Source organism: Pseudonocardia kujensis (assembly GCF_021283305.1).
GTDB lineage: Bacteria > Actinomycetota > Actinomycetes > Mycobacteriales > Pseudonocardiaceae > Pseudonocardia > Pseudonocardia kujensis.
Genome location: NZ_JAJSOK010000040.1, coordinates 1 through 56,336, shown reverse-complemented (window position 1 = coordinate 56,336; position 56,336 = coordinate 1). Strand labels below are relative to the sequence as shown.

The window sequence follows — 56,336 nt, the reverse complement described above, 5'->3', positions numbered from 1 at the left end:
GACGCGATGTTCGCCGACGACGCGTCGGTGCGCTGGATCGAGCGCAACACCCTGCTGCGTCGGGGTGGTGACCCGGGCGAGCTGGACGGGGCGCTGTTGTTCCTCGCCTCGGCCGCCTCCACCTACTGCACCGGGCAGGTCCTGGCGATCGACGGCGGGTGGACGGCCCGATGACCGCGGTGACCGAGAGCGCCCTCGCGGACTACGCCGCCACCGCTCGGACCTGGCTGGCCGAGCAGCTCACCCCGCGAGGTGACGCGCCGCGCGAGTCGGTCGCGGTGTTCCACGATCTCCCCTTCGACGACGAACGCGCCCTGTTGGGACGTATCCAGGACTGGCTGGGTGCGCGGTACGACGCCGGCTACGGCGCGATCTCGTGGCCGGTCGAGGACGGCGGCGCTGGTCTGTCGGCCTTGCACGAGGAGGCCTTCGCGGAGGTCGAGCGTGAGTTCGAGACGCCCGGGCAGCACGAGCTGACCTCGGTGTCGACCGAGCTGATCGCGCCGACGGTGCAGCTGTTCGGCACGCCGGCGCAGAAGGAGATGCTGGTTCGGCCGCTACTCCGTGGGGACGCCCTGGCGTGCCAGCTGTTCTCCGAGCCCTCGGCGGGGTCGGACCTCGCGGGGCTCGCGACCCGGGCGGTCCGCGACGGCGACGAGTGGGTCGTCAACGGGCAGAAGGTGTGGAGCTCAGGCGCACAGTTCGCGGGCTGGGGCGAGCTGATCTGCCGCACCGACCCGGACGTGCCGAAGCACAAGGGGCTCACCGCCTTCCTGCTGCCGATGGACACCCCCGGAGTGGACGTGCGGCCGCTGCGGCAGATGTCCGGGGGTTCGTCGTTCTGCGAGGTCTTCCTCGACGACGTCCGGATCCCGGACTCGCTGCGCCTGGGCGAGGTCGGCGCGGGCTGGAGCGTCACGCTCGCCACGCTCGGCTTCGAACGGGGGTCGTCCGGGGCGAACATGGACCTGGGCGGCGGGTTCGCCCAGCTCGCGGACGACGCCCGTCGGCTCGGTCGGACCGGGGACCCGGACGTCCGGCGGGTCCTGGCGGACGTCTGGACGGCGGAGAAGGTCGCGGCGCTGTCGGCCCAGCGCGATCGGGAGAGCCGGCTGGCCGGCGGCGAACCGGGTCCCATGGGCTCGCTGCGCAAGCTCGACTGGGCCCAACGACTCAAGCTCGTCTCCGAGGCGGCGGCGCTGGTGCTCGGCCCGCGGCTGGTCGCGGACGCCGGGGACGGGACCTACCGCTGGACCGAGCACTACCTGGGCGCCCCGGGCTACCGGATCGCCGGGGGTTCCGACGAGGTGCAGCGGACGATCATCGCGGAGCGCCTGCTAGGGCTGCCCGCGGAGCCCCGAGGCGATCGGGGCGTGGCGTGGAAGGACATCCCGAGATGAGCTCTCTCGACGCGGCGGTTGCGGCCGCCCGGGCCGTCGACCCGCCGCTGGCCGGTCGACGGGCGCTGGTCACCGGCGGATCGCGCGGCCTGGGCCGCGAGATCGCCATCGCGTTCGCCGCGGCGGGTGCGGACGTGGCGGTGGCCTCGCGCAAGAAGGACGCCTGCGAGGAACTCGCCGAGGAGTTGGCGGCGGCGACCGGGCGTCGGGTGACCGCGCACGCTGCGCACGTCGGCGACTGGGACCGGCTCGACCCGCTGCTCGACGAGGTCGAGCAGGAGCTAGGCCCGCTGGACGTGCTGGTGAACAACGCGGGCATGGCGCCGCTGTACTCCTCCCTCGAGGAGGTGTCGGAAGCGTTGTTCGACAAGGTCTTCGCGGTGAACGTCCGCGGCCCGTTCCGGCTGATGGCCGCGGCGGGGAAGCGGATGGTGGCCCGGGGTGGCGGCGCGATCCTCAACATCTCGTCGATGGGGTCGCAGCGCCCGACGGCGGGGGACCTGCCCTACACGGCGGCGAAGTCGGCGTTGAACACGCTGACGGCGGGGTTCGCGCAGGAGTACGGGCCGTCGGTGCGGGTGAACACGATCCTGGCGGGTCCGTTCGCCACCGACATCAGCAAGGCCTGGGACCCGGAGGCGGTGGCGCGCATGGCGCAGGACTGGCCGGCCAAGCGGGTCGGCGAGCCGCACGAGATCGTCGGTGCGGCGCTGTACCTCTGCGGGCCGCATGCCACGTACACGACCGGCGCCCTGCTCGCCGTCGACGGCGGACGGCTGGCCGCGCCGTGATCGCCGGGAAGACGACCGTCGACGACGCGCTGTTCGTCGAGACCGCGGAGGGCCCGGCGCTGCTCGGCAGCCGGTGCACGGACTGCGCGGCCCACACCTTCCCGCGCCAGGGCGGCTGCCCACGCTGCACGGGGTCGGCGATGGAGGACGTGCCGCTGTCCCGGACGGGCACGCTGTGGTCCTGGACGGTGCAGGGGTTCCGGCCCAAGCCGCCCTACACCGGCACCGAGAACTACGAGCCGTACGGCGTCGGGTACGTCGAGCTGCCCGGGCAGCTGATCGTGGAGACCCGGTTGGTGGAGACCGACCCGGCGAAGCTGGAGATCGGCATGGCCGTGGAGCTGGTGCTCGCCCCCTTCCGGGACGACGAGTTCGGCTGGCCGGTGCACACGTTCGCGTTCGTGGCGGTGACGGCATGAGCGGGGTCGCGATCGTCGGGATCGGGATGCACCGGTTCGGGCGCACCGAGGGCGTCTCGGGCCGGGCGCAGGCGGTCCACGCGGCGCGGGAGGCGTTGCGCGACTGTGGACTGCGCTTCTCCGACATGCAGTTCGGGTTCGGCGGCTCGCACTCTGCGGGCGACGCGGACACCCTGGTCTCCGAGCTCGGGCTGACCGGGCTGCCGTTCATCAACGTGGCCAACGGCTGTGCGACGGGCGGGTCGGCGCTGATCGCCGCAGACGCCGCGATCCGCTCCGGGCAGCACGACGTCGGCATCGTGATCGGGTTCGACAAGCACCCGCGCGGCGCCTTCAACACCGACCCGGCCGAGCACGGCATCGGGGCCTGGTACGGCGAGACCGGGCTGATGGTCACCACGCAGTTCTTCGGCCTGAAGATCCAGCGCTACCTGCACGAGCACGGCATCGCGCCGGGCGTGCTGGCCACGATCGCCGAGAAGGCCTTCCGCAACGGCGCCCGCAACCCGATGGCGTGGCGGCGCAAGGAGATCGACGCCGCGGAGATCGCGGCGGCACCGATGATCTCCCACCCGCTGACCCAGTACATGTACTGCTCGCCCGCCGAGGGTGCGGTCGCGTTGGTCCTGTGCCGGGCGGACAAGGCTCGTGAGTACACCGAGCACCCGGTGTTCCTGCAGGGGGCGGCGTTCCGCTCCCGCCGGTACGGGTCGTTCGAGGTGTTCTCGCCCTGGACGGCCGCGGAGCGGGCGGACTCGCCCACGGCCGAGGCGGCCGCGGCGGCGTTCGCGGCGGCGGGGATCGCCCCGTCGGAGGTCGACGTGGCGCAGATCCAGGACACGGAGTCCGGCGCCGAGCTGATGCACATGGCCGAGACCGGGCTGTGTGCGCACGGCGAGCAGGAGGAGCTGATCGCCTCCGGGGCGACCGCGATCGAGGGCAGGCTGCCGGTCAACACCGACGGTGGCTGCCTGGCCAACGGCGAGCCGATCGGCGCCTCCGGCCTGCGGCAGGTCCACGAGAACGTGCTCCAGCTGCGCGGGGGCGCGGGGGAGCACCAGGTCCCGGGGGACCCGCGAGTCGGGTTCACCCACGTCTACGGGGCGCCGGGCATCTCCGCCTGCACCGTCCTGACCCGGTAGGAGCGAGTCGATGAGCTGGGGATTCGAGAACGACCCGGAGGTCCAGGAGGAGCTCGACTGGGTCGAGAAGTTCGTCCGGACCGAGGTCGAGCCCGTCGACCAGGTGATCGAGCACGCCTGGAACCCGCGGGACCCGGTGCGCAACGCGCTGATCAAGCCCCTGCAACAGCGGGTCCGTGAGAAGAAGCTGTGGGCCTGTCACCTGGGCCCGGAGCTGGGTGGGCCCGGATACGGGCAGCTGCGGCTGGCGCTGCTGAACGAGAAGCTGGGCCGCACCCACTCCGGGCCGGTGGTGTTCGGCTGTCAGGCCCCGGACTCCGGCAACGCGGAGATCCTGGCCCACTACGGCACCGACCACCTCAAGAAGACCTACCTCGAGCCGCTCGTCGAGGGCGAGATCGTGTCGTGCTTCTCGATGACCGAGCCGCACGGCGGGTCGGACCCGACGGGCTTCCGCACCACCGCCCGCCTCGAGGGCGACGAGTGGGTCATCAACGGGGAGAAGTGGTTCTCCTCCCACGCGCTGTGGGCGGAGTTCCTGATCGTGATGGCGGTGACCGAGCCGGACGCTCCGGCGCACAAGTCGATGTCGATGTTCGTGGTGCCCGCGGACACCCCGGGGATCGAGCGGCTGCGTGACGTGTCCGTGTGGGGGCACGACGAGCCGGTCGGCAGCCACAACTACCTGCGCTACACCGACGTCCGCGTGCCGGCGGAGAACATCCTCGGCGAGCGCGGGCAGGCCTTTGCGGTGGCCCAGACCCGCCTCGGCGGCGGCCGCATCCACCACGCGATGCGCACGGTCGGGCTGGTGCAGTCGGCGTTCGAGATGATGACGCGCCGCGCGGTGTCGCGTACCACCAGGGGCGAGCGGCTGGCGGACAAGCAGCTGGTGCAGGAGATGATCGCGGACTCGTGGATCCAGCTCGAGCAGTTCCGGCTGCTGGTGCTGCGCACGGCGTGGCGGATCGACCGGTACAACGACTACCGCAAGGTCCGCGCGGACATCTCCGCGGTCAAGGCGGCGATGCCGAAGGTGCTGGCCGACGTGGCCGGGCGGGCCATCCAGGTCCACGGCTCGCTCGGCATCAGCAAGGAGCTGCCGTTCGGGAAGTGGGTCATGGAGTCCTTCCACATGGGACTCGCCGACGGCGCAACCGAGGTGCACAAGGTCAACCTCGCGCAGTTCCTCCTGCGCGGCACCGAGCCGGACGACGGGCTGTTCCCGCCGTACCTCATCCCCGTCCGTCAGGCGGAGGCCCGCGAGCGGTTCGCCGACGTGCTGGCTGCCGTGGACGATGGTGGGCCCGCATGATCCCCCGGCTCACCCCGGACTCCGACGCCGAGGACCTGCGCGCGGCCGTCCGCGACTTCCTGGCACGGCACACCGAACCCGCGCGAGAGCCCGACCAGCCATGGGATCCGACGGTCTGGAAGCGGCTGGCGGGCGAGCTCGGCGTCGTGGCCCTCGACGTCCCGGAGGCGGCGGGCGGTGCGGGCGCGACCTTCCGCGAGGTCGGCGTGGTCGCCGAGGAGCTGGGCCGGTCCCTGGCCCGACTGCCGTGGTTCTCCACGGCGGTCCTCGGCGTGGGCGTGCTGCTCCACACCGGAGGAGACGACGAGCTGCTCGCCGAGCTGGCGGCGGGATCGACGACCGCGACCCTCGCCGAGCGCGAGGCGCCCGGCGGGCAGGCCACCCGGGCGGAGGAGGATGCCGGCGGATGGCGGCTGACCGGGGGCAAGACGCTCGTCGTGGAGGGCGCCACGGCGGACCTGCTGTTCGCCGTCGCCGCGGTCGACGGGCAGTCCGCGGTCTTCGTCGTCGACGCGGAGGCCGACGGCCTCACCCGCACGCCGATGCGGGCGCTGGACCCCAACCGGCAGCTGGCGGACGTGGTGTTCGACCGGACCCCGGCGACGCTGCTCGCCGCCGACGCGCAGGAGGTGCTCGACCGCGTGCACGACCGCGCGGCCGCGGCGCTGGCCTGCGAGCAGACCGGGGGAGCAGCGGCGGCCCTGGAGCTCTCCGCGACCTACGCGGCACAACGGCTGCAGTTCGGCCGCCCGATCGGCAGCTTCCAGGCGATCAAGCACCGGTGCGCCGACATGGCCGTACGGGTGGAGGCGGCCCGCTCGGCGTCGCTCTGGGCCGCGGCCACCGCCGCGGACGATCCCGCGGAGCTGCCGACCGCCGCGGCCACCGCCGCCCTCGTGTGCGGCGAGGCCTACCGTTGGGTCGCGGCCGAGACCGTGCAGGTCCACGGCGGTATCGGCTTCACCTGGGAGCACCCCGCGCACCTGCACGTCCGGCGGGCGGCGACGACGGCCGTCCTGGTGGCGGCGCCCGCCGCGCACCGGGAGGCCCTGCTCGCACGGCTCGGCATCTGAGACCACTTCGACGCAGAGAGGCGGCGACGCATGCCGGAAGCACCGACCCCGACCGACCCGGTCGACCTCCTCGTCCTCGGCGGCGGCATGGCGGGCATGACCGCCGCCGCCCGCGCCGCCCGGTCCGGGCTGCGGGTGACCGTCGTGGAGCGGGCCCCGGAGCTGGGGGGATCGGCGCAGTTCGCCGGCTACCTCTGGACCGCCCCGGACACCGCGACGATGGACGAGATCAACCCGCACGGGGATCCGGAGCTCAAGGCCGCCGTGGTCGGCCGGTTCGCCGACGCCGTCGCGTTCCTCCGGGACCTGGAGGTCCCCGTCGCGGACGCGGTCACGATCCTGCGGTTCGGCCGCGGCCACGCGTTCGATACCACCCTCTACATCGACACGTGCCGGCGAGCCGTGCTCGCCCAGGGGTCGGTCACCACCGGCGCGCGAACCACGACGCTCACGATCGACGCCGAGGGCCGGGTCTCCGGCGCGGAGCTGCTCCTCGCAGACGGCTCGCCCCGCACCGTGCGGGCCGGGGCGACCCTCCTGGCGACCGGTGGGTTCCAGGCGGACGCGGAGCTGCGGGCGCGGTACGTGCACGCGCAGGCCCGGGAGGTGACCCTGCGCTCCAACCCCTGGAGCAGCGGCGACGGGCTGCGGCTGGCCACCGAGGCGGGCGGGGCCGTGACCGGCGAGGGGAGCGGCTTCTACGGGCACCTGGTTCCGGCCCACGTGGACCTGGAGCCCGAGCACTTCGTGGACCTCGCCCTCTACTACAGCGAGCACGCGCTGCTGTTCAACCTCGCCGGCGAGCGCTTCGTCGACGAGACCGTGGGCGACCACCTGACCGCCATGGCGCTGCTCGACCAGCCGGAGGGCCGAGGCCTGCTGGTGACGGACGCCCGCGGCTACCGCGAGTACATCACCGGGTCCTACGTGGAGGGTGCGCCCGCCACCGACAAGTTCGCGCTGGCCCGGCGGAAGGGCGGCCGGTGTGTCGTCGCCGACGACGCGGACGACTTCCGCGCCATGCCGGAGGAGTGGGGCTACGACGGGGAGCGGATCGCCGAGGAGGTGGCCCGGCTCGCCGGCGGGGCGCCGCCGAGCCCGCCGCGCACGATCGACCCTCGGCCGCTCGCCGAGGCGCCCTACTACGTCGTCGAGGTCGCAGCCGCGCTCACCTTCCCGTTCGCCGGGATCCGGATCGACGCGCGGGGACGTGTCCTCGGCGCGTCGGGGGACGTGGTGCCCGGGCTGTACGCGGCGGGATCGGACGTCGGCGGGATCTACGCCGGCGCCTACGCGGGCGGCATCGCCGCCGCGGCCGCGACCGGCCTCGCCGCGGCGGACGACGTGGTGAGCACGAAGTGAACCCGGTTCGGGCACGCGGCTAGGCTGAGCCACCGGACGAGGGAGTGGTGACGTGAGCATCGAGGCTCTGACCGAGGCGGACGACGGGCCGCGGTCGAAGCGGCCCGCGATCCTGGCCGCGGCCGTGGAGTGCTTCGGCGAGGTCGGCTACGAGGCCACCAAGTGGTCCGAGGTGGCGGACCGGGTCGGCATCGGGCAGACCGCGCTCTACCACTACTTCGAGTCCAAGGCGCACTGCCTGCTCACGATCATGCGGCTCGGGCTGCGCAACTCCGACGCCGCGTTCCGCGAGGCCACGGCGGGGGCGTCCAGCTCGTCGGACGCCCTGCGGGCCGCGGTCGAGGCCGCGTACGCGCTCTCGCCGCAGGAGGTGCAGCAGAACCGCATCCTGCAGAGCAACATCGCCCTGCTGGCCAACGAGCGGGCCTCGCGCCGCGAGGAGACCGAGCGGCAGGCGTGCCGCGAGCTGGTGGCACAGGTCGAGCACAACTGGGCGGAGCTGCTCGAACGCGGGATGGCCGCGGGGGAGTTCCCCCGCCGCGACCCGCAGATGATGGCCCGCAGCCTGCTCGGCCTCGTTGTCGGCGTCTGGCGCTGGTACCGGCCCGGCGGCCCGCTCGAGCTGCGGACCATCTCGGACTTCATCACCGGGTGCTGCGTGCGGATGGTGGCGGGCCGGGAGCCGGACGCCGGCTGAGCCCCTTGCCTCCGGGCCCGGGCCTCCCTAGTCTGAACTCAATCAAACTGAACTCAGCTCAGTTAGGTGGAGCCGGTCGGTCGTGACCCTCCACACGGGGCCCACCGTCAGGGAGGACGGTCGACATGATCATCGAGGACTACTACGCGCAGCTCGACGGCGCGACGCCGCTGGCCGGGCTCGACCTGGTGGAACCGGACGTCGAGTTCCTGATCGCGCTGCCGGGCCAGGAGATCACAGGTTCCGGCCGCGCCGATCTCGAGGCGTACATCGCCGGGCGGCCCGCGGTCGGACGGCGCCACCGGATCGTCTCGCGTGGGACCGACGGCGACCTGGAGATGGTCTACGGGATCATCACCGAGGGCGACGGCCGGGGGACCGGCTCGTTCTCCTCGGTGGCGCTGGTGTCGCCGGACAAGCGCCTGGTCCGCTACCAGGCCTTCTTCCACCCCACCTTCGGCATGTTCCCGCTGCCCACGGGCGGTGCCGCGTGAGCGCCCCGTTCCTGGCGAAGTGGTTCGACACCCTCGACGGCGGTTCCCCGGACGACATCCTCGACATGATCGCGCCGGACTTCCGCTTCTCGATCGTGTTCGGCACCGGCGGCGAGGCGGCCCGGGACTTCGCGGGCGGCCGCGAGGCGATGGAGGGGTACCTCCGCCAGCGGGAGAAGGGCGTGCTGACCCATCACGTGCTGTCCGCCTCGACCGTCGGATCCGACGAGCTGGTGCTGGGTCAGGCGCGGCGCGGCGGGAAGTTCGAGTCGACGTTCGTCGCCGCGGCTCGGCTGGACGACTCGGGGCAGGTGGTCGGTCTGATGATCGGCCGCTCCCCGGAGTTCGACATCGAGGCCTGAGAATCAAGAGGAGACCGGAGATGTTCAACCTCGCCCTGCTCGCCGCCCGTCCCTCGGACTGGACGCACGAGCAGTTCATCACCTGGTGGCGCGGCGAGCACGCCGAGGTGACCTACCCCCTGCCGGGGCTGCGGGCCTGGCGCCACACCGCCGTGTCGAGCGCGCTCGAGCCGCGGTCGGAGGGCTGGGACGGCCTGTCCGTCCTGAGCTTCGACGACGAGGCAGCCGCCCGCGCCGCCCTCGCGAGCGACGAGTGGGCCGCCGCGGTCCGGCACGTGGGCGCCATGCGGGGCAAGCGGATCGCCCTGCTCGGCGACGAGCGCGAGATGTTCCGGGCCTGAGATGCGACAGCTCGTTCTGGACCTGGACCGGCGCGCCGCGGCGGCGCCGGACGACGTCGTCGCGATCGACGCCGACGGCCCGCACCGGCTCGCCGCGATCCTGGAGCAGGGCGCCGCGCTGGCCGCGGCGCTGCGCGAGGCGACCGGCCCCCGCCCCACGCTGCTGGTGCAGGCGGACAACTCGTGGCGCACCGTCGTCGCCGCCGTGGCAGTGGGCAGGCTCGCGGGCACGCTCGCCCTGATCAGTAGGCACGCGACTCGGCAGGAGTTCGCCGCGGCGTGCGAGGACATCGACCCGGACGCCGTCGTCGCCGCCCCCGGCATCAGCCAGGACTGGGCGGTCGGGCTCCCTGCGGCGGCCGAGGTCCTGGACGGCTGGCGGCTCGCGGCCCGGCCCGCCCGCGACGGCGACCGCTGGCGGGGTGGGGTCGTCATCGGCCTGACCTCGGGCTCGACCGGCCGCGCCAAGGGTGTGGTGCAGTCCGAGGCGTCGCTGCGCTACGCCGGGCAGGCCACGATCGACGCGGTCGGGTTACGGCCCGGGGACACGGTCGCCGCACTCGTCCCGCTGTCGTCCGCCGCCGCCGTCTGCTTCGGCCTGTACCTGCCGCTCATGCTCGGCGGGCGCGTGCTGCTGGCGGACCGCTGGGACCCGGCCGCCGCGGTCGACCTGATGGCCGAGCACGATGCCCGCTGGACGATGTGTGTGCCCACGATGGCGCTGCAGATGGGCGCGGCTGCCCGTGAGCCGGGCCTGCTGACCGCGATGACGGCGATGACCGTCGGCGGGGGTCCGATGGACGCGGGCGCGCTGGGCCGGGCCGAGCGGTACCTCGGGACGCGCTTCCTGCGGGTCTTCGGGATGTCGGAATGCCTGGGCCACACCACCTCGCTCCCCGGCGACACTCCCGAGAAGCGACTCGGGACCGACGGCGTTCCCTTCCCGGGCACCGAGCTGCGGGCCGTCGACGAGGGCGGCGCGCCGCTGCCGGTCGGGGCGACCGGACGGGCCCAGGTGTGCGGCCCCTCGCTGTTCGAGGGTTACGCGCGGGCCGGGGCCGTGGTCTCGCCCGAGCTGACCGCGGACGGGTTCTTCTCGACCGGCGACCTCGTCGAGACCGCTTCGGACGGCACGATCTCGATCAAGGGCCGGGAGAAGGACATCATCATCCGCGGCGGGCGCAACATCGACATCACCGAGGTCGAGACCGCGGTGGCCCGTCACCCGCAGGTCGACCAGGTCTGCGTGGTCCCGGTGCCGGACGAGGTGCTGGGGGAGCGGATCGCGGTCCTGCTGGTCACCGAGCGGGCCGATCTCGACCTCGCCGAGCTGCAGCGTCATCTCGGCGAGCTCGGCCTGATGAAGGGCAAGTGGCCGGAGTTCGTGTTCCGGGTGGAGGCGCTGCCGCAGAACCGGGTGGGCAAGCTCTCCCGCGCCGACGCGTCCCGGCTGGCCCGCGAGCTGCGGGACGGGGCCCCGGCGTGACGACAGCAGCCCGCCGGTTCGAGGGCTCGGTCGCCGTCGTCACCGGGGCCGGCTCCGGCCTCGGGACCGCCGCGGCAGAGCGGCTGGCCGCCGAGGGGGCCACCGTCGCGCTGCTCGACCGCGACCTGCGGGCCGTGGCCGAACTGGCCGACGAGCTCCCCCACGCCACCGCGCACGAGGTCGACGTGACCGACGCGGCCGCCGTCGACACGGTGATCGACACGGTGGCGGCCCGGCACGGTCGGATCGACGCCCTGGTCAACAACGCCGGCGTGATCGGCCCGCAGGTGCCGCTCCACGAGACGACCGACGCGATCTGGTCGACCGTCATGCGGGTCAACGCCGACGGCACGTTCCACGTGCTGCGCGCCACCCTGCGGGCCATGGTCGCGGGCGAGGGCGGTGCCGTGGTGAACATGGCCTCCTCGTCCGGGTTGTCGGGCAAGCCCAACATGGTGCCGTACAGCTTCTCGAAGGCCGGGGTCGTCGGGCTGACCCGCTCCGCGGCCATCGAGTACGCGGCCCGCGGGGTGCGGGTCAATGCCGTTGCCCCGACCGCCGTCCGTACACCGCTGGTGGAGCGGCACATCCAGAACGCGCCCGACCCGTCCACGATGGAGCGCCTGGTCACCTCCCAGACCCCGATCCCCGGGCTGCCCACGCCCGCGGACGTCGCCGGGGTGGTGGCCTTCCTGCTCTCCGCCGAGGCCGCGTGGATCACCGGCCTCACTGTGCCTGTCGACGGCGGGTACCACGCCAGCTAGCAGTCACCGTCCACGACCTCAGGGCCACGGCCCGGGTCGACGCAGCGCGAAGGAGCGCCGATGTCCCAGGTCACCCCCGAGGAGGCGGCCCGAACCGGCCGGCGGGCGAGCATCGCCGCCGCCGTCGGTACCGCCATCGAGTACTACGACTTCGCGATCTACGGCTACCTCGCGGTCGTCCTCGCGCCGTTGTTCTTCCCGAGCCAGGACGGGCTCGTCGGCGTCCTGTCGACGCTGGTCGTCGTGGCCGGCGGGTTCGCCGCCCGCCCGCTCGGTGGAGTGATCTTCGGGCGGATCGGGGACCGACGTGGCCGGCGCATCGTGCTCATGGCGACGGTGAGCCTGATGGGCGCCTCGACCGTGTTGACGGGACTCCTCCCGACCTTCGCCACCGTCGGCGTCGCCGCCCCGATCCTGCTCGCCGTGCTCCGGATCGTGCAGGGCATCTCGGCCGGCGGCGAGATCGGCGGGGCCGCCTCGTTGGCGACCGAGTCCGCCCCGTCGCGACGCCGCGGCCTGTTCGGCTCTGCGACCTCCGTCGGTGTCGCGTTCGGCTTGGCGGGTGCTGCGGCCGCTGTCGGGACCGTCACCGCGGTCACGACTCCCGAGCAGCTCGCCTCGTGGGGCTGGCGCATCCCGTTCCTCGTCGCCGGCCCTCTGCTTCTCGGCGCCGTGCTCTACCGGATGCGGGTGGAGGACTCGCCGGTGTTCAAGGAGCTGGTTCAGGACTCCGAGCCGGTGAAGGCCCCCGTCACCGAGGTTCTGCGCAAGCACGGGAGTGCAGTGCTGCGGACCGTCGGCATCGTCTATGCCACGTTGACGACCGGCAGCCTCGCCTCGGTGTACATCCTGGTGCACCTCTCGGCGGTGCTCGGGTACTCGCTGACAGGTTCGCTCTGGTTGATCGTGTTGATCGTGCTGCTGCCGGTCGGGCTGGTGCCGTTGGCCGGCGCGCTGAGCGACCGGTTCGGCCGTCGAGCCGTGCTGGCAGCGGCGGCGCTCGGGTTCATCGTCCTGGCGGTGCCCTGTTACTGGGTGATGCAGCAGGGCTCCCTGGTCTGGGCCATGGTGGCGGCGATCATCCTGAACATCCCCTTCGCCGTCCAGCAGGGTGTGCTCTACACCCTGCTTCCCGAGCTGTTCCCGACACGCGTTCGCTACACCGGTGTCTCGATCGGCTTCAACATCGGCGGAGTGCTGGGCTCGGGCCTGGTCTCGGTGATCGCGACCGCCCTGGTCACGTTGACCGGCAACACGTTGGCGCCTGCGTTCTACTTGATCTTCGCCGCCCTCGTCGGCCTCGCGTTCGTCGCGATCACCCGCGAGACCTCCCGAGACACCCTCGGGAGCGAGGACACCGCGAACTCGACGCTGGGCAGCTCGTCCACTGTTCAGACCTGAACTGTTCGACATTCCCCCGCTTCCACGATGCGCGGGCTCACCGATGGCCCGGTGCTGACCTTCGGCCGCGCCCCGCACGCCGACGTTCGAGTGCTCGATCCGAGGCTGGATCGGGCCGGCCGCCCCTCGTTCAATCTGCAGACCTGCGACACCTCGGCCCGGTGAGGCTGTCGCTCGTGGCCGACGTGGTGGTCGCGATCGGCGAGGCCGCCCGACCGATCGCCGTCGGGGCGGGGGAGCGGGCGCTGGCCGTGGCCGACAACGGTGCCGTCGTCGACTGGCTGCGCACGCACCTCGGGGCCGACCGCTCCCGCTGACCCCGAACCGTCGGTCACGCCGCACTGAATTGCCGAACCGGCAAGGGTTCTTGCCTGAGCCGCTCGGTCGGGCGCAGGTTCGGTGGCATGGATTACGACGTGGTGGTGGTCGGCGGCGGTGCCGCCGGGCTGAGCGGTGCGGTGGCCCTGGCGCGCAGCCTGCGGTCGGTGCTGGTGGTCGATGCGGGCGAGCCCCGCAACGCTCCGGCCGCCGGGGTGCACAACTACCTCGGCCGGGAGGGCACCCCGCCCGCCGAGCTGTACGCGGCGGGAAGGGCGGAGGCCGAGGGGTACGGCGTGGAGTTCGCCCGGGCGCGGGTCACCGCGCTCGCCCCTGGTTTCCGGGTGACCTTCTCGACCGGGCGCGTGGTGACCGCCCGCAAGCTGCTGGTCACCACCGGCCTGACCGACGAACTGCCGGACCTGCCCGGGCTGGCCGAGCGCTGGGGGCGGGACGTGCTGCACTGCCCGTTCTGCCACGGATACGAGGTCCGCGGGCAGGCGATCGGCGTCCTCTCGACCGGGTCGGGGATGCACCAGGCGCTGCTGTTCTCGCAGCTCAGCAGCGATGTCACGCTCTTCCTGCACACCGGGGACCAGCCGACCGACGAGGAGTGGGAGCAGCTCGCCGCCCGCGGGATCGCCGTGGTGGACGGCGAGGTCACCGGGCTCGAGGTGGCCGACGACCGGCTCACCGGTGTGCGGCTCGCCTCCGGCCGGGTCGTGGCCCGGGATGCGCTCGTGGTCGCGCCGCGGTTCACCGCGAACTCCGACCTGCTCGCGGGGCTGGGTCTGGCCCCGGAGCCCGTGGAGATGATGGGGCGGGTCGTGGGCCACCGCGTCCCGGCGAACCCGATGGGCGCCACCGCGGTGCCCGGGGTCTACGTGGCCGGCAACGTCGCGGACGTGTCCGCACAGGTCGTCGTGTCCGCGGCGGCGGGCATGCGGGCCGGCGCCGCGCTCCACGGCGAGCTGATGCAGGAGGAGACCCGCGCGGCCGTCGAGCGGCGGCGGGTCTTCTCGGCGGCCTCCGAGCGCGAGCTCTCGGCGGCCCTCACCGGCGCACGCGCCCACGGTCTCTAGCAGGATGGCGCCATGGACCACGGACATGGGCACGGCCGGCCGATGACCGAGGAGGAGATCCGGGCCATGCTCGAGGCCCCGGCCTGGGACGAGCGCTACGGCGGCGCCGAGCTGGTGTGGAGCGGGTTCCCGAACCCGCAGCTGGTCGCGGAGATCGACGACGTCGCCCCCGGCGCCGCGCTGGACGTCGGCGCGGGCGAGGGCGCGGACGCCGTCTGGCTGGCCCGGCGGGGCTGGGCGGTGACGGCGGTGGACTTCTCGGCGACGGCGCTGAAGCGGGTGGCCGAGCACGCCGCGGAGGCGGGGGTGCAGGTCACGACCGAGCAGGCGGACGTCCGCAGCTGGACGCCGCCCGAGCGCGCCTTCCAACTGGTGAACTCGCAGTTCATGCACCAGCCCGCGGAGGTGTTCGCCCCGCTCGTCGCGCGGCTCGCGGCGGCGGTCGCGCCGGGCGGGCACCTGCTGGTCGTCGGGCATCATCCGAAGGACCTGGAGAACCCCGAGATCGGCCGTCCGGCCGTCGGCGACATGCTGTTCACCGCCGAGGAGATCGCGGCGAGGCTCGACCCCGCGGACTGGGAGATCGTCGCGGCGCTGACCCGCCCGCGTCAGCTCATCGGGGTGAACGGTGAGCCGGTGACCGGCCACGACGCGGTTCTCCACGCCCGCCGCCGCGCATAGTCCAGTGCTGGGTGGGTTCACCGGCGCCCCGGGAATGCGGCACGTGGCGGACGGCGCCGGTGTCGGCGCTGGTGGCCATGCGCGACGTCGGCCGAGACCGCGCAGGTGATCTTCCTGGCGGCTTCGCACACTTGAATCGACTCCGGCGCTGCGGACTTGGTCGACCCGATCACGCCGTGCTTCGAGGCGACGTAGGGGCCACGGCGGCCTCCAGAGGAGGCAGTTGATGTCAGATGTCTGTGGGACAGTGCTGGGCGCCTGGAGGTAAGTCACGTCACACCGGGCAGGCGGCGCCGTTTCACTGGCTGAGACGGTGCAGCTAGAAGCCACGATTGTTCTACAGAACTCGGACGGATGCTCAGGTGAGTGAAGAGCTATTGACAGTCTCGACCCGGTTGCTACAGTGAGCGGGCTCACTTAGCTGATGTCAGACAGCGCTATCCGCATCGGGTCGCTTGCCTCCTCGGAGAACGTCAGTGACGACTTGGCTCCGCTTCCCACGGTCCTTGGCCGGGCGTCCGGGATCGGCCTTCCGCCGGCAGGGGGAAGTCTGCTCTGCGCCCACGGGAGCAGCGGTCGGGTCGGCACGGGCCGGCCTGGAGGGAGAACGGGATGTCCGCCCAGGACTCGGAGTTCGTGTTCGCCCCGATCGGGGTGGGCCGCGGCTTCGAGAAGATCGTCGCCAACATGAGGGGCGCGATCGTGCGGGGCGACCTGCCGGCCGGGCAACGGCTTCCGTCGGAGCCGGAGCTCGCCCAGCAGCTCGGGGTGTCGCGGCCGATGCTGCGCGAGGCACTCAAGGCGCTGGAGGTCTCGGGGTATCTGGAGGTCCGCCGCGGCTACGGCGGCGGGCGGTTCGTGGCGATGCCCGAGCCCGAGGAGTTCCACGCGATCACCGCCGCCCCCCTCTCGACGATGGACGTCGAGCCGCGGCACGTGATGGACGTGCGGCTGGCGGTCGAACCGATGGCTGCCCGGCTCAATGCCCAGGACGGCGATACCGCCGACCTCGAGCGGGCGCTGCGGATGCTGGAGATGGCGGGTGCGCGACCGGCTCGTGCGGTCGCGGCCGTCGCCTCCTTCCACGTCGCGTTGGTCGAGGGCTCGCAGAACCCGGTGTTCGTCGCCGTGTTCGAGAGCCTGCGTGGTCCGGTGGCGATGAGCCTCGGCCAGCGGGTCCGCAAGCCGGACTGGCCCGTGCGCGCCCGTGACGGCTTGGCCCACGTGGTGCGCCTGATCGAGGACGGCGAGGGCGGCGCGGCCGAGCGCGCCATGCGGAAGTACCTGCTCGACTTCGAGGACGACCGGGACCAGCGGGAGGAGGACAGATGACCAGCTCCGGTGCGATCGGCGGGCCCGTGCCGCGCCCGCTTCACGGCGTCGCCGACGGCGGTCCCGACGGGCAGCTGTTCGACCGGGCGGTCGAGGCGATGCCGCCCGAGCGCATGCGCATGCTGCAGCTCGACCGCCTCCGTGCCCAGCTGGCGGGCCTGGCCCCGCGGTCGCCGTTCTACGCCGACCTCTGGGCCGAGCACGGGTTCGACCCCACTTCGGTCGACTCGCTCGAGGACTTCGACGCCCCGCTGACGACCAAGGAGATGCTGCGCGACAGCCAGCTCGAGGCTCCGCCGCTGGGCCGGCACGCCGGCGTGGCGATGGCCGAGGTCGTACGCGTGCATGCGTCGAGCGGGACGACGGGCCGACCGTCCTATGTGGGCATCACCCTCCGTGACCTCGAGGACTGGACGCAGGTCGTGGCACGGGTCCTCTACAGCGAGGGCATGCGCCCCGACGACGTCGTCGTCCACGCGTTCGGCCTCGGCTTCTTCGTCGGGGGTCTGCCGCTCAAGGACGCGACCGAGCGCATCGGTGCGACCTTCGTCCCGATCGGCACGGGCAGCAGCGACAGGGTCGTGCAGAGCATCCGCGACCTGGGCGGCACCGTGCTGATGTCGACGCCGTCGTATGCGACCTACCTCGCCGAGTACTGCCGCCACAAGCTCGGCCTGGAGCCCGCCGAGCTGGGCCTGCGGAAGCTCCTGCTCGGTGCCGAGCCCGGCGCGTCCATCCCGGCGGTGCGCGCGCGGCTGGAGGCCGACTACGGAGCGGTCGTCGGCGACGGGATGGGCAACGCCGACGTCTTCCCGATCTATCTGGCCAGCTGCCCCGAACAGGACGGGCTGCACCTGTGCGCCGAGGACCAGCTGCTCACCGAGCTGATCGACCCCGCGAGCGGGGAGCGGCTCGACTGGACCGAGGGCGCGGAAGGCGAGCTCGTCGTCACCCACCTCCAGCGCGAGTGCGTGCCGCTCGTGCGGTTCCGGGTCCGTGACCGGGTCGTCGTGGCCGCGACGAGCTGTCCCTGCGGGCGGACCAGCCCGCGCCTGCACTGCGTCGGCCGGACCGACGACCTGCTGTTCGTCGCCGGGGTCAACGTGTGGCCGAGCGCGGTCAAGGACGTGGTCGCCTCCATGGCCCCGCGCACCACCGGCGCCATGCAGATCGTGTTGTCCGAACCGGGGCCGCTCGTCAGGCCTCCGATGCGGGTGCAGGTCGAGTACGGCCTCGACGTCGAGGACCTCGACGAGCTGCGCGCCGACGTCGAGAACTTGTTGCGGGACAAGCTGGTCGTCGCCACGACGGTTGACCTGGTCCCGCCGAACTCGCTTCCCCGCTGGGAGATGAAGGCCCAGCTGGTGAAGAGGCGCCGATGACACCCCGCACAAGGAGCTCCGGCCGACGCAGGCCGACGAACCGAACCGACGCACCGAGGAGAGGACACGGATGAAGCCCCGGACAGCGCTGACCGAGGAGGTGACGAACGCGTGCTGAACATCGACATCGACACCGGCGGCACCATGACCGACGGACTGGTCAGCGGCGACGGCACGGTGTTCTCCATCAAGGTGGAGACCACCCCGCACGACGTGACCCTCTCCTTCCTCGAGATCCTCGAAGCCGCTCGCGCGCACGTGGGTGCCGCGTCGTTGCGTGATCTGCTCGACGACGTGGCATTGATTCGGTGGTCGTCGACCATCACCTCCAACGTGCTCGCCCAGAAGTCCGGACCCAAACTCGGCCTGCTCGTCAGCGCAGGCCACGAGGACGACCTCTACACCTCGCCCGAAGAAGCGGCGACGGTACTCGGACCGCTCATCACCCGGGAGAACATCACCGGGGTCGGCGCCGACGCCGATGACGACGAGGTTCGCACCGCGGTGAAGGGTCTGTTCGACAAGGGCATTCGCCGGATCAACATCTCGCTGCAGGGCGCGTTCGAGGACAACTCCCGCGAACGCAAGATCGTGTCGATGATCGATGCACAGTACCCGGACCACTTCCTGGGTTCGATCCCCGCGCTGCCGGCGAGTGAGATCCTGTTGCGCCCGGACGACTCCACTCGGACGTTCGTCTCGCTGATCAACGCCTACGTCCACCCGTCGCTGGCCACGACGCTCTACCGCGCCGAGGAGACGCTCAAGCAGGAGCACTCGTGGCGCGGCAACGTGCTGGTCGGACACATCAACGGCGGCGTCGCACGGATCGGCAAGACCACGGCGTTCGACACCATCGAGTCCGGCCCGCTGTTCGGCACCCATGCGAGCGCCGCGGAGGCCGCCCGGCGGGGTGACGCGAAGGTCCTCGCGATCGACGTGGGCGGCACGACCGCGAAGGCCTCGGCCGTGGAGAACGGGCGCGTCGTCGACCGCGACGAGGGGCACCTGTTCGGTATCCCGGTCCGCACCAACCTGCCGCTGCTGCGCTCCATCGCACTCGGCGGAGGCTCGGTCGCCCGCGCCGCGGACGGCGCGGTCACGCTCGGCCCGGACTCCATGGGCGCCGCCCCCGGGCCGGCCTGTTACGGGCTCGGCGGGCGCAACGCGACGGCGACGGATGCGTTCGTGCTGCTCGGCTACCTCGCGCCGGACGCGTTCCTCGACGGCAGGCGGACCCTCGACGTGGACGCGGCCCGCGACGCGATCGCCCGCACGGTCGGGGACCCGCTGGGCATCTCCCCGGCCGAAGCGGCCCAGCGCATGGTCGACACCGCGTTGGACATGACCGCGGAGCTGGCCCGGGAGACCGCCGCCGAGATGGGCTGGGACCCCGCCGACACGGCCGTGTACGCCTTCGGCGGCAACGGCCCGCTGTTCGCGACGGGTGTCGCCGAGCGGATCGGTGCCCGGACGGTGCGGCTGTTCGGGTTCGGCAACGTGCTCTCGGCGTATGGCTCCGCGATCTCCGACGTCGTGCACGTCTACGAGTCGGCCGTGAACTCGGCCGACGCCGCCCGGGCTGCCGCTGAGCGGCTCGCCGACGAGGCCCGCCGCGACCTCGAGGGCGAGGGTTTCACACCCGACGAGGCGGTGCTGGGGTGGGAGGTCCGCGGTACCGACGGCTCACGAGGCACGGCCGACGGATCCGTCGACGCGGCGTTGTCCGTCGTCGGCGACCCGTCACTGGTCCGGCTGACCGCCAGGTTCTCCCTGGCCAGCCTGGAGAAGGTCGCGGTCGCCGGCGGCTCGACGACCGGTGGCACGGGGGAGCGCGGCGGTATCCCGACCCGCGACTGGGCGTCGGTGGCCGGCTCCACGGTGACCGGCCCCGCACTGGTCGACGGCGGCAGCTTCACCTGGCTCGTCGGAGCCGGCTGGTCGCTGGCCGTGGACCCTACCGGCGACGCCGTGGCCACCCGAGGAGGCAACTGATGCCCAACACGATCCACGTCGCGGAGTACCTCGACCTCGACGTCGACTCCGAACGCTGGCACTGCCACTCCTGCGGCCAGGACGTCGGTGACGCGCGGGACAACTACAAGAAGGGGCTGCTGATCCACGAACGCGACCCCGGCGAGGTGCACCCGCCGCTCATCGACGGCGAGTTCACCTTCGCGCCGAACCCGGAGTGGATCCGGATCCTGGAGTTCTACTGCCCGGGCTGTGGCCGCCAGGTCGAGACCGAGTACCTGCCGCCGGGGCACCCGATCACCCACGACACCGAGATCGACCTCGACAGCCTCAAGCGCAAGCTCGCCGCGGGCGAGCTGCGGATCGACGAGCACGGCAAGCTGGAGGTAGCCACATGAGTCGTCCCAGCGTGAAGGCCGGCAGGAGGACCATCGACATCGACGTGGGCGGTACGTTCACCGACCTCGTCCTGACCTGGGACGACCGGCGCATCACCGCCAAGGCGCCGACCACGCCCTACGACCTGTCGGTCGGCTTCCTCGACGTCCTGACCGACGGCGCCGACCAGCTCGAGATGTCCATCGACGAGCTGCTGCCGCAGATCGAGCTGGTGCGGTACTCGACGACGGTCGCGATGAACCGGCTGATCGAGCGCAAGGGGCCACGGCTGGGGCTGATGACCACCGAGGGTCACGAGGACGCCATCCTCATCGGCCGCGGTGCCCAGTGGACCGACGGCACCCGGATCTCCGAGCGCCGCAACGTCGCCGTGCAGAACAAGCCGGCCCCGCTGATAACCCGCGACATGATCGCGGGCGTCCGTGAGCGGGTCGACTCCTTCGGCGCCGTGCTGCGCCCCCTGGACGAGGACGACGTGCGGCGCAAGCTGCGCAAGCTCGTCGACGGCGGTGCCCGGGCGATCGCGGTGTCGCTGCTGTGGAGCTTCGCCCACCCCGAGCACGAGCGCCGGATCCGCGAGATCATCCGCGAGGAGTACCGCAGCTACCACGTCGGCTACCTGCCGGTCGTGCTCTCGCACGAGGTCGTCGGCAAGGTCGGCGAGTACGAGCGCACGATGACCGCCATCCTCGACGCGTACCTGCAGAGCTCCATCAAGGCCGAGATGGAGAGCACGTGGGACCAGCTGCGCGACCACGGCTACCGGGGCAGCTTCCTTCTCACCCACAACACCGGCGGCTCCGCGGAGATCTTCAAGACGACCGCGTCGCGCACCTACAACGGCGGCCCGATCTCGGGGCTGATGGGCAGCTACCACATCGGCAAGGCCCTCGGGTACCGCAACGTCATCGCCTCCGACGTCGGCGGCACCAGCTTCGACCTGGGCATGGTCGTCGACGCCTCGGTGCGCTCCTACGAGTTCCGTCCGATCATCGACAAGTGGATGGTCGGTATCTCGATGCTGCAGTCCACCACGATGGGCGCCGGGGGCGGCTCGATCGCCTGGATCAACGAGCTGCTCGGCGGTCGGCTCGAGGTCGGGCCGCGTTCGGCCGGCTCCTACCCGGGACCGGTCTGTTACGACCTGGGTGGCACCGAGCCCACCACGACCGACGCCGACGTCGTCCTGGGCTACCTCAGCCCGGACGGCTACTTCAACGGCCGGATGCCGCTGAACCGGGACAAGGCGGTCGAGGCGATCGAGCTGAAGATCGCCAAGCCACTCGGGCTCGGCGTCGACGAGGCGGCGGCGCTGATCCGTCGCATCGTCGAGCAGAACATGGCGTCAGCCATCAAGCGCGAGGTGCATCTCCGCGGCTACCACCCGGAGGACTTCGTCCTGTTCGCCTTCGGCGGCGGGGGCCCCACCCACGTCGCCGGCTACGGCGCCGACGTCCCGACGTCGGTGATCTTCCCGCAGGCGCCGGTGTTCTCCGCGCTGGGCAGCTCGGTCATGGACATCATGCACGTCTACGAGCAGTCCAAGCGGATCCTGTTCCTCAACGGCATGACCCAGCAGTTCACCGACGACTACGAGGCCTACAACGCGCCGATCAAGGACATGGTCGCGCAGGCCAGGGCCGACCTGACCTCCGAGGGTCTCGACCCGGACTCGGCCGTCTTCACCGTCGAGCTCGACATGCTCTACGGCGGCCAGGTGCAGGTCAAGCGGGTCGCCTCGCCGCTGCTGTCGATCAACTCGCCGGAACAGGCCCAGCAGGTCTACGACGAGTTCGAGAAGGAGTACTCCGAGGCCTTCAGCCCGCACGTGGTCAACAAGCCCGGCGGCGCCTACATCGAGAACATCATCGTGAAGGCGACCGTTCCCACGGAGAAGCTCGAGCTCCCGGTCCACGAGCTCGTCGGCAACGACGCCTCCGCCGCGCGCACGGGCACCCGCAACGCGTACTGGCCCGAGCAGGGCGGTCGCGTCGACACACCGGTGTTCGCCTTCGACCAGCTCCGTCCCGGCAACCAGATCGACGGCCCCGGCCTGGTCGAGGCCGAGTTCACGACCATCGTCATCCCGCCCGGGAAGAGCCTGACGATCGACAGCCACGGGCTGGGCCTGCTGCAGAACACCGACGTCGCCGGAACGGACGCGGCCCAGCCCGCCCGTGCCGCCGCGCCGACCTTGGAAGGAGCTCCCGCATGAGCTACCCGAGCCTGGAGGAGAAGCTCGCCGCCCTGAAGGTCAGCGAGCCCACCGCCTACGAGCGCTCCTGCCTGGACGCAGTGAGCCCTGGTGACTACGAGATCGGCGTGCAGCGCACCGCGGACATCCTCGACGAGGGCTACGAGGTGTTCATGCGCAGCTCGCGGTCGCAGATGGGCGTCGCGGGCGACTCCATCGTCGCGATGTTCAACGCCCAGGGTGACCTGGTCAACGCCTCGGCGGGCACGTACCTGCACGCGGTCATCCCGCCGATCGTCATCAAGTACATCCTGAAGAACTTCCAGGAGAACCCGGGCATCGCCGACGGCGACATCTGGTACACCAACGACGCGCTCTACGGCGGGATCCACAACCCCGACCAGGTCGCGATCATGCCGGTGTTCTTCGAGGGCGAGCTCGTCGCGTGGACGGCAGCGCTGTCGCACACCACCGAGACCGGGGCGTGCGAGCCCGGCGGTATGCCGGTCTCCGCGAAGTCCCGCTTCGACGAGGGCATGAACCTGCCCCCGATGAAGATCGGGCACGACCACGTCCTGCGCCACGACGTGATCGAGATGTTCGCCGCGTTCGGGCTGCGCTCGGAGACGAGCGTGACCGTCGACCTGCGGGCCCGCTGCACCACGGCCGACCGGGTGCGGGTGCGCCTTCTGGAGATGTTCGCCCGCGAGGGCAAGGACTTCGTCACCGGCCTGTTCCGCCGCATGCTGATCGAGGCCGAGCAGGGCGCGCGCAAGCGGCTCGCCTCCTGGCCCGACGGGGTGTACCGCTGCGCGACGTTCTCCGACTCGGCGGGCACCGAGCACGGCCTGATGCGCAACTGCTTCATGACCATGACGAAGAAGGACGACACGCTCCACCTGGACTTCACGGGTACCAGCCCGGAGAACGGGTCGTCCTACAACGCCCACCCGCAGGCGGTAATCGGCCACCTGGCGAACTACATCTACGAGTACGTCTTCCACGACCTGCCGATCTCCTCGGCGACGTTCCAGCCGATCGACTTCGAGTTCCCGCCCAACTCGATGCTCTCCCCGGCGCCCAACGCCGCCACGAGCTGCGCGGTCATGGCGGCCACCGGGGCGATGAGCTCGATCGCCAACTGCGTCGGCCGGGCCCGGTTCGGCACCACCGAGTGGCGGCAGGTCACCGCCTCGCTGGGCAACGGCGGCAACGCCTCCGTCCTCGCCGGGGTCTCGCAGTGGGGCATGCCCTTCGCCGACATGCTCGCCTACACGATCAACACCGAGGGACAGGGCGCCCGGTCGCACTCCGACGGCATCAACGCCTACGGCTTCCCGTGGTGCGCGTTCGGGCGGGCGCCGGACGTGGAGAACATGGAGAACGAGCTGCCGATGCTCGTGCCGTTCTCCCAGCACTGGCCGGACTCCGGCGGCGCCGGCAAACACCGCGGGGGCGTCGGCACCGCCCAGCTGTGGGTCACCCACCACGTGCCCTACGTGGTGTTCATGTCCATCGCGGACAACTCGATCGTCCAGACTCCGCAACCCCTGTTCGGCGGGTACACGATGTGCACGTGTCCTGGGCTGTCGATGGAGGGCGTCGACATCCCCGAGCTGCTGCGGGCCGGCGACGAGGGCACGTTGGACCTGGCCAGCCTGCTCGCCGGCAAGTACGGCGGGCAGATCGTGTCCGAGACCTACGCCCGCACCGCGCGTCCCGTCATGTCCGACCAGGTCATCACGTTGGGCATCTCCACGGGCGGTGCCGGCTACGGTGACCCGCTCGACCGGGACCCGCAGGCCGTGGAGAAGGACGTCACCGACGGCCTGATCTCGGACTGGTCGGCCACCAACGTCTATGCCGTGCGCTTCAACGAGCGCACCGGCCGCGTCGACCCCGAGGCCACCACGGCGTTTCGGCGCGAGGCGCTCGCCGAGCGCAAGGCCCGAGGCAAGACGTGGGACGAGTTCCACGAGGGCTGGTCGCAGCGCAAGCCTCCCGAGGAGGTCCTGGGCCTCTACGGGTCGTGGCCGGACGCGGCGGTCGTGAACCCGCTCATGCGGATGTGACCGGAGGTCGTCGATGAGTCTCGCGCCTCGCCCCCGAGCGCAGGCCATCGCGGCGCGGCGGGGCGGCCGGCACACGCTGGCCGTCCCGCTCGCGCTGCGACTCGCCGCCAAGATCGCCGAACGCCCCTGGGAGGCGTTCCTGAGCGATCCGACCCAGCTCGCCAACGGATTGGGCGACCTGCTCGACGCCGTGCGGCCCGACGGCGTGCCGGTCACCCTCCCGGGCGTCCTCACCGAGGACCGTGAGGCGCGGTTGGGCACCGCGCTGGAGGCGACACGGCGGCTGCGGGTCACCGTCGGGGACAACGCCGTGCTGCTCGCCGTCCTCGGGCCGGGGCCGGAGCTGGTCGACACCGTCCGCGCGTTCCTCGACGCGGGCGTCGACGGCGTGGTCCTCGAGGGCGACGTCGATGCTGCCGACGCCCGCACGATCGGCAACGTCACCCGGTTCCACCGGGCGATGGCCCACGTCCTCGGCGCCGGCAGCTCCGGACTGCCCGGTGCCGAGGCCGTCCCGCTCGAGGCGCCGGTCGTCAAGAGCGGCCTCGTCCTCACGGACGGGGAGGTGCCCGACGGCACCGGCGTCCCGATGGTGCAGGACTGGGTCACCGGCGTGCACGGCTGAGACCCGCGCACACCCTCGGTGACCCCGGGAGACGTCCGAGCTCCCGGGATCACCGAGCCCCTCGCGCGACCGACGACACGAAGGACACACCTTCAATGCAGTACAGCGATGCAGCCATCCCCCTCGGCCACGCCTGGTCGTCCCCGTTCGCCAAGTGGCAGGGATCGCTGGCCGAGGTCTCGAGCCTCGACCTCGCCGTCGCCGTCACCTCTCGGGCGATGGCCGACCGCGACATCGACCCCGACGTGGTCACCGGCCTCACGCTGGGCTGGACGGTGCCGCAGCCCGAGATCTTCTACGGTGCACCGACTCTCGCCGCCCGGCTCGGCGCCACCGGCGTCTCCGGGCCGATGATCAGTCAGGCCTGCGCGACGAGCGTGGCCGCGCTGCAGGCGGCCGCGCACACCGTCGACAGCACCGGCGGGGTGCAGCTGGTGGTCGCCACCGACCGGACCTCCAACGGCCCGACGCTGACGTATCCGGCCCCGTCGCGGCAGGGCGGGGCACCCGTTCAGGAGCACTGGGTGCTCGACAGCTTCGGACGGGACCCCTGGGCCGGGACCTCGATGATCGCGGCCGGGGAGGCTGTGGCCGGCGAGATCGGCGCGACCCGCGACGAGCTCGACGACCTCACGGCACTGCGCTGGGAGCAGTACACCACCGCCCTCGCCGACGACCGAGCCTTCCAGAAGCGGTACCTGGTGCCGGTCGAGATCGCGAAGAAGAAGGGCTCCCTGGTCCTCGACGCCGACGAGGGTGTGCGTCCCAAGGAGCGCGACGCGATCGGCAAGCTCCCGCCCGCGGGCCCGGACGGCGTCCACACGTTCGCCTCCCAGACCCACCCCGCCGACGGCTGCGCCGGCGCAGTGGTCACGACCGTCGACCGGGCCCGCGAGCTCTCGGGAGGGGCCGGGGTCGTCCGACTCCTCGGGACCGGTTTCGCCCGCGTCGCCAGGAGCCGCATGCCACAGGCCCCTGTGCCCGCAGCCGTCGCCGCCCTCCGGGCTGCCGGCCGCAGCGTCGCCGACGTGACCGGGGTGACCACGCACAACCCGTTCGCCGTCAACGACCTCTACCTCAGCCGTGAGACCGGCATCGACGTCGAGCACATGAACGTCCACGGCTGCAGCCTGATCTTCGGCCATCCGCAGGGACCGACCGGGCTGCGGTCGATCGCCGAGCTGATCGAGACGCTGCGGGAGCGCGGGGGAGGCGTCGGGCTCTTCACCGGATGCGCCGCGGGCGACACCGGCGGCGCCCTCGTGCTCGAGGTGACCGACTGACATGGCCGGACGCGACAACGGCGAGACGACCTCGGCGACGTTCGCCCAGCCGCGGATCGTCGCCGAGACACGACCCGACGGCGCGGTCCTGTTGCGGTCGACCGAGCCGCTGGACGTGCACTGCGACCACGTCGGGCAGGAGTTGCATCGCTGGGCCGACACGGCGCCGGACCGGCTGCTGATCACGGAGCCCACGCCGGACGGCCGTCGTGCGGTCACCTATGGCCAGGCCCGTGCGACGGCGGAAGGCCTCGCGCAGGGGCTGCTCGACCTCGGTGCCGCAGCCGATCGGCCGGTGCTGTTGCTGTCCGGGAACTCCCCGGAGCACCTGGAGCTGACGCTGGCCTGCTACCTCGCCGGCGTTCCGGTGGTGCCGGCGAGCGTCGCGTACTCGCTGTCGTCGACCGACCATCGGCAACTGCGCGCCATGGCCGCGCGCGTCCGGCCGGCGGTGGTCTTCGTCGACGACCCGCCCGCCTTCGCCGCAGCGATCGACGCTGTCCTCGACGTCGCCCGCGCCGCCGGTACGAACCCCCCGACCGTCGTATCGCGCGGCACACCGGTCAACCGAGCCGGGCCCTCGATCGTCACCTTCGACGAGCTCGCCGCGACGCGACCCGGTCGCGCGGCGCAGCAGGCCTACGAGGTCATCACGCCCGACACCGTCGCGAAGATCATCTTCACGTCGGGGTCGACCGGGTCGCCGAAGGGCGTGCTGACGACCCACCGGATGCTCACCAGCAACCAGCAGATGATGCGCCAGGTCTGGCCGTTCCTGCAGACCGAGCCACCTGTTCTCGTGGACTGGTTGCCCTGGAGCCACACCTTCGGCGGCAGCCACAACGTCGGGCTGGTCCTCAGCAACGGCGGCACCCTGCACATCGACGCCGGACGGCCCTCTCCGGCACTGTTCGACCGCACCCTCGCCGCCCTCGCCGAGATCACCCCGACGATCTCTGTCAACGTGCCTGCCGGATACACGCTGCTCGTACCTCGGCTGGAGGCCGACCCGGGGTTCGCCCGGCACTTCTTCTCGCACCTTCGGCTGCTGTTCTACGCCGCCGCCGCGCTCCCACAGGCCCTGTGGGACCGGCTGGAGGCCCTCGTCGAGAAGTACGCGGACCACCCGATCCCGCTCACCGCGTCGTGGGGCACAACCGAGACCGCTCCCGCCGCGACGTCGGCGCACTGGCCCGACTCCCGCTGCGGGTGCATCGGGGTCCCGCTACCCGGCGTGCGGCTCAAGCTCGTCCCGACCGACGGCAAGCAGGAGATTCGCATCGCCGGCCCGTCGATCACCCCGGGCTACCACGACCGGCCGGACGCGACCGCCGAGGCGTTCGACGACGAGGGCTTCTACCGCACCGGCGACGCCGTCGTCCTGGTCGACGCGGCCGACCCCAACCGAGGCCTGCTGTTCGACGGCCGTATCGCCGAGGACTTCAAGCTCACGACGGGCACGTGGGTGAGCGTCGCAACGGTCCGCGGTCGGCTGCTCTCGGCGGCGAGGGTGCTCACCGACGCGGTCCTCGCCGGCCACGACCGTGACGAGGTCACCGCGCTCGCGTGGCTCAACCTCGACGAGGCCCGCACGGTCTGCGGGCTGCCCGCGGGTGCCGACGTCCCGCTCGAGCACCCGGAGCTGCGGCGGCATCTCGCGTCGGCACTGGCGAACGTCGGAGCAGGGGCCGGGTCCGCGGGTCGCGTGGCCCGGCTCCTGCTCTGCGACGAACCGCCCGACCTCGACGCGGGCGAGATCACCGACAAGGGCTACATCAACCAGCGGGCAGTCCTGGAGCGCCGGGCGGATCTCGTCGAGCTGCTCTACGCACCGTCCGGCAACGCCCAGATCATCGAGTCCGCATCCGTCTCCGCCGGTGGTCGCTAGCGCCCTGCGACGGAGGGCTGACGAGGAAGGCGCCCGGTCGCCTCTCGGCGGTCTCGGCGGTCTCGGCGGTCTCGTCGGTCTCGTCGGCGCGAGGCGCATCGACTGGGCACCCAGCGCGGCAGGGCTGTCATGTGGATCGGAAGGGGAGGCTCGCCTCGAGGTGCCTCCGGAGGAGCGCCACGGAGGTGCGCTTCGCCGAGTAGCGGGACGAGAAGAGACTGTAGTGGCGCCGGATGTCCACCCCGGCTACCGAGATCTGCCGTTCGGCGGCGATGCCGTGACGTGCGGCGGCGTGGCGGGTCATCAACGCCGCCGGGGCGCCCTCGGTGTCGATGAGGCCGAACAGCGTCGTCAGACTGCCCATCCACCGGATCCTGGGCGCCCGCCCGCCCGTCGCCGCCCGCGTGGCGGTGGAGAGCTGCTCGACGATCTCCCGGTAGGGCCGGATCACGAGGATCTCCAGGTCGGCCAACGCTGCCACCGCGGTCTGTGCCGTGCCCCGCAGGGGATGGGCCGGGGGGACGACGAGCACGACCTCGTCGCTGCCGAGCTCCACGGCCCCCGGCCGCTCCGTCGCGCGCGCCGTGAGCAGCGCCAGGTCGGCCTCGCCGTCGTCCACCGCGGCGAGCACGTCGTCGTACTCGAGATCGAGGACGACGACCTCGACGCTCGCGTGCCGCGCCTGGAACGTCTGCAGGGCAGGGTGCAGGAACGAGGTCGCGAGGTGGGGCGTCGACGCGAGCACGACGCGACCCGTCGCCTCGTCGCCGTGGGGGAGGAACCCGCCGAGGAGGATGTCGAGCTGGTCGAGCAGCGGGTCCACCCCTGCCAGCAGGCGCTCGCCCGCGTCGGTCAGCTCGACCCGACGGGTCGTCCGGGCCAGCAAGCGGGTGCCCAGGGTGGCCTCGAGGCGCTGGATGCGGTTGGAGGTCGCCGGCTGGGTGAGGTGCAGCCGCTTGGCCGCGGTGGTGAAGCTGCCGAGCTCGGCGACCGCGACGAAGGCCTCGATCTCCGCGAGCGTGAGGCGTTCGAGCGCCTGCCTGCGGCGTCCGTTCATGCCGACCCCCGTCGGTCCATAAATCTGGTGAATGAGTGTATCACGTCGTTCCATTGGACCGGAGGAACGAACCCTGGGTAGCGTTTCCGCCAGACAGTTCTTCGGAACCTCAGCGGAGAGGAATCGGTCGTGCGAATCATCGACGCCCATCACCATCTCTGGGACCTGGGCGCGCTTTCCTATCCCTGGCTCACGACCGACATCCAGCCCAAGAGCTACGGCGACTACGCCGCGATCCGGCGGAATTACCTCGTGGCGGACTTCCTCGCCGACGTCGACAGCGCAGGCGTCACGAAATCGGTGCACCTGGCGGCCGGGGCGACCGACGTGTTCGCCGAGACCTCCTGGCTGGAGGGCATTGCGAACGACGCCGACCGGTCCCGCGGGTTCCCGCACGCCATCGTCGCGGCCGCCGACCTCACGGTGGACTCCGTCGAGGAGGGGCTCGAACGGCACGCGGCCCTGAGCGAACGGCTGCGGGGCGTCCGGCAGATCCTGAGCACCGTGGTCACGGCCGGGCACGCCGATCCCTCGGTGGATCCGGCCTGGGCCGCAGGCGTCGGGCTGTTGGCCAAGCACGACCTCTCGCTGGACCTGCAGGTCCACCCGACACAACTGGACCTGGCCGTCGAGCTCGCCCGGGACAACCCGGAGCTGCTGGTGATCCTCGACCACTGCGCACTCGTCGACCACAAGGACCCGGCGGGGCTCGCGCTCTGGCGCCGCGGCGTCACCGCGCTGGCCGCGTTGCCGAACGTGCGGATGAAGCTCTCCGCGTTCATGCTCTACGACCTCGAATTCACGGCCGATTCCATTCGGCCGATCGTGCAGGAGCTCATTGAATTGTTCGGTGTCGACCGCGCCTTCTTCGCCAGCAATTTCCCGGTGGACCGGCTCGCCTGTTCCTATGCGGAACTGTGGCGGCGCTACCGGTCCTCGATCGAGGACCTCACCGCCGACGAGCGCGACCGGTTGCTCTATCGCACGGCCGCCGCCACCTATCGGATCCCGGAATGACCTGGGGCGGGGTGGCGCCGCTGTTCGTGCCCGCCCACGTCGGGCGGCTGCGGGACAAGGCCGCGGCACTCGAGGTGTCGATCATCCTGGATCTCGAGGACGCCGTGCCCGCCGCCGAGAAGCACGCGGCGCGGCGCGGCGCGGCCGAGCTGATCGAGCGGCTGCCGGGGCGGTGCTCGGTGCGGATCAACCCCCTCGCGGTGGCGCGGGACTTCGGTGTCGCCGAGGGCGGGGAGGACCTGCTCGCCGTGCTGCGGCCCGGGATCGCGGGGATCGTCGCGCCCAAGATCGACGACGCGGACGCCCTGCGTACCGTCGACGAGCGGCTGACCGAGGCCGAACGACGCGCCGGTGTCGCGGCGGGGGCGACACCGCTCGGCGTGGTGATCGAGACCGCGCGCGGGGTGGTCGGCATGGACGCGATCGCCCGGGCGGGGGCGGCGGCGACCCGGCGGGTCGAGCTGTCGTTCGGTGCGGGCGACCTCACCACCGACCTCGGCATCGAGTGGGGGGCCGACGAGTCGGTCTTCGACACCCCGCGGGCGCTGCTGCCCGTCGCCTGCCGCGCGGCCGGTCTCGGCAGGCCGCGGGACACCGTGTTCGCCGACGTCGGGGACGTCGAGGGGCTGCGCGCCAGTGCCGCCCGCGGGAAGGCGCTCGGCTATGCGGGCAAGGCGGCGATCCACCCCGCGCAGATCCCGATCATCCGGGAGGTCTACCGGCCCACCCCACGGCAGCTGGACTGGGCACGTGAGGTCGTGGACGCGGCCGCCCGGCACGCGGCCGACGGGGCCGGGGCGTTCCTGCTCGACGGCCGCATGATCGACGACCCGGTCGTGGCGCGCGCCCGCGACCTGCTCACCTCGGCCACCACGGAAGGACACGACTGATGGCATCGGCACTCGACGGCATAGTGGTCCTCGACCTGACCAGCTACCTCGCGGGTCCCTACGGCTGCGCGCTGCTCGGCGACCACGGGGCCGAGGTCGTCAAGATCGAGGCACCCGAGGGCGACATGATGCGGCGCTACCCCTCCACGCTGAAGGGGGAGAACCGCGCCGTGCTCGGGGCCAACCGCAACAAGCGCTCGATCCGGCTCGACCTCAAGTCCGAGGCGGGTGCCGCGGCGTTCCTGCGCATGGTGGCGCGGGCCGACGTCGTCGTGCACAACTTCCGGCCCGGCGTCGCGGAGTCGCTCGGGATCGGCTACGAGGCACTCCGCGCGATCCGCGGGGACCTCGTCTACTGCTCCCTGACCGGCTACGGCAACGGCGACGGCCCGATGCGGTCGCACCCGGGCTACGACCAGATGCTGCAGTGCTTCACCGGGATGGCCCTGGCCCAGGGGCTGACCGTCGGCGCACCGCAGATCCTGCGCGGCTCCATCGTGGACTTCTACGCCTCCGCGCTGCTCGCCCAGGGCGTGCTGGCGGCGCTGTTGCACCGAGCGCGGACGGGGGAGGGCCAGCACGTGGAGGTCTCCCTGCTGCGGTCCGCCCTCGCGCTGCAGGTCGGGCGGTTCGTCTGGGCGGACTCCGAGCCCAGGGACGTGCAGCGGGAGCCGGACTCGAGCCAGATCAGCGGAGCCGTCCCCACGAAGGAGGGCCACCTGTACTTCCAGGCGGGCACGGCGAAGTTCTGGACGGCGCTCTGCGAGATCATCGGCCTGCCCGAGCTGGCGGACGATCCCCGCTACGACACCCTCGTCAAGCGCGCGCAGCAGGGGGCCGCGCTGATGCCGCAGATCAAGCAGGCGCTGCTGGCCCGGACCGCCCTCGAGTGGGAGCAGGAGATGGTCGGGCGCGTCCCGGTCGTCGCGCTGCGGGACATCGGCGAGATGTTCGAGCACCCGCAGGTCCTCGCGGAGGGGCTCGTGGCCGAGTACGACCATCCCGAGGTCGGCCGCTACCGCGCTGGGACCACGGCGGTGAAGATGGGTGCGGGCGACGCGGTGCTGACCCGGGCCCCGCTGGCGGGGGAGCATACGGACGAGATCCTCGCTCGGTTCGACTTCAGCGGCGAGGAGATCGACGACCTGCGCCGGGTGCGGGCCGCGTCGTGATCGTCGAGGAGGCGATCGTCGGACGACGCACCGTGCGGGGATTCCTCCCCGACCCGGTCCCCGAGGACCTCGTCCGGCGGCTGCTGGAGATCGCCTCGCGGGCGCCCAGCGGCAGCAACATCCAGCCCTGGCGGGTCGCCGTCGTCACGGGCGAGGCCCTGCGGGCCCTCAGCGCGGACCTGCTCGCCGAGCACGACCGGGAGGCCGACCCGCGACCGGACTACGACTACTACCCCGCCCGTTGGCGCAGTCCCTACCTGGACCGGCGGCGGGAGTGCGGGTGGGGGCTCTACTCGACGGTGGGCGTCGCCCGCGGCGACCGGGCGGCGGCGCACCGCCAGCGCGCCCGCAACCACACCTTCTACGGTGCCCCGGTCGCCGTGTTCGTCAGCATCGACCGGGACATGGGCCGCGGGAGCCTGCTCGACGCGGGCATGTTCGTCCAGAACCTGCTGATCGCCGCGCGGGCCCACGGCCTCGAGTCGTGTCCGCAGGTGGCGGTGGTGTCCTATCCGGACGTCGTGCGGCGCAGGCTGGCGATCCCAGAGACGGAGATGCTGGTGTGCGGCGTGGGGCTCGGCCGGATCGACCCGGACGAACCCGCCAACACGCTGCGCACCTCCCGGGTTCCGGTCGAGACGTTCGCGACCTTCCACCGGTGAGAACCGGCACGAGAGGAGAAGATCCACGATGACCACCCCCTCCACCAACCCGATCTTCGGGCCGAACCGGCTGAAGATGGGCGTCTTCGGCCTCAACGGCAAGGGCACGGCGAACACGCTCGTCCCCGAGGTGCACACGCCGACCTGGGAGAAGAACCTGCGCGCCGCCCAGCTGGCCGACGCCGCGGGGCTCGAGGCGATCGTCGCCTACGCCCGCTGGAAGGGCCACCGGGTCGGGCATCCCGACCATCCGTCGGGCGTGGTCCTGGAGCCCTTCACCTGGGCGGCGGGCATCGCCCAGGCGACCCGGCACGCCGCGGTGTTCGCGACCTCGCACGCCCCCACGGTCCACCCGATCGCCGCGGCGAAGATGGCGGCCACGGTGGACATCATCTCCGGCGGCCGTTTCGGGCTCAACGTCGTCGCCGGCTGGAGCCGACCGGAGCTCGAGATGTTCGGCGCGCCGCTCAAGGAGCACGACGAGCGCTACGCGCACCTCGCCGAGTGGCTCGACATCATCACGCGGCTGTGGACCGAGGACCACGAGTTCGACCACGACGGACCGTTCTTCCAGGTCGCCGCCGCGGCCTCGCGCCCGCGACCGGTCCAGCGCCCGCGTCCGGCGATCATGAGCGCGGGCAGCTCGCAGGCGGGCCGCGCGTTCGCCCTGCGCAACGCGGACATGTGCTTCATCAGCCTGACCTCCTCGGACCCCGACGACTGGCGGGCCCAGGTCGAGGCCTACAAGACCGCCGCGCGCGAGGAGTTCGGCCGCGAGACCCAGGTGTGGATCATGTCCACGATCGTCCAGCGCGACACCAACGCCGAGGCGGACGCCGCCCTGCGGCGGATCGCCGTCGACAACGCCGACCACGAGTCCATCCAGGCGTGGATGGACGAGCGCGCGATCAACTCGCAGGCCCTGTCGACGGAGACCCGCGAGGTCCTGCACCTGCGGGCCGCGGCCGGCGCGGGCGGCTCGATCTTCTGCGGCGACGCCGAGCGGATCGCCGAGCAGCTCCAGACCATCTCCGACGTCGGCATCGACGGCCTGCTGATCGGCTACGTCGACTTCGAGGACGGGCTGGGCAGGCTCGGCAAGGACCTGCTGCCCGTCCTCGAACAGCGCGGCCTGCGCGAACCCTTCGCCCCGCTCGGCGCGAGCTGAGTCCCACACCCCCGGAACAGGTGGAGCAATGACGCTGGACCGCACTTCCGAACAGCCCCCCAGGACCGCCCACGCGACGCGACAGCGCAGGCGCGCGATGTGGTCCGCGCTGCTCGGCACGCTGGTGGAGTACTACGACTTCTACCTCTACAGCCTGCTGGCGGCCGTCGCCATCGGCCCGCTGTTCTTCCCGGGCGCAGACCCCGCCGCGGCGCTGCTCGCCTCGTTCGCGACCCTCGCCGTCGGGTTCGTCGCCCGACCCCTCGGGGCGCTGCTGATGACGGCGGTGGGAGACCGTCTCGGGCGCCGGAGGGTCCTGCTCGTCACCGTGCTCGCGATGGGGATCGCGTCCTTGCTGATCGGGCTGCTGCCCCCCTACTCGACCATGGGGGTGTGGGCGCCGATCCTGCTCGTCGCCCTGCGCGTGGTGCAGGGGCTCGCGGCGGGCGGCGAGTTCGGCGGCGGACTGCTGATGTCCGTGGAGTACGCGCGCGACCGTCGCCGCGGGCTGGCGAGCAGCGCGCCGCAGGTGGGGCTCTACGCCGGGATCATCCTGGCCAACGCCAGCCTGCTGCTGGTCACCCTGCTGCCTCGGGAGGACTTCCTCGGCTGGGGATGGCGGCTGCCGTTCTTCTTCTCGCTCGTGCTCGTCGCCCTCACCCTGTGGGTCCGCGCCGGGGTGGACGAGACCCCCGTCTTCGAGAAGGCCAAGCGGGCCCACGAGCTCGCGAAACGGCCGCTGACCGACCTGTTCCGGACGCAGTGGCGGGCCCTCGGCATCGTCGTCCTCGCGGCCTTCGTCGTCACGACCGCGTCGGCCCTCAACAGCTCGTTCAACCCCGCGTACGCGATCCAGCTGGGCTTCACCTCGTCCCAGGCCCTCACCATCACGCTGCTGGGCACCGCGACGGGGCTGCTGTTCGTGCCCCTCTTCGCCGGGCTGTCGGACCGGTGGGGACGCAAGCGACTCGCCGTCGGCGGGATCGTCCTCATCCCGGTCACGGCGTGGGCGGCCTTCGAGGCGCTGGGCAGCGGCAGATGGGGGCTCGCGATCCTCGCTGCGATCCTGCCCGCCATCGCCCACAGCATGGCCTTCGGCCCGCTCGGCGCCTGGATCGCCGAGCTCTTCCCCACCCGCTTCCGCTACGGCGGCGCTTCGATCGGCTTCCAGCTCGCCGCGACCCTCGGTGCAGGCTTCTTCCCCCTGATCGCCACGGGGCTCTCCGCGGCGGCGGGCGGGGCGCCGCACTACGGTCTCGTGCTCGGTTACCTCGTCGTGGCGGCCGCGATCAGCCTGGTCGGGGTCCGGCTCGCCCGGGAGACCTCGACATCGACCTTCGACGAGATCGACGCCACCGGAAAGGAGACAGCATGAGCTCCCCGCTGATGCGCACGGCCGAGGGACGGCCGACCGAGTTCGGCCGCATCTACCCGCCCGACCACGAGTGGCTCGCGAAGGCCCCGGTGGAGGAGGTGCTGTTTCCCGACCTCTCCATCGTCGATCCCCACCACCACCTCTGGGACCACCCCGGCTACCGCTACCTGCTCGATGAGTTCATCGCGGACGCCGACACCGGGCACAACGTCGTCGCGACGGTGTTCGCCGAGTGCCTCTCGATGTACCGCACCGAGGGTCCGGAGGCCTTGCGGCCCGTCGGGGAGACCGACTTCGTCGCCGGCGTGGCCGCGTCGGCCGAGAGCGGCGCATCTCCGGTCGCGGTCGGCGACGGCATCACCGGGTTTGCCGACCTTCGGCTCGGCGCGGCCGTCGAGGAGGTACTGCAGGCTCACCTGGCGGCGGGTCGTGGACGGTTCAAGGGGGTCCGGTTCGCGACGAGCTGGGACGCCGACCCCGAGATCGAGAACAGCCACACTGGAAGCGCCCCGCACCTCCTCGCCGATCCCGAGGTCCGCAAGGGCGCGGCCGTGCTGCGCGACCTCGGGCTCGTGCTCGACACCTGGGTGTTCTTCCCCCAGATCCTGGACGTCGCCGACCTCGCCGACGCCCTGCCCGACCTCTCCGTCGTGCTCGACCACTGCGGCGGTCCGCTCGGCTACGGCCACTACACGGGTCACCGGGACGAGGACTTCGCCACCTGGCGCCGCGGCGTCCAGGCGGTGGCCGAGCGACCGAACGTCACCTGCAAGATCGGCGGCCTGGTCGCCCGGCTGGCCGCCTTCGACTACCGCACCGCGGAGCGGCCCGCCTCCTCGACCGAGCTGGCCGCGCTGTGGCGGCCCTGGATCGAGACCTGCATCGAGGCCTTCGGCCCGGACCGGTGCATGTTCGAGAGCAACTATCCCGTGGACAAGGTCGGGGTTCCCTACGCGACGCTGTGGAACACCTTCAAGCGCATCACCGAGTCGATGACGGCCGCGGAGCGCGGCGCTCTGTTCGCGGGCACCGCGCGCCGGGTGTACGGGCTGTGAGCTTCAAGCAGGCCCTGGCCGAGGGGCGTCCGCAGATCGGGCTCTGGCTGGCCCTGCCCTCGACCGAGTCCACCGAGATCGTCGCGGCGGCCGGGTTCGACTGGCTCGTCGTCGACGGCGAGCACGGCCCGTTCGACCTCGCCGTGGTCAAGTCCCAGCTGCTGGCCATCGCCGCGTACCCGGGCGTCGAGCCGGTCGTGCGGGTCCCGACCGGTCTCGGCGGCTACGGCGAGGCCGAGCTCAAGCGCTGTCTCGACCTCGGGGCCCGGACCGTGCTGGTGCCCATGATCTCCTCGGCCGACGAGGCCCGGGAGGTCGTGCGGCACTGCCGCTACCCGCAACCCGGCGTCGACGGCAGCCGGGGCGTGGCCGGAGCGCGGGCCGCGGCCTGGGGCCGGGACCGGGAGTACTTCTCGCGGGCGAACACCGACGTCTGCGTCCTGGTCCAGGTCGAGACGGTCGAGGGGCTCAGGTCGCTCGACGAGATCGTCGCCGTGGGCGGGGTCGACGGCGTCTTCTTCGGCCCCTCCGATCTCGCCGCATCCCTCGGTCTCCTCGGACGGCCCGAAGCCCCCGAGGTCCGACAGGCCATCGAAGACGCCATCGGGAACGTGCGTGCCACCGGCAAGGCCGCAGGCGTCCTCACCCGCGTCCCGGAGTCCGCCGCGCGCTACATCGACGCGGGCGCCACGTTCGTAGCGGTGGGGACCGACGCGGGACTGCTCGTCGAGGGATCTGATCGGCTGAGAGAAGCCTTCTGAGTGGTGAGGTCCGGTTCTGAGCCACAGGGCGGGGTGGCTCAGCTTCTGCGGGTCCCGAGGTGATCGGTCAGGCCGCCGCCACGCGTGATCCCGTCCTACTCCCGGCTGTCGATCACGACACAAGGTATCTGTTCGTCACGCTGATCGTTCGTCCACGGTGACCGGACGCGGGAGCTCTTCACGAGCGCCGCCGGCTCGCCGGTGTCCACAGCCGGTCTGCTCGACCGCGCGGGCGGACGGATCTTCGCAATCGACGCTGCGTGACCTCGAACTCCGCCTCGCCGATCCGGTGGCGGTCGCCGATCCGTACCTCGGCGTCGGACAGGCCGTCGACCGTCAGGTTCTCGCCGAAGCAGCCGGGTTCCAGGTCGTCGCGCGCGAGGTGCTCCGCCCAGTGGTCGAGGGCCTGGGTCCGGTAGACGAGAACGGCCCGCTGTTCGCCGCCGTGGCCGGCGAGGTCGCCCTGGCCGACCCCGTCGATGTCGAGCCGGCGCACCATCGCCGCGCCGCCGACGGGCCGCTTCCAGATCCCGGTGCGGACGGTCTCCTCCCGCCAGCGCACCTCCTCCGGAAGGCCGACGTTCACCGAGACCAGCCGCGCGAGCGTCACCGCTTGTCCCACCCGTGGAAGGGTGCCAGGTCGCCGGCGTCCCAGCGCTCGCGCAGACCGGGGGCGCTCAGGTCGAAGTCCTGGCGGGTGGCGGCGAGCACGGCCCTCAGGTCGTGCCAGAGGTCGGCGATCGAGGGCCGCCCCCAGAACCAGTAGCCGTTGTAGACCGAGCGGACGACCAGGCCGGGTTCGAGCACGAGGGTGTGCGGGATCATCGGGTCGTTCTCCGGGTCCGTGTACTCCTGGATGTCCAGGTCCTGCTGGACGGTGCGGCCGGGGTCGGAGAGGAAGGGCCAGTGAGCGCCCACCGACGCCCGGAACTCTTGCAGGGTGTGGTGCTCGTCGGTCGCGATGGTGACCAGGCGGGTGTAGGCCACCGCGAGCTTCGGCTGGAGAGCGGCGAGCTCGAGATGCTGCTGGTGCTCCTTGGGGCAGTAGTGGCCCCGGGCGAGCGTGAGGATCATCGGGTCGTCACCCTGCAGCTCGCCGAGGGTGCGGACCGTGCCGGTGTGGTCGGGCAGCGAGTAGTCCGGGAAGGTGGCGCCGGGCCGGATGTCAGCGCGCATCGGACGCTCCTCGTCGTCGGTGGGTCAGGACGCGGCGCAGGAACCGCAGGGTGTGCCGCCACGGCTGGGTCGGGATCTCGCCGGGGCAGAACATCAGCGCACCAGGTAGGTGTCGTAGACGACGGTGTCGGGTCGGCGGGCCCCGACGGTGACGAAGACCCCTTTGGTGAGCCAGTCGAGATGCTCTGCGGCGGCCTCGATGCGGGTGGTGGCGCGGAAGACGTAGTCGGCGGGGTTCACGTTCTCGCCGCGAGCCAGCCGCGCGAGGACCTCGGCGCTGCCGTGGCGCACCGACCGCGACTCGACGGCGAGCAGCTCCCCGCCGTCCGTCTCGATCGTGTAGTGGATGTCGCCGAGGGCGGTGCCGTCGGCGAGGACCGTCTGGCGGTCGGCGCTTCCTTCGGGGACCAGCCGTCCCTTCAGGGCGGGCCCGGTGACGGTGCCCGCGGTCAGGGCGACGATCCGGTGCCGGTCCGTGCCGAAGGTCCCGAGCTCGACCGGCTCGCCGAGGCTCGCCTCCAGCCGGAAGACCGGTGCGAGCAGCGGGCTCGGGAGATCACCGGTCGCAGGGTCGTTGGGGTGGGGGTCGAGTGGGTCGACGGCGACCTGCATCCAGTCGGCCAGCGGTAGCCCGGCGAGGAGGGTGTCGAGCTCGGCGCGGTCGTGCGCGCGGTAGAGCCCGAGCACGGTTCCGCGTGCGGCCCGCGTCCACACCCGGAGCAGGTGGCCGCGCGCCGCGAGGTCGGCGGCCGCGGCCGCTTCGCCGGCCTTCCGCCGGTCGAGCTCGTCGGGCGAAGCGCCGGCGGGGACGTCGATCGTGAACTCGACCAGGTACTCCTGCACGTCACACCCCCACGAGCTGCTCGCCGCCGCCGACGTCGTGGACGGCGCCGGTCAGCTCGGTGTTCGTCATCAGGTGCAGGGCGAGGGCGGCGACGTCGGCCGGCCCGACGACGCGTCGAGGGGGCAGCGCGGTGCTGAGCTGGATGCGGCGTTCGTCGAGATCCGAGCCGAGGAGCCGCGCGGACAGGGGCGTGTCGACGAACCCCGCTGCGATCAGGTCGACCCGGATCGGGGCGAGCTCGAGCGCCAGGTTCGCGGTGAGCGCCGACAGCGCGGCGCTCAGCGCACCGGGCAGGGCCAGCCCGACCGCGGGTCCCAGCGCGGTGGTCCCGGTGTACTCCGCGTCGGTGGTGACGTCGGCGTCGAGCCGCCGGCCCAGCTCGCGGTAGAAGGCCAGGGCCCGGTCGACGTCCGCGACCGGGACGACCACGACCTCCAGGCCCAGGGCCGTGGGCGGCCGGCTGTCGGCGTCCCCGCCCTCGGGGGTCGTCTGCAGGTCGCTCATGGGTCGTCCTCCGCGGAAGGGGGTGGGGGCTACGACCGTTGCGGTAAGCCGCCGGCGCAGCGACGCAAGCGGACGACCGATTTCGTAGCCAGAAAACTGTGCATCGGACTAATCTCCAAGCCGATTGGGGCTGAGGATGGCGCAGAAGCGTGGAAAGGCCTACGGGTCGGCGACCGGCGAACTGCGCGGACGTCGGCCCGAGTCCGCTCTGTTGGACGAGCTGATCATCGCGGTCCGGCAGGGTGAGAGCCGAGCCCTGGTGCTCCGTGGCGACCCGGGCGTCGGCAAGACGGCGCTGTTGGAGTACATGCTGCGGCCGGCCGCCGACCTGCGGGTGTTGCGGGCCGCAGGGGTCGAGTCGGAGATGGAGCTGGCCTTCGCCGCGCTCCATCAGCTCTGCGCCCCCCTCCTCGCGCACCTGGACGCCCTTCCCGGCCCGCAGCAGGAGGCCCTGGACATCGTGTTCGGCCGCAGCGCCGGGCCCCGGCCGGACCCCTTCATGGTGGGCCTGGCGGTCCTGAGCCTGCTCTCGGAGGCCGTGGCGGAGCGGCCCGTTCTGTGCATCGTGGACGATGCCCAGTGGCTGGACCGGGCGACGGCACAGACCCTGACGCTGGTCGCGCGGCGCCTGCGCGCGGAAGCGGTCGGCCTGGTGTTCGGTGCGCGTGAGACCGGTGAGGAATTCCGTGGCATACCGTATTTGGACGTGCAGGGATTGGCAGATGCCGATGCGCGGGAGTTGCTCGGATCGGTCGTCCGATTCATGCTCGATGACCGGATTCGCGAAAGAATCGTGGCCGAGACGAAGGGGAATCCGCTCGCGCTGCTCGAGCTGCCCCGCGGGCTGACCGCCACCCAGCTCGCCGACGGTTTCGGGCTCTCGGGCCCCCATGCGCTGCCGGGCGGGATCGAGCGGAGCTTCGTCCGACAGGCCGAGCAGCTGCCGCCGGAGACCCGGTCGCTGCTGCTGGTCGCCGCCGCGGAACCCGTCGGTGATCCCCTCCTGGTCTGGCGGGCCGCGGAGCGGCTCGGCATCGACGGCGCCGCGGCGGCGGTCGCGGAGATGGACGATCTGCTGACGATCAGCGACCGGGTGACCTTCCGGCATCCGCTGGTCCGGTCGGCGCTCTATCGCTCGGCGTCGTCGCGGGAGCGGCGATCCGCCCATCTGGCCCTGGCCGAGGTGACCGACCGGGCGTCCGACCCGGACCGGCGCGCCTGGCACCTGGCCACCGCGACGTCCGGGCCCGACGAGAACGTGGCGCTGGAGCTCGAGCGGTCCGCGCAGCGTGCCCAGGCCCGCGGTGGGTTCGCGGCCGAGGCCGCGTTCCTGCACCGCAGTGTCGCCCTCACCCGCGAGCCCGCGCGGCGTGCCGAGCGGGCCCTCGCCGCCGCGCACGCCAGCCTGCGCACCGGTGCCTTCGAGACCGCTCTGACGATGCTGGCGGTCGCCGAGGCGGGCCCGCTCGACGACCTGGGCCGGGCCCGCGTCGACCTGCTGCGGGCCGAGGCTGCGTACTCCCTCAACCGCGGCAGTGACGCCCCGCCGCTGCTCCTCCGGGCGGCTCACGCCTTGGAGTCCCTCGACGCCCGGCTCGCGCGGGAGACCTACCTGGACGCCTGGAGTGCGGCCCTGTTCGCCGGGCGGCTCGCGACACCCGGTAGCAGCCTGCTGGAGGTGTCCCGAGCGGTCAGGTCCGCGCCCTTGGCACCCGGGCCCGCCCGGGCCTCCGACGTGCTGCTCGACGGCCTGGCGTTGCTGTTCACCGACGGCCGCGAGGCGGGTGTTCCCGTTCTGGCCGAGGCGACGGCCGCCTTCTCCGACCCCGAAGCGCCGGTCGAGGAGGTGCTGCGGTGGGGATGGCTCGGGGTGGTGGCCGCCGCGATCGTGTGGGACTTCGACGCGTGCCTGACCATCGCGACCCGACAGGTCGAGGTGGCCCGCACCGCGGGTGCGCTCGCCGTGCTGACGGTCGGGGTCAACGTCCTGGCGCAGGCGGCGGCCATGGCCGGTGACCTGGCACTGGCGGCGTCGTCGATCACCGAGGCGCGGGCGGTGACGGAGGCGACGGGGACCCACATCGCCCCGTACGGGACCCTGGTCCACACGGCGCTGAAAGGGCGGGAGGACGACGCTTTCCCGCTGATCGAGGCCACCGTCGAGAGCGCCGTCGCCGAGGGGCAGGGCACGGCGGTGCAGTACGCCCGATGGGCGTCCGCGGTGGTGCTCAACGGTCTCGGCCGCTACGAGGAGGCCCTGGCCGCGGCGGTCGAGGCCAGTGAGGACATCCCGCAGTTCTGGATCGCGGCGTGGGCGTTGAGCGAGCGTGTCGAGGCCGCGGTCCGCAGCGGGGACGCCGAGCACGCCGCCCTCGCGAGCCGGCGGCTCACCGGGCAGACGGCGGGCTCCGACAGCGGCTGGGCCCGGGGCCTGGAGGTCCGCGCCCGTGCTCTGCTGGTCGAGGGCCCGGCCGCCGAGAGCTGCTACCTCGAGGCGGTCGAGCGGCTGGCGGTCAGCGGTGTCCGTCCCGAGCTCGCCCGCGCCCACCTGCTCTACGGCGAGTGGCTGCGCCGGGAGGGACGCCGCACCGACGCCCGCCCACAGCTGCGCAAGGCCCACGACCTGTGCACACAGATCGGCATGGAGGCGTTCGCCGAACGGGCCAGACGCGAGCTGCTGGCCACCGGCGCGACCGTCCGCAAGCGCACCGTGGAGCACCACGACGAGCTGACCCAGCAGGAGCGACAGATCGCCCTGATGGCCCGGGACGGCCTGTCCAACTCCGAGGTGGGCAGCCGGCTGTTCCTCAGCCCCCGGACGGTCGAATGGCACCTGCGGAAGGTGTTCGCGAAGCTCGACATCGCCTCCCGCCGGGAGCTCCGGACCGCGCTGCGGGGAGCGGAGTACCCGCTCGAGAAGGCGGAGTGACCAGCGAGGCCCGCAGCTTGCCGAGGGCACCCGACTCGATCTGCCGGGCACGTTCGGCGGTCACCCCGAGGGCCTCGCCGATCTGCTCGAGTGTCCGCGGGGGCGTGCCGAGCCCGAAGTGGGCGTGCAGCACGGTCCGCTCCCGGTCGCCGAGCAGTGCGGTGAGCTCGCGGACCTCCCGGAGCTCGATGGCGTCGAGTACCCGGTCGAAGGCCAGCTCGGCGCCGTGGTCGCGGACGTGCTCGCCGACGGTCGTCCCGGGGCCCGCCGGTGCCTGGAGACTGTGCGGGGCCCGAGCGGCCTCGCTCAGTAGCTCCACCTGGGTACGGCTGAACCCGGTCGCGCCCGCGAGCTGCGTCGCCGTGGGCTCGACCCGGTGGGTGCGGACGTGGTCGTCGTGCGCGGCGCGCACGGCGGCGAGCCCGCGGACCGCGCGATCGGACAGGACGACCGGCATCGTCAGCTCCGCGGCGACGTCCTGCATCGCCTTGCGCACCCAGTGGACCGCGTAGCCCCAGAACGGGGTGCCCCGGCCCGGGTCGTAGCGGCGCGCGGCGTGCAGCAGGCCGGCGACTCCCTCCTGGAGGAGCTCCTGACGGCTGACACCCCCGGCCCGCAGGAAGCGGCGGGTCATCGCCCCGATCGCGGGCAGGAACAGGTCGACCAGCTCGCGGCAGGCGTCCGGGTCGCCGACCGCGGTCGCCGCGACCAGCTCACGTTCGCGGATCGACGGCGCGGCGGCCGCCTCGGTTCGGTGGGACACGGCGCTCCCTTCCAGGACTTCCGAGGTGCCTCATCGTCCTGCCCGGCCTAGGCCGGGCGCGCCCGTCGACACCCCTGGCCACCCACGGGCCCGTGCCCTGGTCTCGCACCGGGGGACCGACCAGGGCCGCCGACGGGGGCTATCACGGTCGCACCGGGCGAGAGTCGAGCCATCCCTGCAGACGGAGGCCGGCGATGGCGTCGATCAACACCACAACGCAACGACGGGCGCTGCAGGCCGAGGTCCTCGTCGCGCTCGGGCTGGCGTCCGGGCCGGTGGTGGCGCTGGGTTTCACCCGGTTCGCCTACGCGCTGCTGCTGCCCGCGATGCGCGAGGACCTGTCCTGGAGCTTCGCCGCCGCGGGCGGCATCAACACGGCGAACGCGCTGGGCTACATCGCGGGTTGCCTCTCCGCCACCTGGTGGGCCCGGCGCTTCGGCATCGGGGTCGCGTTCGTGGCGGCCCTCGGGGTCAGCGCGCTGATGCTCCTGCTCTCGGCGGCGACCGGCGACTACGTCCTGCTGACGGTCGTGCGGGCGGTCGGCGGGGTGAGCACCGCGATCGCGTTCGTACTCGGCTCCGCGCTGGCCGCCCGCGTGCACACCGGCAGCGACCCACGTCGCTCCGCGCTGCTCGTCGCCGTCTACATGGCCGGGGTCGGGATCGGGATCGTGGTCGCCGGTGTCCTGGTGCCGATCGTGCTGGAGCTCGGCGGCGGCGTGGGATGGCGGCTCGGCTGGCTGGTGATGGGGGTGCTGTCACTGGCCGCCCTCGCCCCCGCCACGCTCGCGGTCCGCCGAGTGGCCGAGCAGGCGGCCGGACCGGCGGCGAACGGCCGCGTCCGGTTCGGCGCCCTCACCCCGACCTTCGTCTGGTACGTCCTGTTCGGCGCCGGCTACGTCGCCTATCTGACCTTCGTCATCGCGCTGCTGGCGGGCCGCGGCCTCGGCGGCGGGTTCCAGGCGGTCTACTTCGTCGTCCTGGGCGTCGCGTCCGCGGTGGGGACGCTGGTCGTCTGGGGTCCGCTGGCCGGTCGGCTGCCCCGCGGACGGGGACCGGCGCTGGCGAGTCTCGTGGTGCTGGTCGGCGTTCTGCCCGTACTGGTGTGGTCGGGGCCGGTGGCCGCCATCGCGTCGGGGATCGTGTTCGGCAGCTCGTTCATGGCGGGCCCGACCGCCGCCACGGTGATCGCCCGCCGCAGCCTCCCCGCCGCGGGCTGGACGCTGGGCATCGCCCTGCTCACCTCGGCGTTCAGCGCGGGACAGGCCATCGGCCCCCTGGCGGCGGGGCTGCTCTCCGACACCCCCGGAGGGATCACGCTCGGCCTCTGGCTGTCGGTGGTGCTCCTGGGCCTCTCCGTCCCCGCCGCCCTCCTGCAACGCGACCGCTCTCGATGACCACCACCTCCGAGGAGATCTCGTGTCCAACCACTACAGCGCGGCCAACCTCCGGTTCCCCGGTGACGACGCCCGCCTGGACCTCACCGACCTCTATGTGTTCGCCTCACCCGACGACCCCGGGAAGACGGTCCTGGTCATGAACGCCAACCCCTTCACGACCGGTATGAGCGCGATGCCCCCGTTCCTCATGAAGGCGGAGTTCCATCCGGACGGGATCTACCGCCTCAACGTCGACACCGACGGGGACGCGCAGACGGACGTCGCGTTCTCGTTCGTCTTCTCCGACCTCAGCGACGGCAGGCAGACCGGGACCGTCCGCTACGCCACCGGCGCGGGGGCGCGCGACCCCGAACCCTCCGGCGACGTGCTCGTCGCCGACACACCGGTCGGCTTCGACGACTCGGCCCGGCCGGTGGAGGCCGGCCCGGTCCGGCTGTTCCTCGGCGTGCGCAGCGACCCGTTCTTCGCCGACGCCGACGGCTCCTTCCACGGCTTCCGGTGGACCGGTCAGGACGCCTTCGCCGACCGGAACGTCCAGTCCGTCGTGCTGGAGGTGCCGAACGACATGCTCGGTCCCGGGCCCAGGATCGGGGTCTGGGCGACGGTCGGCGTGCGCCGCGACGGCGCGATCGTCCAGGTCGACCGCGGCGGCCACCCGACGATCAACCCGTTCGTCAGCCCCAACCACACCAAGAACGAGTACAACCGCCGGCAACCGGTCGACGACGTCGCGAACTACCTGGACATCTGGGCGAAGTTCCTGCAGGACAACGGCGGCTACGCACCGGAGGAGGCACGCGAGGCCGCACTCGTCGTGCTCCCGGACATCCTGCGCTACGACCGCAGCCGCCCGGTGGCGTACCCGAACGGCCGCAGCCTCACCGGGGACGCCTTCAGCGCCCGGTTCGCGTGGATGAGCAACGGGAGTATCGACTCCCAGGGGCTCAAGCCGCACGACGACCTGCTGGCCGAGTTCCCGTACCTCGGCGTCCCGAACGTCTACCCGGTCTGAGCCGGCACCCCTCTCGACGCCGACGCCACGTCGGCGTCACCCGGGAGCGACCATGATCTCTCTGACCTCGGTGGCCCTGGTCGGCGTCCTGGCGCTGCTCTCGCCGCTGCTCGTCCGCCTGGTGCGGCTCCCGGTGCCCGATGTCGTCGTGCAGATCGTGCTGGGTGTGCTCGTCGGCCCGGGCGTCCTCGGGCTCGCACGCGTCGACGAGCCGGTCCGCGTGCTGTCGGTCGTCGGGTTGTCGTTCCTGCTGTTCCTCGCCGGCCTGGAGATCGACATCGCGCGGCTGCGGGGTCGCGTCGCCCGGATCGCCGCCTCGGCCTTCGTCGTGTCCTTCGCGCTGGCTCTCGCAGTGGGCACCCTGCTCGGCGTCGTCGGCATCGTCGGGTCGCCCGTGCTGATCGCGGTCATCCTGTCGGCCACCGCCGCCGGCGTCGTGCTCCCGGTGCTGCAGGACAGCGGGGACGCCGCTGCTCCGCTGGGTGGTCTCGTCATCGCCGGTGCCGCGATCGCCGAGGTGGTGCCGGTCGTGCTGCTGTCCCTGCTGTTCGCGGGCGACGGCGGGAGCCTGGGTTCCCGGGTGGCACTGCTCGCCGCCTTCGCCGCCCTGAGCTGTGCCGTGGCAGTGGTCGTCCTGCGGTTAGCGCACCTGGGCTGGCTGACCCGGGCATTGGCGGCGCTGCAGGACACCACGGCGGAGATCCGGGTGCGCGGCGCGGTCGCCCTGCTGGTGGGCTTCGCGGCCCTCGCGGCCGGGTTCGGTCTCGAGGCGATCCTCGGGTCGTTTCTCGCCGGCGCGGCGATCTCCGTTCTCGACCCGGACCGCGCACACACCCATCCGCAGTTCCGGCCGAAGGTGCAGGCAGTGGGCTTCGGTGCGCTCATTCCGTTCTTCTTCGTGTCCACCGGGATGTCACTGGACGTCGAGAGCTTCACCCAGCCCGCCACGCTCGTCAGGATCCCGGTCTTCCTGGCCGCCATCCTGCTCGTGCGCGGACTGCCGGCCCTGCTCTACCGGCGGTTGCTGAACGGCAGGCGCGAGATCGCGCGGGCCGCGCTGCTGCAGGCCACGACGCTCACCATCCCTGTCGTCGGCGGCGCGATCGGCGTCGACCTCCGCCTGATCACGCCGGACAACGAGGTCGCACTCGTCGCCGCCGCGGTCGTGTCGGTGATCGCGTTCCCGATTCTCGCGACGACCCTCGCGCGACGCCGGAGTGAGAGCGGCCCGCGGGACGGCCGCGCTGCGGTGTGACCGTGCCATCACGGGCGGCTTGGACGTCCGGTCCGACCAGACAGCAGTGAGAGCAATGCCGCCGGCTGGCTGGCCCACCACGCGTCGTGGCGCTCCGTCTTCCTGCTCGGTGCCGGTCGATCGGACGGCCTTGCCCAGTCGCCCGCCGCCCACTACCACACCGCGATGCTGGTGATGGCCCGCCTGAGCGTGGTCGCCGCCTTGATCAGCGCGGCGTTCGTCCCGGTCGGAAGGGCCGCCCGGGGAAGGCCGGCGGCTCACCCCCGCCTGCACGGCTGCGCAGCGGCCGTCTCGAACTGATCCGTACTCGACGACGAAGGAGACCGACATGACCGAGATGCAGACGACACCCGGCCGGACGGCCGAGCGGCTGCGTGGCCAGACCGTCGTGGTCATCGGCGGCAGCTCCGGGATAGGGCTGGCCACCGCCCGGCTGGCTCGGATCGCCGGTGCCGAGGTCATCGTGACCGGGCGCGACCCCGGCCGCCTCGAGGAGGCGGCCGCCGAGGTCGGGGCGCTCGGATCGGCGCGCCTCGACCTGGGCGAGCCTGCCGCGCCCGAAGAGTTCTTCGGCGGCCTGTCCACGCCGATCGATCACGTCCTCGTGACCGGGGGTGGACCCGTCTACACCCCGATTCTGGAGCTCGACCTCGACCAGGCGCTACGGGTGCTCGACGAACATCTGCTCGGTGCACTGCGGATCGCTCGGGCGAGCGCGTCCCGGGTGCGCCCCGGTGGCTCGCTCACCTTCATCACCGGGACGGACGCCCGCCGTCCCGGTGTCGGGTCGGGTGTCGCCGCAATCCTGGCAGCCGCCCTGCCGACGATCGCGGCGAACATCGCCTTGGAACTTGCGCCGATCCGTGCCAATGTCGTTGCCGCCGGCTACGTCGACACCCCGCTGTCGGCCCGGATCCTGGGTGATGACCTGGAGCGCCGCCGGGCCGAACTGGGGGCCACGCTGCCGATCAGGCGCGTCGTGGGCCCGGCCGACCTGGCCGACCTCATCGTGCACCTGATGACCAACTCAGCCGTGACCGGCGCCACCTACGACGTCGACGGTGGGCAGCAGCTCGTCCCGACCGGTTGAGCATGTCTCACCTTCAGAGAGTACGTAGCTCCTGCACGTTCCGAATTCTGTCGCTGTGAAGAAGGGGGCGAAGGGGCGCCGATGCGGCGGTTCCTGCAGTTCACAGTCCGCAGTTCCGCAGCCCGAGCGCCGGGCCCGTGTGGCCGCGGTCCGCGCCGAGAAGGAGGCCGGCGCCGCCTCGCCGCCCTCCCGCGGCCACGTCGATGACCAGATCGACTTGGTCGTCGGCAGCGACGACCACCCAGCCGTTGAGGAAGCAGAACACCTCGGGTCGCGAGCCAGCCGAGCCGCTCGTTGCCGTCGACGAGGACATGGTCGCGCACCCACCAGAGCGCGGGCCCCATGAGCAAACGCCTCCTGCCCACCCCGTCGCCGGCGAGCAGGAGCCGGTTCCGGTCCCTGCTCCCCGGCGATGGGCGGCACGCGAGGTCAGGCCGTCACAAGCGCCGTCATCGCGACGGCCCCTGCGGTGAGGTGGTGCCGAGCTCGAGGGAGGCTGCGCTCCCGGTGGTCTCGAGGCGGTTGAACACCAGCCGTACCGCCATGGAGCCTTCGCCGATGGCGGCTGCAGCACGCTTGATCGAGCCGCTACGGACGTCTCCCACGGCGAAGATGCCCGGTCTGCTGGTCTCCAGAAACAGCGGAACCGTGGTCCCACCGACGGGCTCGGCTGCGGGGACGTCGGTGCCGGTGAGCAGGAATCCGTGGGTGTCTTCGGCGAGTTGGCCGGCCAGCCAGGCGGTCCGGGGCTGGGCACCGATGAAGACGAACAAGCCGCAGACGGACAGTTCGGCCTCGCCTTCCTGATCGGCGTGGCCGATCCGCACGCCCTGCAGCCGGCCCGTGCCGGTCAGCGAGATGACCTGCGTTCGGGGCCGGACGATGATGCGTGGGTTCCGCTCGATCCGGTCGATCAGGTATCGCGACATGGAGGCGCGCAGCGCCTTCCCCCGGATGATGAGGTGGACCCGTGCGCTGCTGCGGCTGAGGAAGAGCGCGGCCTGCCCGGCGGAGTTGCCGCCGCCGACGACGGCGACCGGGCCGGTACCGCAGGCCTGGGCCTCGGCCTGGGTGGCCGCGTAGTACACCCCGACGCCCTCGAACTCCGCGAGCCGCTCCAGGGGTAGCCGGTTGTAGTGGGCTCCGGTGGCGATGATGACCGAGCGGGACTGCACGGTGTCGCCGTCGTCGAAGCCGACCTGGTGCACGCCGTCCGCCCACGCCAGGGACGTGGCCCTGGCCGCCTGCTTGATGCGGACGCCGAACTTCTGCGCCTGCAATGCCGCGCGGGTGGCGAGCTCCTCGCCGGACAGGCCGGCGGGAAAGCCCAGGAGGTTCTCGATCCGAGACGAGGTGCCCGCCTGACCGCCCAGCGCGGTCTCCTCGGCCAGGATCGTGGCGAGCCCCTCGGACGAGCCGTAGACCGCAGCGGCCAGCCCGGCCGGGCCCCCACCCACCACCAGCAGGTCGCACACCCCAGCGGGATAGGGGCCTTCTGCGCCGGACAAGCCCAGCGTGTCGAGCAGGGCGCGCCCGCCCGGGTTCCTCAGCAGCGGACCGCCAGGGGTGATCACGATCGGCAGATCGGCGACGCGGAGGTCCAGGCCCTGCATGATCGCCTCGGCCTCCGGTGAGGCTTCCAGGTCCAGCCACGTCGACACCAACCGGTTGCGCGCCAGCACCTCCAGCAGCCGTCTGGTGTCGGGATCGAACCGTGAGCCGATCAGCGTCAGGCCCGCGCCGCGGCGCATGAGGATCGAGTGCCGGAGCAGGAAGGTGCGCAAGATCAGGTCGCTGAGGTCGGGTTCGTGGGCCATGACGACACGGAGCCGCTCGACGGGGACCGACAAGACCCGCCCGGCGGAGGTGGCTACCGCGCTCAGGTAGGCACGCTGCCCGGTGAGCATCCCGATCTCGCCCAGGAACTGGGACCGGCCGTAGTGGGCGATGCGCGTCGCGCCGGGCCGGCCGTATCCCTGAACGATCTCGGCGGTGCCATCCAACATCACGATCAGGTCGTACGTCTCGTCCCCGTCGGTGAACAGCACCTGGCCCGCGGTCACGTCGCGCTCGGTGCCGTATCTGCGCAGCACTTCGAGCTGGTCCGTGTCCAGGATCGGGGACCGCCCGGGCGCGGAGAATCGGGAGTCTTCATCGCCGTCGTCGACCCGGCCGCGGGCAGCTGCGTGGCTGCCGACGCCGGGACCCTCGATACCCTCAGCCACGCGCGCCCACCCCTTTCGCACTAGAGCGGAGAACGACCCGTCGCACTCGCGCCAGGCATTCCCCGATGCCGGTGTCCGGACGAACGCACCGTCGTCACACTCGACCTCGGCTGCCTCCTCCCGCGCAGGTGAGGCGCCGGCCGGCAGGCCCGGTAAGACCGCGCCGACCCGAGCGCCACGCGCCCAGGTGCCCTTGCCAGGCGCAACGGTCCCGCGCGGTGTGAGCCTGATGGCCCTAGCTGACGGCCACCGCCGCGCGGACGGTGGCTGCCGCTGTCAGGGCCCCGACGCGCGAGATGCGCGAAACGCGTGATGACGATTCGCTCGCGCCGGACGACCGCTCTGTCAACGAATGGGGGTGTGATGAGTACGACGAACGTCCAGGGCACGAAAGCCGCGGCGATCGAGGACCTCACGACGATCGACATGAAGCTCGAGGTGGTGGTCCTTCCGGTTGCGGACGTGGACGGGGCGAAGGAGTTCTACGGCAGGCTCGGGTGGCGGATGGACCGCACACCGCCCGGGGTCGTCCAGCTGACGCCGCACGGCTCGGCCTGCTCGGTGCAGTTCGGCGCGACCCTCACCTCGGCCGCACCCGGGTCGGGCAAGGAGTACCTGGTCGTCGACGACCTCGAGGCCACCCGAGAGGCCTTGGTGGGTGCCGGTGTCGAGGTGAGCCCGATCTTCCACCTCGGGCCCGACGGGCCGGTCGACGGCCCGGACCCGGAGCGGCGCAGCTACTTCTCGCGGGCCACATTCAGCGATCCCGACGGCAACGTCTGGGTGCTGCAGGAGATCACCACCCGGCTGCCCGGTCGGGTCGAGGGCACCGAGACCACGTTCGCGTCGACCGCGGGCCTGGAGTCCGCACTGGTGCGGGCGGCACTCGCGCACGGTGAACACGAGAAGCGCATCGGGGAGCGCGACGAGGAATGGCCCAAGTGGTACGCCGCCTACATGGTCGCGGAGGCGACGGGAGCCGACCTGCCGAGGTGACCGAGTGCGACGTCGTCGTCCCCGGGGGTGCGGCGGGTAAGCGCAGCGCCCGACAGAGGGCTGAGTGTCTGAGGGCCGCGACCGTCGATCCGCCAGCGGTGACTGTCCGCACTCCGCGGGAGAAATGCGTGCAACGCGTGTAGACGAAGACCGGGAGCGCCCTGCTGGCGAGTGAGGAGTATTCGGTCCGGCCGGCGTGATGGCCTGCGCCGGAAGGGCCGAACTGCAGTCGGGGTGCTCAGAAGCCGCGGAAGACGGCCGGACCGGCGGGGGCCGGCCCTGGAGATCAGATGTCACCTGAGTTCGTCCGGTACACGCCGGAGATCGAGACGATCGATCCGAACATCGACGTGCTACTGGAACAGATCATCAACTTCTGGGAGAAGAAGGGCCGCGAATCGCCCAGGACCGAGGGCACCGGGCGAGCCGTCCGTGGTGCGCATGCGAAATCGTTCGGCCTGGTCAAGGCGGAGGTCGAGATACTGGCAGATGTTCCGGAAGCGTACGCGCAGGGATTCTATGCCGAGCCGGGACGACACGGCGCACTGATGCGCTTCTCGAGCACATCGGGCCATCTGGGGACGGACGCTCAACTCGGCCCTGGACTCGGTCTTGCGGTCAAGATATTCGATGTGGCCGGCGAGAAGTTGGTCGAGGACGAGCCGACCTCGAACACGTTCGATCTGGTGCTGAAGAACAACCCGATCTTCATCAGCAACACCGCCAAGCACTACCTGTTCATCGAGGACATCGCCAACAACATCCACGCATACCTGGCGCGCGGACGGGCCGGGTTCCACCAACTCCTGGCCGACGTGCTCACGGGCAGGGGTGCGCTGAAGCAGCCGGACTGGGCCTGGGAGGAGATGTTCGCCCTCGTGCGGACGGCCACCCAGACGTCGCTACGCAACCCCTTGCTCACCACGTACTGGACCATGGGCGCGATGCGTCATGGCGACTACGTCGCCAAAATACGGATAGCGCCTGCGGCGGACAACGCTGCGCATGCTATCCACCCCGACCTCGACCTCGCCGCCGCCGCGGACGTTTTCCATCCGACGCTGGTCGACGAGTTGAAAGCGAGCGCCTTCGCTTTCGATCTCCAGGTGCAGTTGTGTACGGACCTCACAGCGATGCCAGTCAACGTGTTGACGGTGGAATGGCCCGAGAAGCTCTCGCCCTTCGTCACCGTCGGCCGCGTTCGGCTGCCGCTTCAGGACATCTCGGGCCCCGAGAATTTCGAGAAGGGAGACGCGCTCGCGTTCAACCAGTGGCGTGTCACGGCCGTCCACAGGCCGTTGGGCGAGATCATGAACGTGCGACGGATCTACAGCGCCTCGGCCAAGGTGCGCCGCACACTCAACCACCAGTCGCTGGCCGAGCCTTCCAGCGTGGAGTCGGTACTGCCGTGATCGGCCGGCTGGTGTCGATTGAAACGAATGGCCGGCCTGTCAGAACGGCACCCGCGGGTCAGCAAGGGTATTAATGGTCGACTGTAGTGCAAAGCGGAAGAGTCGAATGAATTGAGGGGGATGTCATGTCAACGTCAACGCCGACCGCCACCGGATCGGAGCAAGTTCGGACTGTCCAGCAGAAACTCGAGCAGTTACGCGACTTGTTCGCCGACGCGCCCGAGGTCGGGAGGAAAGCACTGGAGAATGTGCTCACCGAGCTGAAGACGCAGGTGTCGGAGCCGCGCACCCGGATGGAGAGCGCCGGGCGGGTCGGCAGCCGCCAGGGCAACGTCTCGGAGTTGACCATCATTGCCCCCTTCGCACCCGGCGGAGCCGAACGGTTGCGCGCGTTCCTGCAGCTGCTGGACGGCAACTTCGACGGCGCGAACAAGGTCGGCAGCCTCCACGACATGCGCTTCGTGTTCCTGGACAACGACACGAAACTGCTCTTCTGCACCGCCTTCGACGGCGACTGGGACCCCTACATCGACGATTTCGTCACCCAGATTCCCGACTACCTGGACATTCTCAGTTGTGGGCTGGAGGGCTGGCCGGGCATTCGCAGCCCGGAGGTCAAGGACTACCTCGCCCGCCACCAGATCACCGCAGAAGGCTGGTACGTCGCCCACCCGGATCTGACCGTGGCGGACATCAGCCGGCTCAAGCGCGTCGGTCAGGCGGTAGACGAGTTCCTGGACAAGGTCGGCGACTGAAGCACCTCCGGCGGTTCTGTGGGAGCGGCCATAGCAGTGCCCGTCCCACAGGCCGCCCCGGTGAGCCTGCCCGTACCGTTCTGGAGGAGAACGTCATGCACCTCGTCGACCGCCTCGGCGGCGAGCTTCCGCGCAGTCCCGCCACTCTCGCGCTCGACGACATCCAGGCAACGGTGCTGCGGTATCGGCCCGAGCCCTACTACGGCACGCACGTCATGCTCCGTATCGACGATCAGCGGGCGGGCCGCGAACTGCTCAGAAACCTCACGCCCTACGTCGCCTCCGCTGCCGAATGGTGGCGAGCAGGAGAGGCCTGGATCTCGGTCGCCGTCAGCTTCACCGGGATGGTCGCTCTGGGTCTGCCGGCGGACTCGCTGCGGTCGTTCCCCGAGGCCTTCCGGTCGGGAATGGCGGCACAGTCCGACGAGCTGCGCGACTACGGGCCCAACGATCCGAAGAACTGGGATGCGCCCTTCGGTACCGGGCAGGTCCACATGGGGGTCAGCGTATTCAGTGACTCCGCGCAGGCCTGGGGCGAGACCATGGAAATGGCACGTCACCACTATCGCCGGTTCGCCGGGATCACCGAGCTGTCGGCGCAGGATTTCGGCGCCCAGCCGGGCGACCTCAACCCGCTCGGGTACCGGGACTCGATCGGCCAACCGGCCATCGAGGGGAGCGGCGTCGAGCCGCTGCCCGGCCAGGGTCGGCCGATCAAAGCCGGCGAGTTCATCCTCGGATATCCGGGGGAGGGCGGCGCGCCGCTGCCGATGCCGCACCCGGACGTCCTGGGCCGCAACGGCACCTTTGTCGGGTTACGCAAGTACCAGTCCCGAGTCGGAACCTTCAACCGCTTCCTGCGCGAACACGCCCGAACCGAGCAGGAGCGCGAGTTGCTCGCGGCGAAGCTGGTCGGCCGCTGGCGCAGCGGCGCGCCCTTGACGCTTGCACCCAGCCAGGACGATCCGGCGCTGGGTGCCGACCCACGTCGCAACAACGACTTCACCTACGCCGACGACCCGCACGGCCACCAGGTGCCGCTCGGCTCGCACATGCGGCGGATGAACCCTCGCGACACGGTCATGACCCGACTCGCCGACGTCAATGTGCATCGCATCATCCGGCGCAGCACCACCTTCGGGGCGCCCTACGACCCCGACGCGACCTCGACCGAAGCCGACGAGGTCCCCCGCGGACTCTACTTTCTTTTCCTCAGCGCCAAGGCGATGGAGACGATGGAGTTCCTGCAGCAGGAGTGGATCAACAATGGGAACTTCATGGACCTGGGCGACGAACGTGATCCGAACATCGGCCTCCAGGAGGAGGGCGCGACCTTCACGATCCCCCGGGATCCGGTGAGGCGTCGCATCCACGGCATCCAGACGTTCAACGTACTGCGCGGCGGCGAGTACTTCTTCATGCCTTCCCTGTCCGCCTTGACGTGGATCGGGGGCCTGCCGGCAGCGTCAACCAGGCTGTAACCGATGAACAGGTCGGATGACTTCGGCACCAGCTATTCGTGGCGAAAGGACGAGCCCCCAGTGATCGTCAAGGAGGCCATCTCGAACATCCCGACCGGGCCGCTGTACGTGATCGATAGAGAGGAAGACGAACATGGCCATGATCACCACGATCGACGGTACCGAGATCTTCTACAAGGACTGGGGGACGGGACAGCCCATCGTCTTCAGCCACGGCTGGCCGCTGTCGAGCGACGACTGGGACACCCAGATGTTGTTCTTCCTCCAGCAGGGCTCCCGCGTCATCGCCCACGACCGCCGCGGCCACGGGCGCTCGACGCAGACTGCCGACGGTCACGACATGGATCACTACGCCGACGACCTGGCGGCCCTGACCTCGCACCTCGATCTGCGGGACGCCGTGCACGTGGGGCACTCCACGGGTGGTGGCGAGGTGGTGCGCTACATCGCTCGGCACGGGGAGCGCCGCGTGGCGAAGGCGGTGCTGGTCAGCGCCGTGCCGCCGCTGATGGTGCAGACCGAGGCCAACCCCGGCGGGCTGCCCAAGAGCGTGTTCGATGGTTTCCAGTCCCAGGTGGCCGCCAACCGCTCCGAGTTCTACCGGGCGCTGCCGTCCGGGCCCTTCTACGGCTTCAACCGTCCCGGGGTGGAGCCCTCGGAGGCGATCATCGCCAACTGGTGGCGGCAGGGGATGATGGGCAGCGCGAAGGCGCACTACGACGGCATCGTCGCCTTCTCGCAGACCGACTTCACCGATGACCTCAAGAGGATCACGGTGCCCGTGCTGGTGATGCACGGCGACGACGACCAGATCGTCCCCTACGCCGACTCCGGACCGCTGTCGGCGGAGCTCGTGCAGAACGGCACCCTGAAGACCTACGCGGGCTTCCCGCACGGCATGCCGACCACCCAGGCCGAGACGATCAACACCGACGGGAGTGTCCGATCTTCGGTGTAACTGGTCTGTAGCTCCGGGCGTGTCCCGGGGGAAGGACCAGCGATGACCGACACGATCGAGCCCATGCCGCGGGCTCGGATTGATCACCAGCAGTTCGCTCAG

General features: G+C 71.6%; 53 protein-coding genes and 1 pseudogene (1 of these 54 running past the window's edge). 46 read left to right on the top strand and 8 right to left on the bottom strand.

The genetic code is table 11. The features are described 5' to 3' along the window. The 28 genes from LWC35_RS24620 to LWC35_RS24485 all read left to right on the top strand — a co-directional run. Window positions 1-174, top strand: partial view of an SDR family NAD(P)-dependent oxidoreductase gene (locus LWC35_RS24620; protein ID WP_232872622.1) — the 3' end only. 594 nt of this gene lie to the left of the window's left edge; the window shows 174 of its 768 coding nt (coding positions 595-768); its start codon lies off the left edge, out of view; the stop codon is at window positions 172-174. Then, complete coding sequence (locus LWC35_RS24615; protein WP_232872621.1) at window positions 171-1,400, top strand: acyl-CoA dehydrogenase family protein; 1,230 nt, start codon at window positions 171-173, stop codon at window positions 1,398-1,400. Before LWC35_RS24620 ends, LWC35_RS24615 begins: the two co-directional genes overlap by 4 nt. Continuing rightward, window positions 1,397-2,191, top strand: a complete 795-nt coding sequence (locus LWC35_RS24610; RefSeq protein WP_232872620.1) for an SDR family NAD(P)-dependent oxidoreductase — start codon at window positions 1,397-1,399, stop codon at window positions 2,189-2,191. Before LWC35_RS24615 ends, LWC35_RS24610 begins: the two co-directional genes overlap by 4 nt. Next, complete coding sequence (locus LWC35_RS24605; protein WP_232872619.1) at window positions 2,188-2,610, top strand: Zn-ribbon domain-containing OB-fold protein; 423 nt, start codon at window positions 2,188-2,190, stop codon at window positions 2,608-2,610. Before LWC35_RS24610 ends, LWC35_RS24605 begins: the two co-directional genes overlap by 4 nt. Then, entirely contained in the window at window positions 2,607-3,752 is a 1,146-nt protein-coding gene (locus LWC35_RS24600; protein WP_232872618.1) for a thiolase family protein, read from the top strand. The genes LWC35_RS24605 and LWC35_RS24600 overlap by 4 nt, the downstream gene beginning before the upstream one ends. 10 nt (window positions 3,753-3,762) lie before the next feature. Continuing rightward, window positions 3,763-5,067, top strand: coding sequence for an acyl-CoA dehydrogenase family protein (locus LWC35_RS24595; protein WP_232872617.1), 1,305 nt, complete (start codon window positions 3,763-3,765; stop codon window positions 5,065-5,067). Continuing rightward, window positions 5,064-6,140: an acyl-CoA dehydrogenase family protein gene (locus LWC35_RS24590; protein WP_232872616.1), complete on the top strand. Its 1,077-nt coding sequence runs from the start codon at window positions 5,064-5,066 to the stop codon at window positions 6,138-6,140. The genes LWC35_RS24595 and LWC35_RS24590 overlap by 4 nt, the downstream gene beginning before the upstream one ends. A 30-nt stretch (window positions 6,141-6,170) precedes the next feature. Then, a complete protein-coding gene (locus LWC35_RS24585; protein WP_232872615.1) occupies window positions 6,171-7,502 on the top strand; it encodes an FAD-dependent oxidoreductase in 1,332 nt (443 codons plus the stop codon). Between the two features lie 52 nt (window positions 7,503-7,554). Further along, the gene (locus tag LWC35_RS24580) at window positions 7,555-8,199 is read left to right on the top strand and encodes a TetR/AcrR family transcriptional regulator (RefSeq protein WP_037048929.1); all 645 of its coding nucleotides are present in this window, start codon (window positions 7,555-7,557) and stop codon (window positions 8,197-8,199) included. Window positions 8,200-8,324: 125 nt separating this feature from the next. Next, window positions 8,325-8,693: a nuclear transport factor 2 family protein gene (locus tag LWC35_RS24575; RefSeq protein WP_232872614.1), complete on the top strand. Its 369-nt coding sequence runs from the start codon at window positions 8,325-8,327 to the stop codon at window positions 8,691-8,693. Continuing rightward, on the top strand, window positions 8,690-9,055 hold the full coding sequence (locus tag LWC35_RS24570) for a hypothetical protein (RefSeq protein WP_232872613.1): 366 nt from the start codon (window positions 8,690-8,692) through the stop codon (window positions 9,053-9,055). Before LWC35_RS24575 ends, LWC35_RS24570 begins: the two co-directional genes overlap by 4 nt. Before the next feature lie 20 nt (window positions 9,056-9,075). Then, window positions 9,076-9,396, top strand: a complete 321-nt coding sequence (locus LWC35_RS24565; protein WP_232872612.1) for an EthD family reductase — start codon at window positions 9,076-9,078, stop codon at window positions 9,394-9,396. Between the two features lies 1 nt (window position 9,397). Continuing rightward, on the top strand, window positions 9,398-10,882 hold the full coding sequence (locus tag LWC35_RS24560) for a class I adenylate-forming enzyme family protein (protein WP_232872611.1): 1,485 nt from the start codon (window positions 9,398-9,400) through the stop codon (window positions 10,880-10,882). Continuing rightward, window positions 10,879-11,646: an SDR family NAD(P)-dependent oxidoreductase gene (locus tag LWC35_RS24555; RefSeq protein ID WP_232872610.1), complete on the top strand. Its 768-nt coding sequence runs from the start codon at window positions 10,879-10,881 to the stop codon at window positions 11,644-11,646. The genes LWC35_RS24560 and LWC35_RS24555 overlap by 4 nt, the downstream gene beginning before the upstream one ends. 60 nt (window positions 11,647-11,706) lie before the next feature. Then, window positions 11,707-13,047: an MFS transporter gene (locus LWC35_RS24550; protein WP_232872609.1), complete on the top strand. Its 1,341-nt coding sequence runs from the start codon at window positions 11,707-11,709 to the stop codon at window positions 13,045-13,047. 27 nt (window positions 13,048-13,074) lie between these two features. Next, window positions 13,075-13,212, top strand: coding sequence for a hypothetical protein (locus LWC35_RS24545; RefSeq protein ID WP_232872608.1), 138 nt, complete (start codon window positions 13,075-13,077; stop codon window positions 13,210-13,212). Then, window positions 13,209-13,364, top strand: a complete 156-nt coding sequence (locus LWC35_RS24540) for a hypothetical protein (RefSeq protein ID WP_232872607.1) — start codon at window positions 13,209-13,211, stop codon at window positions 13,362-13,364. The genes LWC35_RS24545 and LWC35_RS24540 overlap by 4 nt, the downstream gene beginning before the upstream one ends. Window positions 13,365-13,451: 87 nt before the next feature. Then, window positions 13,452-14,447 carry an NAD(P)/FAD-dependent oxidoreductase gene (locus tag LWC35_RS24535; protein WP_232872606.1) on the top strand — a complete coding sequence of 332 codons (996 nt, stop codon included), beginning with the start codon at window positions 13,452-13,454 and terminating at the stop codon, window positions 14,445-14,447. Between the two features lie 12 nt (window positions 14,448-14,459). Continuing rightward, window positions 14,460-15,128 (top strand): class I SAM-dependent methyltransferase, encoded by a 669-nt coding sequence (locus tag LWC35_RS24530; protein WP_232872605.1) that lies wholly within the window; start codon window positions 14,460-14,462, stop codon window positions 15,126-15,128. Window positions 15,129-15,740: 612 nt separating this feature from the next. Then, a complete protein-coding gene (locus tag LWC35_RS24525) occupies window positions 15,741-16,460 on the top strand; it encodes a FadR/GntR family transcriptional regulator (RefSeq protein ID WP_232872604.1) in 720 nt (239 codons plus the stop codon). Then, window positions 16,457-17,842: a phenylacetate--CoA ligase family protein gene (locus tag LWC35_RS24520; protein WP_232872603.1), complete on the top strand. Its 1,386-nt coding sequence runs from the start codon at window positions 16,457-16,459 to the stop codon at window positions 17,840-17,842. The genes LWC35_RS24525 and LWC35_RS24520 overlap by 4 nt, the downstream gene beginning before the upstream one ends. A 111-nt stretch (window positions 17,843-17,953) precedes the next feature. Continuing rightward, window positions 17,954-19,837 carry a hydantoinase/oxoprolinase family protein gene (locus tag LWC35_RS24515; protein ID WP_232872602.1) on the top strand — a complete coding sequence of 628 codons (1,884 nt, stop codon included), beginning with the start codon at window positions 17,954-17,956 and terminating at the stop codon, window positions 19,835-19,837. Beyond that, window positions 19,837-20,214 (top strand): acetone carboxylase subunit gamma, encoded by a 378-nt coding sequence (locus tag LWC35_RS24510; RefSeq protein WP_232872601.1) that lies wholly within the window; start codon window positions 19,837-19,839, stop codon window positions 20,212-20,214. Before LWC35_RS24515 ends, LWC35_RS24510 begins: the two co-directional genes overlap by 1 nt. Then, entirely contained in the window at window positions 20,211-22,430 is a 2,220-nt protein-coding gene (locus LWC35_RS24505; RefSeq protein ID WP_232872600.1) for a hydantoinase/oxoprolinase family protein, read from the top strand. Before LWC35_RS24510 ends, LWC35_RS24505 begins: the two co-directional genes overlap by 4 nt. Further along, a complete protein-coding gene (locus LWC35_RS24500) occupies window positions 22,427-24,481 on the top strand; it encodes a hydantoinase B/oxoprolinase family protein (RefSeq protein WP_232872599.1) in 2,055 nt (684 codons plus the stop codon). The genes LWC35_RS24505 and LWC35_RS24500 overlap by 4 nt, the downstream gene beginning before the upstream one ends. Before the next feature lie 13 nt (window positions 24,482-24,494). After that, entirely contained in the window at window positions 24,495-25,106 is a 612-nt protein-coding gene (locus LWC35_RS24495) for a hypothetical protein (protein ID WP_232872598.1), read from the top strand. A 95-nt stretch (window positions 25,107-25,201) separates the two neighbouring features. Further along, on the top strand, window positions 25,202-26,389 hold the full coding sequence (locus LWC35_RS24490; protein WP_232872597.1) for a thiolase family protein: 1,188 nt from the start codon (window positions 25,202-25,204) through the stop codon (window positions 26,387-26,389). A gap of 1 nt (window position 26,390) precedes the next feature. Continuing rightward, on the top strand, window positions 26,391-28,277 hold the full coding sequence (locus LWC35_RS24485) for a feruloyl-CoA synthase (protein WP_232872596.1): 1,887 nt from the start codon (window positions 26,391-26,393) through the stop codon (window positions 28,275-28,277). Between the two features lie 127 nt (window positions 28,278-28,404). On the opposite strand, the gene LWC35_RS24480 is transcribed toward LWC35_RS24485, so the two are convergent. Next, entirely contained in the window at window positions 28,405-29,334 is a 930-nt protein-coding gene (locus LWC35_RS24480) for a LysR family transcriptional regulator (protein WP_232872595.1), read from the bottom strand. Between the two features lie 129 nt (window positions 29,335-29,463). On the opposite strand from LWC35_RS24480, the gene LWC35_RS24475 reads away from it, so the two are divergent. The 8 genes from LWC35_RS24475 (at window position 29,464) to LWC35_RS24440 (ending at window position 37,434) form a co-directional block, all read left to right on the top strand. Further along, entirely contained in the window at window positions 29,464-30,351 is an 888-nt protein-coding gene (locus tag LWC35_RS24475) for an amidohydrolase family protein (protein ID WP_232872594.1), read from the top strand. Then, window positions 30,348-31,241: an HpcH/HpaI aldolase/citrate lyase family protein gene (locus LWC35_RS24470; RefSeq protein WP_232872593.1), complete on the top strand. Its 894-nt coding sequence runs from the start codon at window positions 30,348-30,350 to the stop codon at window positions 31,239-31,241. The genes LWC35_RS24475 and LWC35_RS24470 overlap by 4 nt, the downstream gene beginning before the upstream one ends. Further along, window positions 31,241-32,413, top strand: a complete 1,173-nt coding sequence (locus tag LWC35_RS24465; protein ID WP_232872592.1) for a CaiB/BaiF CoA transferase family protein — start codon at window positions 31,241-31,243, stop codon at window positions 32,411-32,413. The genes LWC35_RS24470 and LWC35_RS24465 overlap by 1 nt, the downstream gene beginning before the upstream one ends. Then, window positions 32,410-33,075: a nitroreductase gene (locus tag LWC35_RS24460; RefSeq protein WP_232872591.1), complete on the top strand. Its 666-nt coding sequence runs from the start codon at window positions 32,410-32,412 to the stop codon at window positions 33,073-33,075. The genes LWC35_RS24465 and LWC35_RS24460 overlap by 4 nt, the downstream gene beginning before the upstream one ends. 28 nt (window positions 33,076-33,103) lie before the next feature. Continuing rightward, window positions 33,104-34,243 (top strand): LLM class flavin-dependent oxidoreductase, encoded by a 1,140-nt coding sequence (locus LWC35_RS24455; protein WP_232872590.1) that lies wholly within the window; start codon window positions 33,104-33,106, stop codon window positions 34,241-34,243. A gap of 97 nt (window positions 34,244-34,340) precedes the next feature. Continuing rightward, window positions 34,341-35,618 carry an MFS transporter gene (locus tag LWC35_RS24450; RefSeq protein WP_232872589.1) on the top strand — a complete coding sequence of 426 codons (1,278 nt, stop codon included), beginning with the start codon at window positions 34,341-34,343 and terminating at the stop codon, window positions 35,616-35,618. Beyond that, entirely contained in the window at window positions 35,615-36,673 is a 1,059-nt protein-coding gene (locus LWC35_RS24445; RefSeq protein WP_232872588.1) for an amidohydrolase family protein, read from the top strand. Before LWC35_RS24450 ends, LWC35_RS24445 begins: the two co-directional genes overlap by 4 nt. Continuing rightward, window positions 36,670-37,434, top strand: a complete 765-nt coding sequence (locus LWC35_RS24440) for an HpcH/HpaI aldolase family protein (RefSeq protein WP_232872587.1) — start codon at window positions 36,670-36,672, stop codon at window positions 37,432-37,434. The genes LWC35_RS24445 and LWC35_RS24440 overlap by 4 nt, the downstream gene beginning before the upstream one ends. A gap of 178 nt (window positions 37,435-37,612) precedes the next feature. Here the strand turns inward: LWC35_RS24440 and LWC35_RS24435 are convergent, their stop codons facing one another. The 4 genes from LWC35_RS24435 to LWC35_RS24420 all read right to left on the bottom strand — a co-directional run bounded on the left by LWC35_RS24435 (window position 37,613) and on the right by LWC35_RS24420 (window position 39,958). Next, window positions 37,613-38,056 (bottom strand): MOSC domain-containing protein, encoded by a 444-nt coding sequence (locus tag LWC35_RS24435; RefSeq protein ID WP_232872586.1) that lies wholly within the window; start codon window positions 38,054-38,056, stop codon window positions 37,613-37,615. After that, entirely contained in the window at window positions 38,041-38,610 is a 570-nt protein-coding gene (locus LWC35_RS24430) for a redoxin domain-containing protein (protein WP_232872585.1), read from the bottom strand. The genes LWC35_RS24435 and LWC35_RS24430 overlap by 16 nt, the downstream gene beginning before the upstream one ends. Window positions 38,611-38,703: 93 nt before the next feature. Continuing rightward, on the bottom strand, window positions 38,704-39,453 hold the full coding sequence (locus LWC35_RS24425) for a muconolactone Delta-isomerase family protein (protein WP_232872584.1): 750 nt from the start codon (window positions 39,451-39,453) through the stop codon (window positions 38,704-38,706). Window position 39,454: 1 nt separating this feature from the next. Continuing rightward, window positions 39,455-39,958, bottom strand: coding sequence for an SDR family oxidoreductase (locus tag LWC35_RS24420; RefSeq protein WP_232872583.1), 504 nt, complete (start codon window positions 39,956-39,958; stop codon window positions 39,455-39,457). A gap of 136 nt (window positions 39,959-40,094) precedes the next feature. Between LWC35_RS24420 and LWC35_RS24415 the strand changes: the two genes are divergently transcribed. Continuing rightward, window positions 40,095-42,887, top strand: a complete 2,793-nt coding sequence (locus LWC35_RS24415; RefSeq protein WP_232872582.1) for an ATP-binding protein — start codon at window positions 40,095-40,097, stop codon at window positions 42,885-42,887. A 19-nt stretch (window positions 42,888-42,906) separates the two neighbouring features. Here the strand turns inward: LWC35_RS24415 and LWC35_RS24410 are convergent. Further along, window positions 42,907-43,650 (bottom strand): annotated as a pseudogene (locus LWC35_RS24410) (sigma-70 family RNA polymerase sigma factor); the annotation flags it as partial. A 194-nt stretch (window positions 43,651-43,844) separates the two neighbouring features. Between LWC35_RS24410 and LWC35_RS24405 the strand changes: the two are divergent. From LWC35_RS24405 to LWC35_RS24390, 4 genes are all read left to right on the top strand, one after another. Continuing rightward, entirely contained in the window at window positions 43,845-45,047 is a 1,203-nt protein-coding gene (locus LWC35_RS24405) for a YbfB/YjiJ family MFS transporter (protein ID WP_232872581.1), read from the top strand. Between the two features lie 22 nt (window positions 45,048-45,069). Then, a complete protein-coding gene (locus tag LWC35_RS24400) occupies window positions 45,070-46,062 on the top strand; it encodes a DUF4331 family protein (protein ID WP_232872580.1) in 993 nt (330 codons plus the stop codon). A gap of 52 nt (window positions 46,063-46,114) precedes the next feature. Then, entirely contained in the window at window positions 46,115-47,317 is a 1,203-nt protein-coding gene (locus tag LWC35_RS24395) for a cation:proton antiporter (RefSeq protein ID WP_232872579.1), read from the top strand. A 328-nt stretch (window positions 47,318-47,645) separates the two neighbouring features. Next, the gene (locus LWC35_RS24390) at window positions 47,646-48,407 is read left to right on the top strand and encodes an SDR family oxidoreductase (protein WP_232872578.1); all 762 of its coding nucleotides are present in this window, start codon (window positions 47,646-47,648) and stop codon (window positions 48,405-48,407) included. Window positions 48,408-48,507: 100 nt separating this feature from the next. Here LWC35_RS24390 and LWC35_RS24385 read toward each other — a convergent pair whose 3' ends face one another. Both LWC35_RS24385 and LWC35_RS24380 read right to left on the bottom strand, forming a co-directional pair. Beyond that, window positions 48,508-48,720, bottom strand: coding sequence for a hypothetical protein (locus LWC35_RS24385; protein ID WP_232872577.1), 213 nt, complete (start codon window positions 48,718-48,720; stop codon window positions 48,508-48,510). Between the two features lie 136 nt (window positions 48,721-48,856). Continuing rightward, a complete protein-coding gene (locus tag LWC35_RS24380) occupies window positions 48,857-50,632 on the bottom strand; it encodes an FAD-dependent oxidoreductase (protein WP_232872576.1) in 1,776 nt (591 codons plus the stop codon). A 363-nt stretch (window positions 50,633-50,995) separates the two neighbouring features. On the opposite strand from LWC35_RS24380, the gene LWC35_RS24375 reads away from it, so the two are divergent. The 5 genes from LWC35_RS24375 (at window position 50,996) to LWC35_RS24355 (ending at window position 56,234) form a co-directional block, all read left to right on the top strand. Continuing rightward, window positions 50,996-51,628 carry a VOC family protein gene (locus LWC35_RS24375; protein ID WP_232872575.1) on the top strand — a complete coding sequence of 211 codons (633 nt, stop codon included), beginning with the start codon at window positions 50,996-50,998 and terminating at the stop codon, window positions 51,626-51,628. Between the two features lie 290 nt (window positions 51,629-51,918). After that, the gene (locus LWC35_RS24370; protein ID WP_232872574.1) at window positions 51,919-53,040 is read left to right on the top strand and encodes a catalase family protein; all 1,122 of its coding nucleotides are present in this window, start codon (window positions 51,919-51,921) and stop codon (window positions 53,038-53,040) included. 125 nt (window positions 53,041-53,165) lie between these two features. Further along, on the top strand, window positions 53,166-53,795 hold the full coding sequence (locus tag LWC35_RS24365; protein WP_232872573.1) for a hypothetical protein: 630 nt from the start codon (window positions 53,166-53,168) through the stop codon (window positions 53,793-53,795). Window positions 53,796-53,890: 95 nt separating this feature from the next. Further along, entirely contained in the window at window positions 53,891-55,276 is a 1,386-nt protein-coding gene (locus tag LWC35_RS24360) for a Dyp-type peroxidase (protein WP_232872572.1), read from the top strand. A gap of 133 nt (window positions 55,277-55,409) precedes the next feature. Next, window positions 55,410-56,234 carry an alpha/beta fold hydrolase gene (locus LWC35_RS24355; protein WP_232872571.1) on the top strand — a complete coding sequence of 275 codons (825 nt, stop codon included), beginning with the start codon at window positions 55,410-55,412 and terminating at the stop codon, window positions 56,232-56,234. Window positions 56,235-56,336: the final 102 nt, after the last annotated feature.

Excerpts from the sequence above, each read along its gene's own strand:
- LWC35_RS24615 (WP_232872621.1), top strand. The coding sequence starts at position 171 with ATGACCGCGGTGACCGAGAGCGCCCTCGCGGACTACGCCGCCACCGCT.
- LWC35_RS24610 (WP_232872620.1), top strand. The coding sequence starts at position 1,397 with ATGAGCTCTCTCGACGCGGCGGTTGCGGCCGCCCGGGCCGTCGACCCG.
- LWC35_RS24600 (WP_232872618.1), top strand. The coding sequence starts at position 2,607 with ATGAGCGGGGTCGCGATCGTCGGGATCGGGATGCACCGGTTCGGGCGC.
- LWC35_RS24595 (WP_232872617.1), top strand. The coding sequence starts at position 3,763 with ATGAGCTGGGGATTCGAGAACGACCCGGAGGTCCAGGAGGAGCTCGAC.
- LWC35_RS24590 (WP_232872616.1), top strand. The coding sequence starts at position 5,064 with ATGATCCCCCGGCTCACCCCGGACTCCGACGCCGAGGACCTGCGCGCG.
- LWC35_RS24585 (WP_232872615.1), top strand. The coding sequence starts at position 6,171 with ATGCCGGAAGCACCGACCCCGACCGACCCGGTCGACCTCCTCGTCCTC.
- LWC35_RS24575 (WP_232872614.1), top strand. The coding sequence starts at position 8,325 with ATGATCATCGAGGACTACTACGCGCAGCTCGACGGCGCGACGCCGCTG.
- LWC35_RS24565 (WP_232872612.1), top strand. The coding sequence starts at position 9,076 with ATGTTCAACCTCGCCCTGCTCGCCGCCCGTCCCTCGGACTGGACGCAC.
- LWC35_RS24560 (WP_232872611.1), top strand. The coding sequence starts at position 9,398 with ATGCGACAGCTCGTTCTGGACCTGGACCGGCGCGCCGCGGCGGCGCCG.
- LWC35_RS24550 (WP_232872609.1), top strand. The coding sequence starts at position 11,707 with ATGTCCCAGGTCACCCCCGAGGAGGCGGCCCGAACCGGCCGGCGGGCG.
- LWC35_RS24545 (WP_232872608.1), top strand. The coding sequence starts at position 13,075 with ATGCGCGGGCTCACCGATGGCCCGGTGCTGACCTTCGGCCGCGCCCCG.
- LWC35_RS24535 (WP_232872606.1), top strand. The coding sequence starts at position 13,452 with ATGGATTACGACGTGGTGGTGGTCGGCGGCGGTGCCGCCGGGCTGAGC.
- LWC35_RS24530 (WP_232872605.1), top strand. The coding sequence starts at position 14,460 with ATGGACCACGGACATGGGCACGGCCGGCCGATGACCGAGGAGGAGATC.
- LWC35_RS24525 (WP_232872604.1), top strand. The coding sequence starts at position 15,741 with ATGTCCGCCCAGGACTCGGAGTTCGTGTTCGCCCCGATCGGGGTGGGC.
- LWC35_RS24520 (WP_232872603.1), top strand. The coding sequence starts at position 16,457 with ATGACCAGCTCCGGTGCGATCGGCGGGCCCGTGCCGCGCCCGCTTCAC.
- LWC35_RS24510 (WP_232872601.1), top strand. The coding sequence starts at position 19,837 with ATGCCCAACACGATCCACGTCGCGGAGTACCTCGACCTCGACGTCGAC.
- LWC35_RS24505 (WP_232872600.1), top strand. The coding sequence starts at position 20,211 with ATGAGTCGTCCCAGCGTGAAGGCCGGCAGGAGGACCATCGACATCGAC.
- LWC35_RS24500 (WP_232872599.1), top strand. The coding sequence starts at position 22,427 with ATGAGCTACCCGAGCCTGGAGGAGAAGCTCGCCGCCCTGAAGGTCAGC.
- LWC35_RS24495 (WP_232872598.1), top strand. The coding sequence starts at position 24,495 with ATGAGTCTCGCGCCTCGCCCCCGAGCGCAGGCCATCGCGGCGCGGCGG.
- LWC35_RS24490 (WP_232872597.1), top strand. The coding sequence starts at position 25,202 with ATGCAGTACAGCGATGCAGCCATCCCCCTCGGCCACGCCTGGTCGTCC.
- LWC35_RS24485 (WP_232872596.1), top strand. The coding sequence starts at position 26,391 with ATGGCCGGACGCGACAACGGCGAGACGACCTCGGCGACGTTCGCCCAG.
- LWC35_RS24480 (WP_232872595.1), bottom strand. The coding sequence starts at position 29,334 with ATGAACGGACGCCGCAGGCAGGCGCTCGAACGCCTCACGCTCGCGGAG.
- LWC35_RS24470 (WP_232872593.1), top strand. The coding sequence starts at position 30,348 with ATGACCTGGGGCGGGGTGGCGCCGCTGTTCGTGCCCGCCCACGTCGGG.
- LWC35_RS24465 (WP_232872592.1), top strand. The coding sequence starts at position 31,241 with ATGGCATCGGCACTCGACGGCATAGTGGTCCTCGACCTGACCAGCTAC.
- LWC35_RS24455 (WP_232872590.1), top strand. The coding sequence starts at position 33,104 with ATGACCACCCCCTCCACCAACCCGATCTTCGGGCCGAACCGGCTGAAG.
- LWC35_RS24450 (WP_232872589.1), top strand. The coding sequence starts at position 34,341 with ATGTGGTCCGCGCTGCTCGGCACGCTGGTGGAGTACTACGACTTCTAC.
- LWC35_RS24445 (WP_232872588.1), top strand. The coding sequence starts at position 35,615 with ATGAGCTCCCCGCTGATGCGCACGGCCGAGGGACGGCCGACCGAGTTC.
- LWC35_RS24430 (WP_232872585.1), bottom strand. The coding sequence starts at position 38,610 with ATGCGCGCTGACATCCGGCCCGGCGCCACCTTCCCGGACTACTCGCTG.
- LWC35_RS24420 (WP_232872583.1), bottom strand. The coding sequence starts at position 39,958 with ATGAGCGACCTGCAGACGACCCCCGAGGGCGGGGACGCCGACAGCCGG.
- LWC35_RS24415 (WP_232872582.1), top strand. The coding sequence starts at position 40,095 with ATGGCGCAGAAGCGTGGAAAGGCCTACGGGTCGGCGACCGGCGAACTG.
- LWC35_RS24405 (WP_232872581.1), top strand. The coding sequence starts at position 43,845 with ATGGCGTCGATCAACACCACAACGCAACGACGGGCGCTGCAGGCCGAG.
- LWC35_RS24395 (WP_232872579.1), top strand. The coding sequence starts at position 46,115 with ATGATCTCTCTGACCTCGGTGGCCCTGGTCGGCGTCCTGGCGCTGCTC.
- LWC35_RS24390 (WP_232872578.1), top strand. The coding sequence starts at position 47,646 with ATGACCGAGATGCAGACGACACCCGGCCGGACGGCCGAGCGGCTGCGT.
- LWC35_RS24385 (WP_232872577.1), bottom strand. The coding sequence starts at position 48,720 with ATGTCCTCGTCGACGGCAACGAGCGGCTCGGCTGGCTCGCGACCCGAG.
- LWC35_RS24375 (WP_232872575.1), top strand. The coding sequence starts at position 50,996 with ATGAGTACGACGAACGTCCAGGGCACGAAAGCCGCGGCGATCGAGGAC.
- LWC35_RS24370 (WP_232872574.1), top strand. The coding sequence starts at position 51,919 with ATGTCACCTGAGTTCGTCCGGTACACGCCGGAGATCGAGACGATCGAT.
- LWC35_RS24365 (WP_232872573.1), top strand. The coding sequence starts at position 53,166 with ATGTCAACGTCAACGCCGACCGCCACCGGATCGGAGCAAGTTCGGACT.
- LWC35_RS24360 (WP_232872572.1), top strand. The coding sequence starts at position 53,891 with ATGCACCTCGTCGACCGCCTCGGCGGCGAGCTTCCGCGCAGTCCCGCC.
- LWC35_RS24355 (WP_232872571.1), top strand. The coding sequence starts at position 55,410 with ATGGCCATGATCACCACGATCGACGGTACCGAGATCTTCTACAAGGAC.